This window comes from Pseudomonas sp. MYb327 (assembly GCF_040438925.1).
Lineage (GTDB): Bacteria > Pseudomonadota > Gammaproteobacteria > Pseudomonadales > Pseudomonadaceae > Aquipseudomonas.
In genome coordinates, this window is record NZ_CP159258.1 from 3,193,612 (window position 1) to 3,251,282 (window position 57,671).

Annotated in this window: 53 protein-coding genes and 1 other RNA gene (1 of these 54 running past the window's edge); 39 read left to right on the forward strand and 15 right to left on the reverse strand. The window is 56.6% G+C overall.

The window, feature by feature from the left end:
- Positions 1-135, forward strand: the final stretch of a protein-coding gene (locus ABVN21_RS14365) for a transglycosylase SLT domain-containing protein (protein ID WP_339553192.1). Its footprint begins 1,794 nt before the window's first position; the window shows 135 of its 1,929 coding nt (coding positions 1,795-1,929); the start codon falls outside the window, past its left edge; the stop codon is at positions 133-135.
- A gap of 105 nt (positions 136-240) precedes the next feature.
- Here ABVN21_RS14365 and ABVN21_RS14370 read toward each other — a convergent pair whose 3' ends face one another.
- Entirely contained in the window at positions 241-2,028 is a 1,788-nt protein-coding gene (locus ABVN21_RS14370; protein ID WP_339553191.1) for an ABC transporter transmembrane domain-containing protein, read from the reverse strand.
- A gap of 253 nt (positions 2,029-2,281) precedes the next feature.
- On the opposite strand from ABVN21_RS14370, the gene ABVN21_RS14375 reads away from it, so the two are divergent.
- On the forward strand, positions 2,282-2,461 hold the full coding sequence (locus ABVN21_RS14375) for a PA1571 family protein (RefSeq protein WP_339553190.1): 180 nt from the start codon (positions 2,282-2,284) through the stop codon (positions 2,459-2,461).
- A gap of 88 nt (positions 2,462-2,549) precedes the next feature.
- On the opposite strand, the gene pdxB is transcribed toward ABVN21_RS14375, so the two are convergent.
- Complete coding sequence (gene pdxB, locus ABVN21_RS14380; protein ID WP_339553189.1) at positions 2,550-3,692, reverse strand: 4-phosphoerythronate dehydrogenase PdxB; 1,143 nt, start codon at positions 3,690-3,692, stop codon at positions 2,550-2,552.
- 322 nt (positions 3,693-4,014) lie between these two features.
- On the opposite strand from pdxB, the gene ABVN21_RS14385 reads away from it, so the two are divergent.
- A complete protein-coding gene (locus ABVN21_RS14385) occupies positions 4,015-5,424 on the forward strand; it encodes an MATE family efflux transporter (RefSeq protein ID WP_339553188.1) in 1,410 nt (469 codons plus the stop codon).
- Positions 5,425-5,537: 113 nt separating this feature from the next.
- Here the strand turns inward: ABVN21_RS14385 and tusA are convergent, their stop codons facing one another.
- Together tusA and rlmM are read right to left on the reverse strand one after the other, a co-directional pair.
- A complete protein-coding gene (gene tusA / locus ABVN21_RS14390; protein ID WP_339553187.1) occupies positions 5,538-5,789 on the reverse strand; it encodes a sulfurtransferase TusA in 252 nt (83 codons plus the stop codon).
- Positions 5,790-5,995: 206 nt separating this feature from the next.
- Positions 5,996-7,069 carry a 23S rRNA (cytidine(2498)-2'-O)-methyltransferase RlmM gene (rlmM, locus tag ABVN21_RS14395; protein WP_339553186.1) on the reverse strand — a complete coding sequence of 358 codons (1,074 nt, stop codon included), beginning with the start codon at positions 7,067-7,069 and terminating at the stop codon, positions 5,996-5,998.
- A 210-nt stretch (positions 7,070-7,279) separates the two neighbouring features.
- On the opposite strand from rlmM, the gene acnA reads away from it, so the two are divergent.
- Both acnA and ABVN21_RS14405 read left to right on the forward strand, forming a co-directional pair.
- Positions 7,280-10,021 carry an aconitate hydratase AcnA gene (gene acnA / locus ABVN21_RS14400; protein WP_339553185.1) on the forward strand — a complete coding sequence of 914 codons (2,742 nt, stop codon included), beginning with the start codon at positions 7,280-7,282 and terminating at the stop codon, positions 10,019-10,021.
- 246 nt (positions 10,022-10,267) lie between these two features.
- Positions 10,268-11,833: a PAS domain-containing methyl-accepting chemotaxis protein gene (locus ABVN21_RS14405; protein WP_339553184.1), complete on the forward strand. Its 1,566-nt coding sequence runs from the start codon at positions 10,268-10,270 to the stop codon at positions 11,831-11,833.
- Positions 11,834-12,009: 176 nt separating this feature from the next.
- On the opposite strand, the gene ABVN21_RS14410 is transcribed toward ABVN21_RS14405, so the two are convergent.
- Entirely contained in the window at positions 12,010-12,687 is a 678-nt protein-coding gene (locus ABVN21_RS14410) for an alpha/beta family hydrolase (protein WP_339553183.1), read from the reverse strand.
- Positions 12,688-12,773: 86 nt separating this feature from the next.
- Here ABVN21_RS14410 and ccoN (ABVN21_RS14415) point away from each other — a divergent pair, with 86 nt between their 5' ends.
- From ccoN (ABVN21_RS14415) to ABVN21_RS14495, 17 genes are all read left to right on the forward strand, one after another.
- On the forward strand, positions 12,774-14,198 hold the full coding sequence (ccoN, locus tag ABVN21_RS14415; protein ID WP_339553182.1) for a cytochrome-c oxidase, cbb3-type subunit I: 1,425 nt from the start codon (positions 12,774-12,776) through the stop codon (positions 14,196-14,198).
- A gap of 10 nt (positions 14,199-14,208) precedes the next feature.
- Positions 14,209-14,817 carry a cytochrome-c oxidase, cbb3-type subunit II gene (gene ccoO, locus ABVN21_RS14420; protein ID WP_339553181.1) on the forward strand — a complete coding sequence of 203 codons (609 nt, stop codon included), beginning with the start codon at positions 14,209-14,211 and terminating at the stop codon, positions 14,815-14,817.
- Positions 14,818-14,820: 3 nt separating this feature from the next.
- Positions 14,821-15,018, forward strand: coding sequence for a CcoQ/FixQ family Cbb3-type cytochrome c oxidase assembly chaperone (locus ABVN21_RS14425; protein ID WP_339553180.1), 198 nt, complete (start codon positions 14,821-14,823; stop codon positions 15,016-15,018).
- Entirely contained in the window at positions 15,015-15,968 is a 954-nt protein-coding gene (ccoP, locus tag ABVN21_RS14430; protein ID WP_339553179.1) for a cytochrome-c oxidase, cbb3-type subunit III, read from the forward strand. The genes ABVN21_RS14425 and ccoP (ABVN21_RS14430) overlap by 4 nt, the downstream gene beginning before the upstream one ends.
- 482 nt (positions 15,969-16,450) lie before the next feature.
- The gene (gene ccoN, locus ABVN21_RS14435; protein ID WP_339553178.1) at positions 16,451-17,893 is read left to right on the forward strand and encodes a cytochrome-c oxidase, cbb3-type subunit I; all 1,443 of its coding nucleotides are present in this window, start codon (positions 16,451-16,453) and stop codon (positions 17,891-17,893) included.
- On the forward strand, positions 17,893-18,501 hold the full coding sequence (ccoO, locus tag ABVN21_RS14440; protein ID WP_339553177.1) for a cytochrome-c oxidase, cbb3-type subunit II: 609 nt from the start codon (positions 17,893-17,895) through the stop codon (positions 18,499-18,501). The genes ccoN (ABVN21_RS14435) and ccoO (ABVN21_RS14440) overlap by 1 nt, the downstream gene beginning before the upstream one ends.
- 5 nt (positions 18,502-18,506) lie before the next feature.
- The gene (locus tag ABVN21_RS14445; RefSeq protein ID WP_003175465.1) at positions 18,507-18,692 is read left to right on the forward strand and encodes a CcoQ/FixQ family Cbb3-type cytochrome c oxidase assembly chaperone; all 186 of its coding nucleotides are present in this window, start codon (positions 18,507-18,509) and stop codon (positions 18,690-18,692) included.
- Positions 18,689-19,672 (forward strand): cytochrome-c oxidase, cbb3-type subunit III, encoded by a 984-nt coding sequence (gene ccoP / locus ABVN21_RS14450; protein ID WP_339553176.1) that lies wholly within the window; start codon positions 18,689-18,691, stop codon positions 19,670-19,672. Before ABVN21_RS14445 ends, ccoP (ABVN21_RS14450) begins: the two co-directional genes overlap by 4 nt.
- Positions 19,673-20,085: 413 nt before the next feature.
- Positions 20,086-21,084 (forward strand): phosphoesterase, encoded by a 999-nt coding sequence (locus ABVN21_RS14455; RefSeq protein WP_339553175.1) that lies wholly within the window; start codon positions 20,086-20,088, stop codon positions 21,082-21,084.
- Between the two features lie 254 nt (positions 21,085-21,338).
- A complete protein-coding gene (ccoG, locus tag ABVN21_RS14460) occupies positions 21,339-22,754 on the forward strand; it encodes a cytochrome c oxidase accessory protein CcoG (RefSeq protein WP_339553174.1) in 1,416 nt (471 codons plus the stop codon).
- Between the two features lie 11 nt (positions 22,755-22,765).
- A complete protein-coding gene (locus tag ABVN21_RS14465) occupies positions 22,766-23,305 on the forward strand; it encodes a FixH family protein (RefSeq protein ID WP_339553173.1) in 540 nt (179 codons plus the stop codon).
- A gap of 111 nt (positions 23,306-23,416) precedes the next feature.
- On the forward strand, positions 23,417-25,867 hold the full coding sequence (locus ABVN21_RS14470) for a heavy metal translocating P-type ATPase (protein WP_339553172.1): 2,451 nt from the start codon (positions 23,417-23,419) through the stop codon (positions 25,865-25,867).
- A 22-nt stretch (positions 25,868-25,889) separates the two neighbouring features.
- Positions 25,890-26,108 (forward strand): cbb3-type cytochrome oxidase assembly protein CcoS, encoded by a 219-nt coding sequence (gene ccoS / locus ABVN21_RS14475; protein WP_339553171.1) that lies wholly within the window; start codon positions 25,890-25,892, stop codon positions 26,106-26,108.
- The gene (locus ABVN21_RS14480; RefSeq protein ID WP_339553170.1) at positions 26,101-26,784 is read left to right on the forward strand and encodes a sulfite exporter TauE/SafE family protein; all 684 of its coding nucleotides are present in this window, start codon (positions 26,101-26,103) and stop codon (positions 26,782-26,784) included. The genes ccoS and ABVN21_RS14480 overlap by 8 nt, the downstream gene beginning before the upstream one ends.
- A gap of 140 nt (positions 26,785-26,924) precedes the next feature.
- On the forward strand, positions 26,925-28,307 hold the full coding sequence (hemN, locus tag ABVN21_RS14485; protein WP_339553311.1) for an oxygen-independent coproporphyrinogen III oxidase: 1,383 nt from the start codon (positions 26,925-26,927) through the stop codon (positions 28,305-28,307).
- Positions 28,308-28,398: 91 nt separating this feature from the next.
- Positions 28,399-29,133 (forward strand): fumarate/nitrate reduction transcriptional regulator Fnr, encoded by a 735-nt coding sequence (gene fnr / locus ABVN21_RS14490; RefSeq protein ID WP_339553169.1) that lies wholly within the window; start codon positions 28,399-28,401, stop codon positions 29,131-29,133.
- A 78-nt stretch (positions 29,134-29,211) separates the two neighbouring features.
- Positions 29,212-29,760 (forward strand): adenine phosphoribosyltransferase, encoded by a 549-nt coding sequence (locus ABVN21_RS14495; RefSeq protein WP_003223345.1) that lies wholly within the window; start codon positions 29,212-29,214, stop codon positions 29,758-29,760.
- Between the two features lie 116 nt (positions 29,761-29,876).
- Here ABVN21_RS14495 and ABVN21_RS14500 read toward each other — a convergent pair whose 3' ends face one another.
- From ABVN21_RS14500 to dnaX, 5 genes are all read right to left on the reverse strand, one after another.
- Complete coding sequence (locus ABVN21_RS14500; protein WP_339553168.1) at positions 29,877-31,025, reverse strand: acyl-CoA dehydrogenase family protein; 1,149 nt, start codon at positions 31,023-31,025, stop codon at positions 29,877-29,879.
- A 175-nt stretch (positions 31,026-31,200) separates the two neighbouring features.
- Complete coding sequence (gene recR / locus ABVN21_RS14505; protein WP_339553167.1) at positions 31,201-31,803, reverse strand: recombination mediator RecR; 603 nt, start codon at positions 31,801-31,803, stop codon at positions 31,201-31,203.
- 79 nt (positions 31,804-31,882) lie between these two features.
- The gene (locus tag ABVN21_RS14510; RefSeq protein ID WP_339553166.1) at positions 31,883-32,917 is read right to left on the reverse strand and encodes an NADP-dependent oxidoreductase; all 1,035 of its coding nucleotides are present in this window, start codon (positions 32,915-32,917) and stop codon (positions 31,883-31,885) included.
- A gap of 209 nt (positions 32,918-33,126) precedes the next feature.
- Positions 33,127-33,465 carry a YbaB/EbfC family nucleoid-associated protein gene (locus ABVN21_RS14515; protein WP_056856987.1) on the reverse strand — a complete coding sequence of 113 codons (339 nt, stop codon included), beginning with the start codon at positions 33,463-33,465 and terminating at the stop codon, positions 33,127-33,129.
- Positions 33,466-33,532: 67 nt separating this feature from the next.
- Positions 33,533-35,611: a DNA polymerase III subunit gamma/tau gene (dnaX, locus tag ABVN21_RS14520; protein WP_339553165.1), complete on the reverse strand. Its 2,079-nt coding sequence runs from the start codon at positions 35,609-35,611 to the stop codon at positions 33,533-33,535.
- 132 nt (positions 35,612-35,743) lie between these two features.
- Here dnaX and ABVN21_RS14525 point away from each other — a divergent pair, with 132 nt between their 5' ends.
- The gene (locus tag ABVN21_RS14525; RefSeq protein WP_339553164.1) at positions 35,744-36,484 is read left to right on the forward strand and encodes a transporter substrate-binding domain-containing protein; all 741 of its coding nucleotides are present in this window, start codon (positions 35,744-35,746) and stop codon (positions 36,482-36,484) included.
- A 204-nt stretch (positions 36,485-36,688) separates the two neighbouring features.
- Here ABVN21_RS14525 and ffs read toward each other — a convergent pair.
- An RNA gene (gene ffs / locus ABVN21_RS14530) (signal recognition particle sRNA small type) lies at positions 36,689-36,773 on the reverse strand.
- A gap of 127 nt (positions 36,774-36,900) precedes the next feature.
- On the opposite strand from ffs, the gene ABVN21_RS14535 reads away from it, so the two are divergent.
- The 5 genes from ABVN21_RS14535 (at position 36,901) to ABVN21_RS14555 (ending at position 42,155) form a co-directional block, all read left to right on the forward strand.
- Positions 36,901-38,205, forward strand: a complete 1,305-nt coding sequence (locus ABVN21_RS14535; protein WP_339553163.1) for a site-specific integrase — start codon at positions 36,901-36,903, stop codon at positions 38,203-38,205.
- Positions 38,206-38,908: 703 nt separating this feature from the next.
- Positions 38,909-39,463: a phage antirepressor KilAC domain-containing protein gene (locus ABVN21_RS14540; protein WP_339553162.1), complete on the forward strand. Its 555-nt coding sequence runs from the start codon at positions 38,909-38,911 to the stop codon at positions 39,461-39,463.
- A gap of 274 nt (positions 39,464-39,737) precedes the next feature.
- Positions 39,738-40,379, forward strand: a complete 642-nt coding sequence (locus ABVN21_RS14545) for an ATP-dependent Clp protease proteolytic subunit (protein WP_339553161.1) — start codon at positions 39,738-39,740, stop codon at positions 40,377-40,379.
- Between the two features lie 57 nt (positions 40,380-40,436).
- Complete coding sequence (locus tag ABVN21_RS14550) at positions 40,437-40,904, forward strand: phage antirepressor KilAC domain-containing protein (protein ID WP_339553160.1); 468 nt, start codon at positions 40,437-40,439, stop codon at positions 40,902-40,904.
- Between the two features lie 348 nt (positions 40,905-41,252).
- Complete coding sequence (locus tag ABVN21_RS14555; protein ID WP_339553159.1) at positions 41,253-42,155, forward strand: helix-turn-helix domain-containing protein; 903 nt, start codon at positions 41,253-41,255, stop codon at positions 42,153-42,155.
- 904 nt (positions 42,156-43,059) lie between these two features.
- Here the strand turns inward: ABVN21_RS14555 and ABVN21_RS14560 are convergent.
- Both ABVN21_RS14560 and ABVN21_RS14565 read right to left on the reverse strand, forming a co-directional pair.
- A complete protein-coding gene (locus ABVN21_RS14560; RefSeq protein WP_339553158.1) occupies positions 43,060-43,416 on the reverse strand; it encodes a hypothetical protein in 357 nt (118 codons plus the stop codon).
- 34 nt (positions 43,417-43,450) lie between these two features.
- A complete protein-coding gene (locus ABVN21_RS14565) occupies positions 43,451-43,807 on the reverse strand; it encodes a hypothetical protein (protein ID WP_339553157.1) in 357 nt (118 codons plus the stop codon).
- A gap of 196 nt (positions 43,808-44,003) precedes the next feature.
- On the opposite strand from ABVN21_RS14565, the gene ABVN21_RS14570 reads away from it, so the two are divergent.
- From ABVN21_RS14570 to ABVN21_RS14585, 4 genes are all read left to right on the forward strand, one after another.
- The gene (locus ABVN21_RS14570; protein ID WP_339553156.1) at positions 44,004-44,243 is read left to right on the forward strand and encodes a helix-turn-helix transcriptional regulator; all 240 of its coding nucleotides are present in this window, start codon (positions 44,004-44,006) and stop codon (positions 44,241-44,243) included.
- 492 nt (positions 44,244-44,735) lie between these two features.
- Complete coding sequence (locus ABVN21_RS14575; protein ID WP_339553155.1) at positions 44,736-46,766, forward strand: alkyl sulfatase dimerization domain-containing protein; 2,031 nt, start codon at positions 44,736-44,738, stop codon at positions 46,764-46,766.
- 96 nt (positions 46,767-46,862) lie between these two features.
- The gene (locus tag ABVN21_RS14580; protein WP_248691598.1) at positions 46,863-47,528 is read left to right on the forward strand and encodes a DUF3313 family protein; all 666 of its coding nucleotides are present in this window, start codon (positions 46,863-46,865) and stop codon (positions 47,526-47,528) included.
- A gap of 187 nt (positions 47,529-47,715) precedes the next feature.
- A complete protein-coding gene (locus tag ABVN21_RS14585; RefSeq protein WP_339553154.1) occupies positions 47,716-48,219 on the forward strand; it encodes a hypothetical protein in 504 nt (167 codons plus the stop codon).
- Between the two features lie 1,201 nt (positions 48,220-49,420).
- Here the strand turns inward: ABVN21_RS14585 and ABVN21_RS14590 are convergent.
- Together ABVN21_RS14590 and ABVN21_RS14595 are read right to left on the reverse strand one after the other, a co-directional pair.
- On the reverse strand, positions 49,421-50,014 hold the full coding sequence (locus ABVN21_RS14590; RefSeq protein WP_339553153.1) for a Swt1 family HEPN domain-containing protein: 594 nt from the start codon (positions 50,012-50,014) through the stop codon (positions 49,421-49,423).
- Between the two features lie 2 nt (positions 50,015-50,016).
- Entirely contained in the window at positions 50,017-50,661 is a 645-nt protein-coding gene (locus tag ABVN21_RS14595; protein WP_339553152.1) for a DUF5343 domain-containing protein, read from the reverse strand.
- A gap of 404 nt (positions 50,662-51,065) precedes the next feature.
- Between ABVN21_RS14595 and ABVN21_RS14600 the strand changes: the two genes are divergently transcribed.
- From ABVN21_RS14600 to ABVN21_RS14630, 7 genes are all read left to right on the forward strand, one after another.
- Positions 51,066-51,794, forward strand: coding sequence for a recombinase family protein (locus tag ABVN21_RS14600; RefSeq protein ID WP_339553151.1), 729 nt, complete (start codon positions 51,066-51,068; stop codon positions 51,792-51,794).
- A 352-nt stretch (positions 51,795-52,146) separates the two neighbouring features.
- Positions 52,147-52,638, forward strand: coding sequence for a hypothetical protein (locus ABVN21_RS14605; RefSeq protein WP_339553150.1), 492 nt, complete (start codon positions 52,147-52,149; stop codon positions 52,636-52,638).
- 40 nt (positions 52,639-52,678) lie between these two features.
- Positions 52,679-53,320, forward strand: a complete 642-nt coding sequence (locus ABVN21_RS14610; RefSeq protein ID WP_339553149.1) for a hypothetical protein — start codon at positions 52,679-52,681, stop codon at positions 53,318-53,320.
- Positions 53,321-54,151: 831 nt separating this feature from the next.
- Complete coding sequence (locus ABVN21_RS14615) at positions 54,152-54,388, forward strand: hypothetical protein (RefSeq protein ID WP_339553148.1); 237 nt, start codon at positions 54,152-54,154, stop codon at positions 54,386-54,388.
- 493 nt (positions 54,389-54,881) lie between these two features.
- On the forward strand, positions 54,882-55,808 hold the full coding sequence (locus ABVN21_RS14620; protein WP_339553147.1) for a hypothetical protein: 927 nt from the start codon (positions 54,882-54,884) through the stop codon (positions 55,806-55,808).
- Positions 55,809-56,129: 321 nt separating this feature from the next.
- The gene (locus tag ABVN21_RS14625) at positions 56,130-56,348 is read left to right on the forward strand and encodes a hypothetical protein (protein ID WP_339553146.1); all 219 of its coding nucleotides are present in this window, start codon (positions 56,130-56,132) and stop codon (positions 56,346-56,348) included.
- A gap of 202 nt (positions 56,349-56,550) precedes the next feature.
- Positions 56,551-57,552 (forward strand): restriction endonuclease, encoded by a 1,002-nt coding sequence (locus ABVN21_RS14630; RefSeq protein ID WP_339553145.1) that lies wholly within the window; start codon positions 56,551-56,553, stop codon positions 57,550-57,552.
- Positions 57,553-57,671 lie beyond the last annotated feature (119 nt).

Sequence of the window (57,671 nt, forward strand, 5' to 3'; positions counted from 1 at the left end):
GTGGAAAGCATCCCATTCGACGAAACTCGCCAGTACGTACAAAACGTACTGTCGTACTCGGTGATCTACGGCCAGAAACTCAACTCTCCGCAGCCGATCGTGGATTGGCATGAGCGGTATTTCGACGATCAATAACAGCTCGATGTTGGAGCCGCTCTAACGAAAAATGCCCGCATCGTTTGATGCGGGCATTTTTTGTACTCAATCCAAAGATCCCAGCCTCGTTTCACTCGACAGCTCCTACAAAGGTAGGTCGAGTTCTGTCTTGTCAGTGTTGAACTGCAACGCCGCCAACCGTGCATACAGCGCATTGTTGGCAATCAGTTCCTGATGTGTTCCCACGGCCACCAGCTTTCCTTGGTCCATCACCGCTATCCGGTCGGCGTTTTTCACCGTGGCCAGGCGATGGGCGATGACCAGGGTCGTGCGGTTTTTCATCAGGCTCGGCAGGGCTTGCTGTATCAAATGTTCGCTTTGCGCATCGAGGGCGCTGGTGGCTTCGTCGAGCAAGAGGATGGGGGCGTCGACCAGCAGCGCGCGGGCGATGGCCAGCCGCTGGCGTTGGCCGCCGGACAAGCCAAGACCTCCATCACCCAGATGCGTCTGGTAGCCGTTGGGCATGGCTTCGATGAAATCATGGGCATAGGCGATTTTCGCCGCGTCTTGAACCTCGGCTGACGTCGCCGTCGGGTTGCCGTAGCGGATGTTCTCTTCGATGCTGCCGAAAAACAGCGCCGGGGTTTGCGAAACCAGGGCGAAGCAGCGTCGCAGGTCCAGTGGATCAAGACTTGTCAGCGGCACACCGTCGAGCAGGATGCTTCCTTCTGCGGGGTCGTAGAAACGCAGCAGCAGGTCATACACCGTTGATTTACCGGCCCCGGACGGCCCGACCAACGCCAGTGTTTCTCCAGCTTTGATGGCCAGGTTCAAACCATCGACGGCATAGCTTTCGGGACGCGACGGGTAGGAAAAGCGCACGTCATGCAGCAGCAAATCGCCTCGCACTCGCTCGGGCAAGGACACAAGGCCTGAGGTTGGAGACTGGATGATGTTTTTCGAGCGCAGCAACTCGGCGATCCGCTCCGCCGCGCCGGCCGCGCGTTGCAACTCGCCAATCACTTCACTCAAGGTGCCGAACGCGCTGCCGACGATCAGGCTATAGAAGACGAACGCCGCCAACTCACCTGCGGAAATTCGCCCGGCAATCACGTCCATGCCGCCGACCCAGAGCATCACGCCAACAGCGCCCAGCACCAGCACAATCACCAGGGTGATCAGCCAGGCCCGTTGAAAAATGCGCTTGCGCGCGGTGTTGAAGGCGTCTTCCACGGTCACGGCAAAACGCTGTTCGTCCTGCGCCTGATGGTTGTAGGCCTGCACGGTTTTGATCTGGCCCAGGGTTTCAGACACATAACTGCCGATATCGGCGATCCGGTCCTGACTGAGTCGCGACAGGCTGCGAACCCGACGGCCGAAAATCAGGATCGGCGCAATCACCAACGGCAAGGCGACCACCACGATGCTGGTGAGCTTGGGATTGGTAATGAACAGCAGGACGATCCCGCCGATCACCATCAGCAGGTTGCGCAAAAACAGCGACAGCGACGAGCCGATCACCGATTGCAATAGCGTGGTATCGGCGGTCAGCCGGGACTGGATCTCGGAGCTGCGGTTGTTTTCGTAAAACCCCGGATGCAGATAGATCAGATGGTTGAACACTTGGCGGCGGATGTCGGCGACACAGCGCTCACCGATCCACGACACCAAGTAAAAACGCGCAAAAGTGCCAATCGCCAGACCGATCACCAGCAACATGAATAAACCGATGGATTGATTGAGCAGGTGCGGCGATTGGGTCATGAAGCCTTGATCCACCAGCAGGCGGATGCCCTGCCCCATGGATAAGGTGATGCCTGCCGTCACGATCAATGCGAGCAGCGCGCCGAGCGCATGCCAGCGATAAGGCGCGATGAAACGGCTGGCCAGGCGTATCGCGCGGCGGTGACGAACTGTAAGCATTGGCATCATCCACAGGACGGAGCATTTGTTAGATCCAGCGTACACCGCGCAACGGCGTGGAACTTGGTAAATCACAATGAGTCAGGTTAATTATGACCGCCAAGCCTAGGCCCTAGACGCTATTGGTCTAAAGTCCGGGTGGCAACATTGCGACATTTCTGGTGGACTGTCGTTGCCGCTTTGGAGAGATCGCAGGGAGTTGTCACAGCCTGGTCACCTGGCGGTTCTATAGTAAGAACACAACCTGAAGAGGAGACAGGCCATGTCCTTGCAAAACAGCAGCGATGACAAGATTCAAGTGATCCGCACGCAGCCAGACCAGTCTCTCGGTTGCTCGATTATCGATGAACAGGGCCGCGAAGTACCGATCACTGAAGACATGATCCAGCAAGCGTGCAGCGAACTGGAGAAGCGATTGGTCAAGCCTGCCGAACAAAAGTGATATCGCCACCGTCTTCTTGACCCGGCCCTAGTTGGCCGGGTTTTTTATGGGTGCTGACTTCTGCTCCTGCAGAGGTCGTGGGTGAACTTTAGATAGTTGTTGCACCTAATGCCGCGACAATCTTCTGTAACTGAGGCGCGTCCCCGTCGATCCGCACCTGCAACCCGTCGATCTCGCGCCGCGCCGGGTAGTTCTTGCGCAACACATCAAACGCCCCACGCTGTTCGCTCACGCTGCCTACAAGGCTACGGCGGAAATCCGCATCGTCACGGCGCGGGTCATACACGCCACGGCACAACATCGCCAGCGCCCAGGCCGGATCCGTTTGCGCACTCAACATCACTTGCGACAGCCACGGAGCCGGCAGCAAATCGCTCAAGCTGACGCTGGCCGGTTGCCCGAGGAAATCGCAGTAAGCCTGATAGATCTGTGCCGTCCCGCGCTGTTTGCCGTCGAGGCTGTAACCGGCAATGTGCGGCGTTGCCAGCACGCAGAGTTCGGCGAGCGCTACATCGACTTCCGGCTCGCCTTCCCAGACGTCAAGCACCGCTTGCAGGTCCTCACGCTCCAGCAACACATCGCGCAGCGCGGCGTTGTTCACTACCGGGCCACGACTGGCGTTGATCAGCCAGGTACCCGGCTTGAGTTGATTCAGGCGTTTTTTGTCGAACAGGTGCCAGGTTGACTGAGTGCCTTGCTTGGTCAGCGGCGTGTGTAGACTGATGACGTCGCACTGCTCGATGATCTGCTCAAGGCTGACATAGTCGCCGCCTTCCAGGGCTTGTCGCGGCGGATCGCACACCAGTACGTTCCAGCCCAACCCTTGCAGCACTTTGACCAGTCGCCCGCCCACTTCACCGGCACCGACCACGCCGTAGAGGCGTTGCGTCAAGTCCGCGCCTTCGATTTCGGCGAGGGTCAACAAGCTGCCAAGCACGTAATCAACCACGCCCCGGGCATTGCAGCCCGGCGCGCTGGACCAGGTGATGCCAGCCTGTTGGAAATAATCCAGATCCAGGTGATCGGTGCCGATGGTGCAGGTGCCGACAAAGCGCACCTTGCTGCCCTCAAGCAGCGCGCGGTTGACGTTGGTCACCGAACGCACCAGCAGCACATCGGCCTGTTCGACCGTGGCGCGGTCGATGGAGCGGCCCGGCACCCGGCGAATTTCGCCGAAGCCCTCGAAGAAGGCGTCGAGCAGGGGAATATTTTCGTCGGCAACAATCAGCATGGCAGGCTCCTTTGGCGGATCGGCAGTGTAGGCGGAGATGGCTGTGCTGAGCTAGCAGCCATTACCCCTGTGGCGAGGGAGCTTGTCGGACCGCCGAACCGTCCCGCCGGGCTGCGAAGCGGCCCCTGGCGTTTTGTCTGCTACACCGTATCGACAGGATTTACGACTGCTGCGCAGCCGAGCGGGAGCAAGCTCCCTCGCCACAGGGGTTCGACCGATTTGGATAGGCGATTACAAATCCACAACACAGGTCTTTTCCTGACCGATGCGTCAACGCGTAGAATGCGCGCCTGCGCATCAAAAACCTTTGGACGTTTCGCCCTTGAATTCCGTGACTGACCGCCCCGCTGCTATCTCCCTCACCCGCCCGGCCCGGGTTCGCCTGGAGCTGAAAAACCTGCTCAGCCTGGCGCTGCCGATCATGATCGCGCAACTGGCAACCACGGCGATGGGCTTCGTCGATGCGGTGATGGCCGGCCGGGTCGGGCCGCGCGATCTGGCCGCAGTGGCGCTGGGCAACTCGATCTGGGTCCCGGTATTTCTGCTGATGACCGGAACACTGCTGGCCACCACGCCGAAAGTCGCCCAGCGCTACGGTGCCGGCACCCACAGTGAAATCGGCCCGATCGTGCGCCAGGCATTGTGGTTGGCGCTGGTGGTGGGGTTGATCGCGACCGGCATGCTGTTCAGCGCCGAGCCGATCCTGCACCTGATGAAGGTCGACCCCGAACTCATCGGCCCCTGCATGCAATACCTGCACGGCATCGCCAGCGGGTTGCCTGCCGTCGCCTTCTATCATGTGCTGCGCTGCTTCAGCGACGGCATCGGGCGCACCCGACCGGCGATGGTGCTGGGCCTGTGCGGCCTGGCGCTGAACATCCCGCTGAACTACGTTTTCATTTATGGCCACTTCGGCGTGCCGGCCATGGGCGGCGTCGGCTGCGGCTGGGCCACGGCGATCGTGATGTGGGTGATGGCGTTGGGCATGGCCGGTTGGGAGCGCTGGGCGCCGGCTTATCGGTCGAGCGAGTTGTTCAGCCGTTTCGACTGGCCACATTGGTCAGTGATCAAGCGCTTGCTGGGCATCGGTTTGCCGATCGGTATCGCGGTGTTCGCCGAGTCGAGCATCTTTGCCGTGATCGCCTTGCTGATCGGCAGCCTCGGCGCCACGGTGGTGGCCGGTCATCAAATCGCCCTGAACGTCAGCTCGCTGGTGTTCATGATTCCCTACTCCCTGGGCATGGCCGTGACCGTGCGCGTCGGTCAGGCGCTGGGACGAGAAGAACCGCGCGAAGCGCGTTTTGCCGCGGGCGTCGGCATGGGTACCGCGCTGGCTTACGCCTGCCTTTCGGCGAGCATGATGTTACTGCTGCGCGAACCTATCGCCGCGATCTACACCGCTGACCCGACGGTGATCCATATTGCTGCGATGCTGATTGTGTACTCGGCACTGTTCCAGTTTTCCGACGCGATCCAGGTCACCGCGGCTGGCGCGTTGCGCGGTTATCAGGACACTCGCGTGACGATGATCCTGACCCTGTTCGCTTACTGGGGTATCGGTTTGCCGGTGGGTTACGCCCTCGGCCTGACTGACTGGCTCGGCGAGCCCCGTGGTCCGAGCGGGCTGTGGCAAGGGTTGATCGTCGGCCTGAGTTGCGCGGCGCTGATGCTGTCGATCCGCCTGACGCGCAGTGCGCGCAAGCGGATTCGCATGAGCCATTCGGCGGGCTGACTCAAACCTGTATTAGCCGGCTTGCTGGCGATTGCGGTGGTTCAGTCAACAATGATGTTGAGTTTGCATCAGCCATCGCCAGCAGGCTGGCTCCCACAGTAGTTTTTTGTGGGTCAGCCGGATTTTTTGCGGATCCAGTACAGGTAGGTACCGGCGTCTTCGTGTTGCCCCACCAGCTCGTGGTCGAGAAACACGCAGAACTTGGGGATGTCGCGACGGGTCGACGGGTCGGTGGCGATCACCTTCAGCAGGCCGCCGGGCGCCAGGTCACGGATGTGCTGGTGCAGCATCATCACAGGCTCCGGGCAGTTGAGGCCGGTGGCGTCGAGGGTGCCGTCTACCGGCGTATCGATCATTTCACTCATGATTGGCTCCTGAAACTTGCCGGCATTGTCGCGCATTGCCGGGTGTGTGGCGAGGGAGCTTGCTCCCGCTGGGTCGCGAAACGGCCCCAATTCTAACTACTCGGTCTATCGAAAAGTTCACGGCGGCTGGATTTAGGGCTGCTGCGCAGCCCAGCGGGAGCAAGCTCCCTCGCCACAAAAGTCCCCACAGATCAAGACCGATTAACTCAGCGCGATTTTGGTTTTTTCACGTCGAGTCGACGGAGGTGGCACGTCACTTCTTCGCGGTCGTGGTACAGCTGTTTGCAGCCGATCTCGACTTTGATGCCTCGCGCCTTGAAACCATCAGCAATGCGTTCCAGCAACCGTTTCACTTCGGCATAACGCTGTTTCATCGGCAGCTTGAGGTTGACCACCGCTTCGCGGCAATGGCCCTCGCCGATCCACTCTTCCAGCATTGCCGCGTTGCGTGCCGGTTTCTCGACGATGTCGCACACCATCCAGTCCACGGGTTGCTTGGGCTTGAAGGTGAAACCGTCGGCCATCAGGTGTTGCACCAAACCAGTGTCCATCAGGCTTTCGGCCATCGGGCCGTTGTCGATGGCGGTCACCAGCATGCCGCGGTTGACCAGTTGCCAGGTCCAGCCGCCGGGTGCCGCGCCCAGGTCGACGCCAGTCATGTCGCTGTGCAGGCGTTCGTCCCATTGGTCACGGGGGATGAAGTGGTGCCAGGCCTCTTCCAGTTTCAGAGTCGAACGACTTGGGGCCTCACGGGGGAACTTCAAACGCGGGATGCCCATCGGCCACATCGCCGAGTTGTTCGACTCCGCCAGGCCCATGAACACTTCACGGCCGCTCTTGAAGGTCAGCAGCAAGCGTGGCTTGTGGGCGTCTTCCACCAGTTTGCCGGCGGCCATCAGCGCCTTGCGCAGGTGAACTTCGAATTTCTTGCAGAAGTTCGACAGTTCCTTGCCGTCGTTGGTGTCGACCATCTCCAGCCACAGGCTGCCGCACAGCGGAAAGTCTGCCATGTGGGCAAGGATCACGCTGATGCGATCGGTTTCGGGCAAATCAATGAAGATTCCCCGAGCCCATTGTCGCGGGAAGATCAGTTGATCAAAACGCTGACCACGCATCAGGCGTTCGGCGCCGTCTTCTTCAGTGCAGACAAACTCGGCACAGGCGCTGGCTGTCTTGGCCTTGGCATAGCCAGCCACGTTCAGCCGTGCGGCGAGGTCGGAAATCTCGGAACAGACTTCGCCTTCGAAGCCCGGCCGGCAATGCATAAAGAGGGTGTTCATTGAATCTCCTGGGCAATCGGCAAGGAATTAATGCGCAAACTTGCCCTGTAGCAAAGCCTGTCACGAAAACCGGCGCATGATAGCCGACTTCGGAACCTCGGACTTGCCCATAGAGTCCAGTTATTAGCCAGCTACTGAAAACAGGGCTAGGTTTAATGCTCTGTCCGTCCCCTCAGTCCGTAGCCGTGCGGACTCAAAGGAGTGATCGTAATGCCGTCCCTTGATAGCTTGAACACCCTTAAAACCCTGCAAGTCGATGACCATACCTACCACTATTTCAGCCTGCCGGAGGCCGCCAAACGCCTTGGCGATCTGGACAAGCTGCCGATGTCTTTGAAAGTGCTGCTGGAAAACCTGCTGCGCTGGGAAGACAACAAAACCGTCACCGGCGCCGACCTCAAGGCGATTGCCGCCTGGCTCAAGGAGCGTCGCTCCGATCGTGAAATCCAGTACCGCCCGGCGCGGGTATTGATGCAGGATTTCACCGGCGTGCCCGCCGTGGTCGACCTCGCTGCCATGCGGGCGGCGATGGCCAAGGCGGGCGGCGATCCGCAGCGGATCAACCCGCTGTCGCCAGTGGACCTGGTGATTGACCACTCGGTGATGGTCGACAAATTCGCCACCAGCAGCGCCTTCGAACAGAACGTCGACATCGAGATGCAGCGCAATGGCGAGCGCTACGCGTTCCTGCGCTGGGGCCAAAGCGCCTTTGACAATTTTAGCGTCGTGCCGCCGGGCACCGGCATCTGCCACCAGGTGAACCTGGAATACCTCGGACGCACGGTCTGGACCAAGGACGAGGACGGCCGCACCTATGCCTTTCCCGACACCCTGGTCGGCACCGATTCCCACACCACCATGATCAACGGCCTCGGCGTGCTCGGCTGGGGTGTTGGCGGTATTGAGGCGGAAGCGGCGATGCTCGGGCAACCGGTGTCGATGCTGATTCCGGAAGTGATCGGCTTCAAACTCACCGGTAAACTCCGGGAAGGCATCACCGCCACCGACCTGGTGCTGACGGTGACCCAGATGCTGCGCAAGAAAGGCGTGGTCGGCAAATTCGTCGAATTCTACGGCGACGGTCTTGCAGACTTGCCGTTGGCGGACCGCGCGACCATCGCCAACATGGCCCCGGAATACGGCGCTACCTGCGGTTTTTTCCCGGTGGATGACGTAACCCTGGACTACCTGCGCCTCTCCGGCCGCCCCGTTGAAACCGTGAAACTGGTCGAGGCCTACAGCAAGGCGCAAGGTCTGTGGCGCCTGCCCGGTCAGGAGCCGGTGTTCACCGATAGCCTGGCGCTGGACATGGCCACCGTCGAAGCCAGCCTCGCCGGACCGAAGCGCCCACAGGACCGGGTCTCGCTGCCCAACGTCGCGCAAGCGTTCAGTGACTTCACCGACCTGCAATTCAAGCCCACCAGCAAAGAAGAAGGTCGACTGGAAAGTGAAGGCGGCGGTGGCGTCGCGGTCGGCAATGCCGATCTTGCCGGCGAAGCGGACTACGACTTCGAAGGCCAGACCTATCGGCTGAAAAACGGCGCGGTGGTGATTGCCGCCATTACTTCATGCACCAACACCTCCAACCCGAGCGTGATGATGGCTGCCGGGTTGGTGGCGAAAAAGGCCGTGGAAAAAGGCCTCAAGCGCAAGCCGTGGGTGAAAAGCTCGCTGGCGCCTGGTTCAAAAGTCGTCACCGATTATTACAAAGCAGCGGGCCTGACCCAGTACCTCGATGAATTGGGGTTCGCCTTGGTCGGGTATGGCTGCACCACGTGCATCGGCAACTCGGGACCGTTGCCGGAACCGATCGAGAAAGCCATCCAGAAAGCCGACTTGACCGTGGCCTCGGTACTGTCGGGCAACCGCAACTTCGAAGGCCGGGTCCATCCGCTGGTAAAAACCAACTGGCTGGCCTCGCCTCCGCTGGTGGTGGCGTTTGCGCTGGCCGGCACGGTGCGCATCGATATCAGCAGCGAGCCTTTGGGTGAAGATCGCGACGGCAACCCGGTGTACCTGCGGGACATCTGGCCCAGCAGCAAGGAAATCGCCGACGCCGTGAATCAGGTCAACACCGCGATGTTCCACAAGGAATATGCCGAAGTGTTTGCCGGTGACGAGCAGTGGCAGGCGATCCAGGTCCCGCAAGCGGCTACCTATGTCTGGCAGGCGGATTCGACCTACATCCAGCATCCGCCATTTTTCGACGACATCGGCGGGCCGCCACCGGTGGTCAAGGACGTGGCGGGGGCCAGAATCCTTGCGCTGCTAGGCGATTCGGTGACCACCGACCACATCTCCCCGGCCGGTAACATCAAGGCGGAAAGTCCGGCAGGCCAATATCTGCGCGACAAAGGCGTGGAACCACGGGACTTCAACTCCTATGGATCCCGACGCGGCAACCACGAAGTGATGATGCGCGGCACTTTTGCCAACATCCGCATCCGTAACGAGATGCTCAGTGGCGAAGAAGGCGGCAACACGTTCTACATTCCCACCATGGAGAAAATGCCGATCTACGACGCGGCCATGCGTTATCAAGCGGCAGGCACACCGCTGGTGGTGATCGCCGGTCAGGAATACGGCACCGGCTCGAGCCGTGACTGGGCAGCCAAAGGCACCAACCTGCTCGGGGTGAAAGCGGTCATCGCCGAGAGCTTTGAACGGATTCACCGCTCCAACCTGGTGGGCATGGGCGTGCTGCCGCTGCAGTTCAAACTCGATCAGAACCGCAAGAGCCTGAACCTGACCGGCAAGGAAACCCTGGACATTCTGGGCCTGACCGGCGTCGAGCTGACCCCGCGAATGAACCTGACCCTGATCATCACCCGCGAAAATGGCACCCGCGAGAAAATCGAGTTGCTGTGCCGGATCGACACGCTGAATGAAGTGGAGTACTTCAAATCGGGAGGGATTTTGCATTACGTGTTGCGACAGTTGATTGCGTCGTAAGCGCCTGCTGACACCGCCTTCGGGCGGTGTTTTTGTTTGCGCCAATCAAAATGCTGCACATTCCTGTGGTGAGCGAGCTTGCCCTCTCGCCACAACGGCAATCCTTTGAGCTGTTCACGTATCCGATGCCTCCCCGCTGACGCAAGGGTCATTTTGCGACGCAGCACTGATTATCGAAAAAATAATCTCAACCTATCGCTGACGTCGCCGATACAGCACTTGAAAGCCTTGCGGATTAAATAAGCCATGCGTAACAACCAGCCAATTACACAACGCGAACGGACCTTTCCGGCCCAGCAACGGTTGATTTCCACCACCGACGCCAAGGGCGTGATCACCTACTGCAACGACGACTTCGTCGAGGTCAGCGGGTTTTCTCGTGAGGAACTCATCCGTGCGCCGCACAACCTGGTGCGTCATCCCGACGTTCCGGCCGCGGTCTTCGCGCACATGTGGGCGACACTGAAACAAGGCTTGCCATGGATGGGCATTGTCAAGAATCGCTGCAAGAGCGGTGATCACTACTGGGTCAACGCCTATGTGACGCCGATCTTCGACGGCAAACAGGTGATCGGCTATGAGTCGGTGCGGGTCAAGCCCACCGCCGAGCAGATCCGCCGTGCCGAAGCTCTCTACCAACGCATCAACCAGGGCAAGTCGGCCATTCCTTCGACCGATAAATGGTTGCCGGTCCTGCAGGACTGGTTGCCGTTCATTCTGGTCAGCCAACTGAGCTTCATGATCGGTGCTTCGCTCAACTCCCACTGGGGCTTTGCCCTGGCCGCCGGGCTCTCGGTGCCGCTGGGCTTGATGGGCCTGAGCTGGCAACAGCGCGGGCTCAAGCGCTTGTTGCGCCTGGCCGAGCAAACCACATCTGACCCGCTGATCGCGCAGATGTACACCGACAGCCGCGGGGCCCAGGCACGTCTGGAGATGTCGATCCTCAGCCAGGAAGCGCGCCTCAAAACCTGCCTGACCCGTCTGCAGGACACCGCCGAGCACCTGACCGATCAAGCGAAACAGTCCGACAACCTGGCCCACAGCAGCTCTACCGGCCTGGAACGTCAGCGCGTCGAAACCGAGCAAGTAGCCACCGCCGTCAATCAGATGGCCGCCACTACGCAGGAAGTCGCCAGCCACGTGCAGCGCACCGCCGATGCCACCCAGCAAGCCAATCTGCTGACCGGTCGCGGTCGTGAAATCGCCGGAGAAACCCGTGAAGCCATTCAACGCCTGTCGGTGGTGGTCGGGGAAACCGGTCTGACCGTGACCCAACTGGCCAAGGACAGCGATGAAATCGGTGGCGTGGTCGACGTGATCAAAGGCATCGCCGACCAGACCAACCTGCTGGCGCTGAACGCCGCCATCGAAGCGGCCCGTGCCGGCGAAATGGGTCGTGGCTTTGCGGTGGTGGCCGACGAAGTGCGGCAACTGGCGCAACGCACCAGCGAGTCGACCGGGCAGATTCACGCCCTGATCGCCAAGCTGCAGCAAACCGCCGGCACTGCGGTGCAAACCATGGAAGCCGGGCATCGCCAGGCCGAAGAAGGTGTGGCGCGGGTGCTGGAAGCGGACCAGGCATTGGTCGGGATCAGCGAAGCGGTGGCCAACATCACCGACATGACCACCCAGATCGCTGCTGCGACCGAAGAGCAAAGCGCTGTCGCCGAAGAAATCAGCCGCAACATCAGCAACATCTCGCACCTGGCTGACCAGACTTCGGAACAGGCACAAAACTCGGCGTTGTTGAGTGAAGAGCTGACCAAGACTGCGAATACCCAGTATTCGTTGGTGGAGCGGTTTAACCGCTGATTGATGCTGGAATGATAAAAACCCGGACAGTGAAAGCTTCCGGGTTTTTTATTGCCGATCTGAAAATGCTGTCGCCTGGCAGGCCTCATCGCTGGCAAGCCAGCGCCTACAGGAGACAGCGATCCCTTGTAGGAGCTGGCTCGCCAGCGATGAGGCCCTGACGATCACTGCAAACATCACTGAAGAAATGAAGCCACTTTCTGCGCCGCCGCCGCCAAATGCTGCTCATGGGTAAACCCGGAAGCCTTCAACGGCTTCAAATCATGATCCCCCGCCACCAGCCAGAACACCTCGATACTCGGTGACAAGGCATACCCCTCGACCGCCTCGCGATTGCCCAATGCGTCCCGCTCGCCCTGCACAATCAAGGTACGGGTGTTCAGAGAAGCCAAATGCTCGACCCGCGGCTTCTCCGGTTTGCCCACGGCATAAAACGGATAGCCCAGACACACCAACGCATCCGCCCCCAACTCATCTGCCAATAAACTCGCCATCCGCCCTCCCATGGACTTGCCGCCAATGGCCAGCTGCCCGGCGACATGACGTCGCACCTCGGCATACACCTCACGCCAGCACTCCAGCAGTTTCGGTGCCGGGTTCGGCGGGCGTTTGCCGCCGTCGAGGCGCCGTTGCGCCATGTACGGAAACTCGAAGCGCAAGACATTGATGCCTTGTGCCGCGAGGCGTGCGGCCATGTCGTTCATCCAGTCGCTGTCCATCGGCGCACCCGCGCCGTGGGCCAGGATCAGCGTCGCCGATGCCGGCGTCACGGCGGCATCCCACAGCCATCCATGTTCCCGTGCGCACTGCGCCCATTGATCCCCGTCAATACCGGCCTTGCGCTGTTTGTCCATGCTTGCCTCGCTTTTAGTCTGCCTATAACTCCGGCCGAAGGGCGCGCCGCTTGCGCTTCCTTCGGCTGAACCGTGGATGGGGAACCATGAACACTTCTATCAGTACCGCCTACAACTACAAGGTGGTCCGCCAATTCGCCATTATGACGGTGGTGTGGGGCATCGTCGGCATGGGGCTCGGGGTTTTTCTCGCCGCCCAGTTGGTCTGGCCAGAACTCAACTTCGATTTGCCGTGGACCAGTTTCGGTCGCTTGCGTCCATTGCACACCAACGCGGTGATCTTCGCCTTCGGCGGCTGCGCCCTGTTCGCCAGTTCTTTCTATTCGGTGCAGCGCACCTGCCAAACCCAATTGTTTGCGCCGAAAATCGCCGCGTTCTGCTTCTGGGGCTGGCAGCTTGTAATCCTTCTGGCGGCCATCAGCCTGCCGCTGGGCTACACCAGTTCCAAGGAATACGCCGAGCTGGAATGGCCGATCGACATCCTGATCACCATTGTCTGGGTCGCCTACGCCGTGGTGTTCTTCGGCACGATCATGCAGCGCAAGACCAAGCACATTTACGTCGGCAACTGGTTCTTCGGTGCGTTCATCATCACCGTGGCGATCCTGCACATCGTCAACAACCTTGAGCTGCCGGTGAGTTTCACCAAGTCCTACTCGTTGTACTCCGGCGCCACCGACGCGATGGTGCAGTGGTGGTACGGGCACAATGCCGTGGGCTTTTTCCTCACCGCCGGTTTCCTCGGGATGATGTATTACTTCGTGCCGAAACAGGCCGAACGCCCGGTGTATTCCTACCGCCTGTCGATCGTGCACTTCTGGGCGCTGATCACTTTGTATATCTGGGCCGGCCCGCACCACCTGCACTACACCGCGCTGCCGGATTGGGCGCAGTCGCTGGGCATGGTGATGTCGCTGATTCTGTTGGCGCCGAGCTGGGGCGGGATGATCAACGGCATGATGACCCTCTCGGGCGCCTGGCATAAGTTGCGCAGCGACCCGATCCTGCGTTTCCTCGTGGTGTCGCTGGCGTTCTACGGCATGTCGACCTTCGAAGGCCCGATGATGGCGATCAAGACCGTCAACGCCCTCTCCCACTACACCGACTGGACCATTGGCCACGTACACGCTGGCGCACTCGGCTGGGTGGCGATGATTTCCATTGGCGCGCTGTACCACATGATCCCGAAAATCTTCGGACGCGAGCAGATGCACAGCATCGGCCTGATCAACGCGCACTTCTGGCTCGCCACCATCGGCACCGTTCTGTACATCGCCTCGATGTGGGTCAACGGCATCGCCCAGGGCTTGATGTGGCGCGCAGTCAACGAGGACGGCACGCTGACTTACTCCTTCGTCGAAACCCTGGTGGCCAGCCACCCCGGCTTTGTCGTGCGGATGGTGGGTGGCGCGATCTTCTTCAGCGGCATGTTGCTGATGGCTTACAACACCTGGCGCACCGTGCGGGCCTCGCAGCCTGCCGAAGTCGCCGCTGCCGCGCAGATGGCCTGAGGAGTTCGCCATGAAACACGAAACTATCGAGAAAAACGTCGGCCTGCTGATGCTGTTGATGGTGCTCGCCGTGAGCATCGGCGGCCTGACCCAGATCGTCCCGCTGTTTTTCCAGGACGTGACCAATAAACCGGTGGAAGGCATGAAGCCCTACACCGCGCTGCAACTCGAAGGCCGCGACATCTACATCCGCGAAGGCTGCGTCGGTTGCCATTCGCAGATGATCCGCCCGTTCCGCGCCGAGACCGAGCGCTACGGGCACTACTCGGTGGCTGGCGAAAGCGTTTGGGATCACCCGTTCCTGTGGGGCTCGAAACGCACCGGGCCAGACCTGGCCCGGGTCGGCGCACGCTACTCCGATGACTGGCACCGCGCGCACTTGTACAACCCGCGCAACGTCGTGCCGGAATCGAAAATGCCGGCCTACCCGTGGCTGGTGGCCAACGCGCTCGACAGCAGCCACACCGAAAGCAAGATCAAGGCGATGCGCACCCTCGGCGTGCCATACACCGACGACGACATCGCCAGCAGCGTCGAGTCGCTCAAGGGCAAGTCCGAAATGGACGCGCTGGTCGCCTACCTGCAAGTGCTCGGCACTGCGATCAAGAGCAAGAGGTGATTCATGGTCATTGAAATGAGCACTGGAATGATTCGCGGCCTGGGCACGGTCGTGGTGTTCGTGGCCTTCGTCGGCCTGACGCTGTGGGTATTCAACAGCAAGCGCAATCCGGCGTTCGCCGAGGCACGCCTGCTGCCGTTCGCCGATGAATCACATCCCGACTACACCCAAGAACCCGCAACAAGGAGTACCCGGCCATGACCACCTTCTGGAGTACGTGGATCTGCGTACTGACCATCGGCAGCCTGATCGGCCTGACCTGGCTGCTGATCGGCACCCGCAAGGGCGAAACCAAGGGCAGCGTCGACCAGACCATGGGCCACAGCTTCGACGGCATCGAGGAGTACGACAACCCGCTGCCGCAATGGTGGTTCCTGCTGTTCGCCGGCACCCTGGTGTTTGCGGTCGGCTACTTGATCCTTTATCCGGGGCTGGGCAACTGGAAAGGCATCCTTCCCGGTTACGACAACGGCTGGACCGGCGTGCACGAATGGGAAAAGGAGATGGACAGGGCCGACGCGAAGTTCGGGCCGATCTTCGCCAAATTCGCTGCCATGCCGCTGGAAGAAGTGGCCAAGGATCCGCAAGCGCTGAAAATGGGCGGACGCCTGTTTGCCTCCAACTGCTCGGTCTGCCACGGCTCGGATGCCAAGGGCGCGTTCGGTTTTCCCAACCTGGCGGACCGCGACTGGCGCTGGGGCGGCAACGCCGACACCATCAAGACCACCATCATGGGCGGACGCATGGCCGCGATGCCCGCCTGGGGAGAAATCCTCGGCGACGCCGGTGTGAAGAACGTTGCGGCTTATGTGCGTCATGAACTGGCCGGCCTGCCACTGCCTGCCGACAGCGATGCCGACCTGCAAGCAGGCCAACAGGCGTTCAGCACCACCTGCACCGCTTGTCACGGGGCGAAAGGCCAGGGCACTGAAGCCATGGGCGCGCCGAATCTGACGCACCCGGCCGGGTTTATCTACGGGACAAGCCTGGCGCAACTGCAGCAGACCATTCGCCATGGTCGCCAGGGGCATATGCCAGCGCAGAACGAACTGCTCGGTAACGATAAGGTGCAACTGCTGGCCGCCTATGTGTACAGCCTGTCGCACGCTGCCGGCGCGGAGCGTTTGCAGGCCGAAAACAAAGGCGAATAATTCTTGAGCGCTCTACTGCCGCATTCTCCCGGATGCGGCAGTTCCCTGCCTCTTTGCGACCCATTGTCGCACCCTCCTTCAGTCTTCCTTTCGGATCGCCAGATTCGGGTCTAAGCTTCCTCCGATGCGGACTGGCCAGTGCTGGTTCCAGGTCGATGTGGAACGATGTGTTCAACGAATCTGCCCGATGAGAAGCCGCAAAGGCTGGTAGATACCGGCTGTCGCGCCAATTGCCTTCGGTCACCCAATCGTTGCCTTTGAACACACCCTGTTACACCCGACCTGCCCCCCTCGCCTGATCCATCCGCCGGGACGTTTTGTCCATGGGTAATTTTATCCTTACGCGGCGCATGGAAAGGCCGCAGAATCAGCATTTGAAAGCATTGACCCAGGTCATGGCGCGTTGCAATGACCCCCCGCTTTCTACATACTTGCGGCCGATTTTTAATCCTAATAAAACACCCAAACCGTGGAACCTTAGAATGAGCACAGCAATCAGTCCGACTGCTTATAACTATAAGGTAGTCCGCCAGTTCGCCATCATGACGGTGGTCTGGGGGATCCTTGGCATGGGGCTCGGTGTCTTCATCGCCTCTCAACTGGTCTGGCCGGAATTAAACTTCGGTCTGCCGTGGACGAGCTTTGGACGCCTGCGCCCGTTGCACACCAACCTGGTGATTTTCGCCTTCGGTGGATGTGCACTGTTTGCCACTTCTTATTACGTCGTGCAGCGAACCTGCCAAACGCGACTGATTTCCGACAGCCTTGCAGCCTTCACCTTCTGGGGTTGGCAAGCGGTGATTGTCGGCGCCATCGTTACCTTGCCGCTGGGTTACACCACCACCAAGGAATACGCTGAGCTGGAATGGCCGCTGGCTATTCTGCTGGCCATTGTCTGGGTCACCTACGGTCTGGTGTTCTTCGGCACCATCGTCAAGCGCAAGACCAAGCACATCTATGTGGGCAACTGGTTCTACGGTGCCTTCATCGTCGTGACGGCGATGCTGCACATCGTCAACCACGCTTCCCTGCCGGTCAGTTTCTTCAAGTCCTACTCGGCCTACTCGGGTGCGACGGACGCGATGATCCAGTGGTGGTACGGCCACAACGCCGTAGGTTTCTTCCTGACCACCGGCTTCCTGGGGATGATGTACTACTTCGTGCCGAAACAGGCCGAGCGTCCGATCTACTCCTATCGCCTGTCGATCGTGCACTTCTGGGCGCTGATCACCCTGTACATCTGGGCCGGTCCGCACCACTTGCACTACACCGCACTGCCGGACTGGGCTCAGTCCCTGGGCATGGCGATGTCGATCATCCTGCTGGCTCCGAGCTGGGGCGGCATGATCAACGGCATGATGACCCTGTCGGGCGCCTGGCATAAGCTGCGCACCGACCCGATCCTGCGCTTCCTGGTCGTGTCCCTGGCGTTTTACGGCATGTCGACCTTCGAAGGCCCGATGATGGCCATCAAGACCGTGAACTCCCTGTCGCACTACACCGACTGGACCATCGGCCACGTACACGCCGGCGCGCTCGGCTGGGTGGCAATGATCTCGATCGGCGCGATCTACCACATGATCCCGAAACTGTTCGGTCGTGCCCAGATGCACAGCGTCGGCCTGATCAACGCGCACTTCTGGCTCGCAACCATCGGTACTGTTCTGTACATCGCTTCGATGTGGGTCAACGGCATTACCCAGGGTCTGATGTGGCGTGCAATCAACGATGACGGCACCCTCACCTACTCGTTCGTCGAAGCGCTGCAAGCCAGCCACCCGGGCTTTATCGTTCGCGCCCTGGGCGGTGCATTCTTCGCCGCCGGCATGCTGTTCATGGCCTACAACGTATTCCGTACCGTACGCGCCTCGAACCCGGTAGAAGCCAAAGCCGCCGAACAGATCGCTGTAGTTGGAGCTCACTGATGAAGCATGAAGCAGTCGAGAAGAACATTGGCCTGCTGGCCTTCTTCATGGTTATCGCCGTCAGTGTCGGCGGCCTGACCCAGATCGTTCCGCTGTTTTTCCAGGACGTCACCAACAAGCCGGTCGAAGGCATGAAGCCTCGCCCTGCCCTTGAACTGGAAGGCCGCGACATCTACATCGCCAACGGTTGCGTCAGCTGCCACTCGCAGATGATCCGCCCGTTCCGTGCTGAAACCGAACGTTACGGCCACTACTCGGTCGCCGGTGAAAGCGTCTGGGACCACCCGTTCCTGTGGGGTTCCAAGCGTACCGGTCCGGACCTGGCCCGTGTCGGCGGTCGTTATTCCGATGACTGGCAGCGTGCGCATTTGTACAACCCGCGCAACGTAGTGCCCGAATCGAAAATGCCGGCCTACCCGTTCCTCGTGGAAAACAAGCTCGACGGCAAAGACACCGCGAAGAAAATGGAAGTCTTGCGCACGCTCGGCGTTCCTTACACCGACGAAGACATCGCCGGTGCACAGGAAGCTGTGAAGGGCAAAACCGAAATGGACGCGCTGGTGGCCTATCTGCAAGGCCTGGGCACCATCATCAAAAGCAAACGGTGATCTAAATGGATATCGGGATGATTCGTGGCCTGGGCACTGTTGTCGTGATGGTGGCCTTCATCGGTTTGGCGTTGTGGGTGTTCAGCCCCAAGCGCAAGTCGGAGTTTGAAGACGCAACCTTGCTGCCTTTCGCGGATGATCCCGAAGCCATCAAGCACGTCGAGCAAGCTTCTAGGAGTAACAAAGAATGACTACATTCTGGAGTCTGTACGTCACAGTCCTCAGTCTCGGTACGATCTTTTCGCTGACCTGGCTGTTGCTGTCGACCCGCAAGGGCCAGCGCAGCGAAGCCACCGAAGAGACGGTTGGGCACTCCTTCGACGGGATCGAGGAGTACGACAACCCGCTGCCGAAATGGTGGTTCATGCTGTTCGTGGGCACCATCATTTTCGCCCTGGGCTATCTGGTGCTGTACCCGGGCCTGGGCAACTGGAAAGGCCTGCTGCCGGGTTACAACTACCTGGATAACGAGAAGCAGACCGCGTTCGCCAACGGCCAGACCGGCTGGACCGGCGTTCACGAGTGGGAAAAGGAAATGGCCCGGTCGGACGCCAAGTTCGGCCCGATCTTCGCCAAGTTCGCTTCCATGCCGATCGAAGAAGTCGCCAAGGATCCGCAAGCCCTGAAGATGGGTGGCCGCCTGTTCGCCTCCAACTGCTCGGTTTGCCACGGTTCCGACGCCAAAGGCGCTTATGGCTTCCCTAACCTGACCGACGCCGACTGGCGCTGGGGCGGCGAAGCGGAAACCATCAAGACCACCATCATGGGTGGCCGTCACGCGGTCATGCCGGCGTGGGCTGAAGTGATCGGCGAGCAAGGCGTTGCGGACGTTGCCGCATTCGTCCTGACCAACCTCGACGGCCGCAAGCTGCCGGAAGGCACCAAGGCTGACCCGGTTGCCGGGCAAAAACTGTTCGCGGCCAACTGCGTGGCTTGCCACGGTCCGGAAGGCAAAGGTACGCCAGCAATGGGCGCCCCTAACCTGACCCACCCGGCCGCGTTCATCTACGGTTCGAGCTTCGCTCAACTGCAGCAGACCATCCGTTACGGCCGTCAGGGCCAGATGCCTGCGCAAGAAGCCATGCAGGGCAACGACAAGGTTCACCTGCTGGCCGCTTACGTCTACAGCCTGTCTCACGGCGAGAAAGCGCCGGCGGCGGACGCCCAGTAAGGCAAACGCTTGATGCAAAAAAGACCCCGCCATTTGGCGGGGTCTTTTTTTGTGCATGAGACGAGCGTTATCTAACAGGGATGCTGACGATCTCTTAACGGCTCGGCCAGTTGTTAGATAGCGTGGCGCCTCTACAGAAGCTGTAACACAGTGCGAATTAAAAAACACAAATAATACGATTTCGGCAAACTGTTTACTTCTCTCAAATAACTTCATCGACACCCACTTTTTTAATAACTTACAGACCAACAAATATATCACCCCAAGAAAACATATAACCAATAACAAAACCACGACACACATTTAATTAAAATTACAAAATAACTATTTGCGCACAAAGACCGAAAAACATAACTTCACCACACAAGATTTTCACAACACGACATTAAAAAAACCAATGGAAATGGATTCCCATGAAACTATTAAATCATCTACAACTTGTCAGCTTGTTACTCTTCGGCAGTCTACCCGCCCTATATGCCGTCGCAGCTGAACCATCACCCACTCACCTTGTTTTTGCCTCGGACCCGAAATTTCCCTCAGGTGAAAAATCCGATAATCACGAAGAGGAGTCCGCCGCTGACACGGAAACGCGTTCACGGTGGTTGATCGATGTGCAGTACTCCAGCATTGCTGATTTCAGGACACAGTCGGGTGGCGCCGCTGCGGTTCCCGTCATGATCAATGGCAACCTGACCGCATTCGGCCGAGACAGCGAACGTTCCTACATCAAGGCCGTTTTGCAAAACAAACTCGGCAATGTCTATGACTATGGCCTGGGCAATCATGACTACGACTTCAACGTCGCGAACTGCGCCAGTTGCGCGGCAGGGAGCGTCGATGACCTCAAGGATCGATACTGGGGGAAAGTGCCGAACATGGATCTCGCCACCAGAGCGTCAGGCTTGACGAAAACCTGGTACGGAAGCCTGGCGTATTCCAAGGACTTTGGAGACGTTCACCTGATCCAGCTGCATAACGAACCGACTTATGCAGTCAACTTTTCCACTCAATCCTTTATCAGCACCACTGCCTACGAAATCACCCCGTCTCTCGACTGGCTGGAACGTGATCTGCAACGAGCACGGAGCCAAGGAAAAATCATCTTGTTGAATTTGCATCAGCCACTTAGCTGGCCGGTCAAGGAAAGCGAAATCATGCGCTTCAAAAAGATGATCGAAGACTATGGCGTGACGGCGGTGTTTTCCGCCAATGCGCATAAGCAAACCGGAATGTACGAAGGCAGCAATTACATTTACGGCGACATTCCCTTGTTCATGAGCGGCTCGGCGACTCTGCAGAGCTGGTTGTATGCGAGCATCTCCGCCGACAGACAGCAAATGACCGTTAACGTCATTTCGGCTAACGACTGGCGCAACCCCGTCGCCACACACACCATCCCGGTCAAATAAGCCCAGCCGCGGCGCCAGTAGGTTGCCCACTGACGCCGCCACTTCATGCAGGCAGCTATACTGCACAAGTCAATTGACCTGCATCATGTTTTGTTACATTCGCTACACCATCTGTGGATTTCCCCCAACGCGACCAAAGGTCGCACCCTTGGGCTAGAGCGACAGGCGTATCATTGCGCCACTGCTACGCCCCTTTTTGACCGCGGTCGGCACGTACTGACCGAGGCATTTTTCCACTGCCGTGGGATGCAATGATGAGCAACCAGATTCCGGTACACGACGTCACTCCACCCAGCAAGAACGCAAACAACAGCGTCGACCTCTACGCCTCTCGAGAAAAGATCTACACCCGCGCCTTCACCGGAATCTTTCGCAATTTGCGAATGATGGGTGGCGCCTTTTTGTTTCTGTTGTATTTCGGCACGGTGTGGTTGAACTGGGCCGGCCATCAGGCCGTCTGGTGGAACCTGCCGGAGCGTAAATTCTTTATTTTTGGTGCAACCTTCTGGCCACAGGATTTCATCCTGCTGTCGGGCATTCTGATCATCAGCGCCTTCGGCCTGTTCTTCATCACCGTGTATGCCGGTCGAGTGTGGTGCGGCTACACCTGCCCGCAGAGCGTCTGGACCTGGATTTTCATGTGGTGCGAAAAGGTCGCCGAAGGCGACCGCAACCAGCGCATCAAGCTCGACAAGGCGCCCATGAGCGCCAACAAGTTCCTGCGTAAATTCAGCAAGCACTTCATGTGGCTGTTGATCGGTTTCGTGACCGGCATGACCTTCGTCGGCTACTTCTCACCCATTCGCGAATTGACCATCGACTTCTTCACCGGTGAAGCGGATGGCTGGTCGTATTTCTGGGTCGGCTTCTTCACCCTCGCCACCTACGGCAACGCCGGCTGGCTGCGCGAGCAAGTGTGCATTTACATGTGCCCGTATGCGCGCTTCCAGAGCGTGATGTTCGACAAGGACACGCTGATCGTTTCCTATGACCCGCGCCGCGGCGAAAGCCGTGGCCCGCGCAAAAAAGGCATCGACTACAAAGCCGAGGGCCTGGGCGATTGCATCGACTGCACGATGTGCGTCCAGGTCTGCCCGACCGGTATCGACATCCGCGACGGCCTGCAAATCGAATGCATCGGTTGCGCCGCCTGCATCGATGCCTGCGACGCCATCATGGACAAGATGGAGTACCCGCGCGGCCTGATCAGCTACACCACCGAGCACAACCTGTCCGGGCAGAAAACCCATAAACTGCGCCCGCGCCTGATCGGCTATGCCGTGGTGTTGCTGGCAATGATCAGCTTGCTGGTGACCGCGTTTTTCATGCGTTCGCTGGTGGGTTTCGATGTCAGCAAGGATCGCGTGCTGTACCGCGAAAACGCCGAGGGGCGGATCGAAAACGTCTACAGCCTGAAGATCATGAACAAGGATCAGCGCGACCACACTTACATGCTCGAAGCCGCCGGCCTGCCGGACCTCAAGCTGCAAGGCCGACGCGAAATCAAGGTCGCGGCCGGCGACATTGTCAGCCAACCGGTCGAACTGTCCGTGGCCCCGGAACAATTGCCATCGAGCACCAATGAGGTGAAATTCATCCTCAAGGATGCCGACGACGCCAGCATTCAAGTTGAAGCCAAGAGCCGGTTCATCGGCCCACAAAATCGTTGAGAGAAGTGAACATGCCCGCAGCAAACGCCGCAAGTCCCTGGTACAAGCACCTCTGGCCGTGGATCATCATCGGGATCCTGGCCTGTTCGGTGACCTTGACCTTGTCCATGGTGACCATCGCGGTGAAGAACCCGGACAACCTGGTCAACGACAACTACTACGAGGCCGGCAAAGGCATCAATCGTTCCCTCGACCGTGAACTGCTGGCGCAGACCCTGCTGTTGCGCGCCAGTGTTCATCTGGACGACGTGACCGGCGAAGTCGACCTGCGCCTGAGCGGCAACAGCCAACCGCAAACCCTGGAACTGAACCTGATCTCGCCGACCCAACCGGAGAAAGATCGCAAGATCGTCCTGGCTCGCAGCGAAACCGAACAGGGCCGCTACATCGGCCAGTTGAGCGACAAGGTCGAAGGCCGCCGCTTTATCGAATTGCTCGGTACTCAGGACGACCACATCTGGCGCATGTTCGAAGAAGAGATGGTCAGCCATGACAAAGACCTGCTGCTCGGTGATGAGCCGCTGCAAGGCGCCGAAGACCTGAAGAAATAACACCGCGCTTCGCGCATCGCGGGCAAGCCAGCTCCTACAGGATCGCGCGAACCTTTGTAGGAGCTGGCTTGCCAGCGATGAGGCCTTTCCAGACGATATAGACTCCACTTCATGACCACCCCACTTCCCTGCTACCACTGCGCCCTGCCCGTCCCGGCAGGCAGCCGCTTCACCGCCGTCGTGCTCGGGGAATCCCGCGAATTCTGCTGCCCCGGTTGCCAGGCCGTGGCCGAGGCGATTGTCGCTGGTGGGTTGGAAAGCTATTACCAGCACCGCAGCGAAGCCTCGGCCAACCCCGAAGCGTTGCCGGTGCAGTTGGTGGATGAAATGGCGCTGTACGACCGCGCCGACGTGCAGCAACCCTTCGTCCGTCACGAAGGTGAACTTGCCGAAACCACCCTGTTGATGGAAGGCATTAGTTGCGCCGCGTGTGGCTGGCTGATCGAGAAACACCTGCGCGCCTTGCCCGCGGTGGCCGAAGCACGGCTGAACCTGTCCAACCATCGCCTGCACGTGCGCTGGGCCGATGCGCAATTGCCGCTGAGCCAGGTGCTCAGCGAGTTGCGCCACATCGGCTACGCCGCCCACCCCTATCAGGCCGACCGCGCCAGCGAACAACTGGCCAGCGAAAACCGCCTGGCCCTGCGACAACTCGGCGTCGCCGGTTTGCTGTGGTTTCAGGCAATGATGGCGACCATGGCCACCTGGCCGGAGTTCAACATCGACCTCAGCCCCGAACTGCACACGATCCTGCGCTGGGTCGCGCTGTTCCTTACCACGCCGATCGTGTTCTACAGCTGCGCACCATTCTTCAAAGGGGCCATGCGCGATCTGCGTACTCGGCATCTGACCATGGACGTTTCGGTGTCGCTGGCGATTGGCAGCGCCTACATCGCCGGGATCTGGACCTCGATCACCGGGGTCGGTGAACTGTATTTCGACGCCGTCGGCATGTTCGCGCTGTTCTTGCTGGCCGGGCGTTATCTGGAACGCCGCGCCCGCGAACGCACTGCCGCCGCCACGGCACAGCTTGTGAATCTATTGCCCGCTTCGTGCCTGCGCCTGAGTGCTGATGGCCAGAGCGAACGAATCCTGCTCAGCGAACTGCGGGTCGGCGATCAAGTGCTGGTCCATCCGGGCGCCATCCTCCCGGCGGACGGCAAGATTCTTGACGGACAATCGAGCATCGACGAGTCGCTGCTGACCGGCGAGTACCTGCCTCAACCCCGCACCCCGGGCGACGCCGTCACCGCCGGCACCTTGAACGTGGAAGGCGCGTTGACTGTCGAGGTCATGGCCCTCGGTCAGGACACCCGGCTCTCAGCCATCGTCCGCCTGCTGGATCGCGCCCAGGCCGAAAAACCACGACTGGCCGAAATCGCCGACCGCGCGGCGCAATGGTTCCTGCTGCTGTCGTTGATCGCCGCCGCCGCGATCGGCTTGCTGTGGTGGGAACTGGATTCTTCACGGGCGTTCTGGATTGTGCTGGCGATGCTCGTCGCCACTTGCCCGTGCGCCTTGTCCCTGGCCACACCGACAGCGCTCACCGCCGCCACAGGCACGTTGCACAAACTCGGCCTGTTATTGACGCGCGGTCACGTGCTGGAAGGTTTGAACCAGATCGATACGGTGATTTTCGACAAGACCGGCACCCTCACCGAAGGCCGCCTGGCGTTGCGCTCGATCCGCCCTCTCGGCGCCCTCGACAGCGATCAATGCCTGAGTCTCGCCGCCGCACTGGAGAATCGCTCCGAACATCCAATCGCCCGCGCCTTTGGTCGCGCGCCACTGGCCGCCGAAGAAGTCCACAACACGCCCGGGCTCGGCCTCGAAGGGCTGGTTGGCGAACAGCGTTTGCGTATCGGCCAGCCCGGATTTGTCTGCGAACTCAGCGGCGCCGCCGTGCCATCAATACCGGAAGAAGCCGGACAATGGCTGCTGCTTGGCGATAGCCAGGGGCCGTTGGCGTGGTTCGTCCTCGATGACCGTCTTCGTGCCGACGCCCCAGCCCTGCTGGCGGCCTGCAAGGCGCGTGGCTGGCGCACGTTGTTGCTGTCCGGCGATAGCTCGCCGATGGTTGCCAGTGTCGCGGCCGATCTTGGGATCGACGAAGCCCGTGGCGGCTTGCGCCCGGATGACAAGCTGCAAGTCCTGCAACAACTGCACAAGGAAGGACGCAAGGTGTTGATGCTCGGTGACGGGGTCAACGACGTGCCGGTGCTGGCCGCCGCCGACATCAGTGTCGCCATGGGCTCCGCTACTGACCTGGCAAAAACCAGCGCCGACGCCGTATTGCTGTCCAATCGCCTCGACGCACTTGTTCAAGCCTTCAGCCTGGCCCGCCGCACCCGCCGCGTAATCATCGAGAACCTGCTGTGGGCGGGGTTGTACAATGGCCTCATGTTGCCGTTCGCCGCCCTCGGCTGGATCACCCCGGTATGGGCCGCGGTCGGCATGTCCATCAGTTCGTTGACCGTGGTACTCAACGCCCTGCGCCTGACTCGCACGCCGAGCGCGCCTGTCGCCAGCGCCACGCCAGAAACCCGTCCGCTGCCGGCCTGAGCCGCGCGGGCATGGAGTCCAGATGCCAGCTCTCTACGTGATGATCCCGGCCGCACTGCTGATCGTGGCCATCGCCATCTTCATCTTCTTCTGGGCAGTCGACAGCGGTCAATACGACGACCTCGACGGCCCGGCCCACAGCATCCTGTTCGACGATCAGGACCCGAACCACACTGCGGCAGTCGACGAGGCCAGCGGCCATCCGGCCAAACCCGACGACAAGGCGCCACCCCATGCTTGAATTGGCACCCCTGCTGGTGTCAGCGGTGATTCTCGGTCTGCTCGGTGGCGGCCATTGCCTGGGCATGTGCGGCGGCTTGATGGGCGCGCTGACCCTGGCGATACCCAAGGAACAACGCAGCCGACGTTTTCGTTTGTTGCTGGCCTACAACCTCGGACGAATTCTCAGCTATGCCACCGCTGGACTGTTGATCGGCCTGGCAGGCTGGGCGGTGGCCAACAGCCCGGCGGCGATGTTCATGCGCATCCTCGCCGGATTGTTGCTGATCGCCATGGGCCTGTACCTGGCCGGTTGGTGGAGTGGCCTGACGCGCATTGAAAGCCTCGGTCGCGGTCTGTGGCGGCATATCCAGCCGATCGCCAACAAACTGCTGCCGGTGTCGAGCGTCCCCCGTGCGCTGTTGTTGGGAGGGCTCTGGGGCTGGCTGCCATGCGGTCTGGTTTACAGCACCTTGCTGTGGTCGGCCAGCCAGGGCAATGCGCTGGACAGTGCGTTGCTGATGCTGGCGTTCGGGTTGGGCACGTGGCCGGTGTTGCTTGCCACGGGACTCGCCGCCGAACGCGTGACGGCAGTTCTGCGCAAACGCAGCGTGCGCATGGCGGGTGGGTTGCTGGTGATGTTGTTCGGGATCTGGACGCTGCCGGGGCCGCATCAGCATTGGTTGATGGGGCACTGAACTGTGGCGAGGGAGCTTGCTCCCTCACCACAAAAACCGGTCACGGCCACCTTTTACCCTTGACGCAAATCAAGATGCGCCGCCGCCCCGCCCCCTAGACTGGCCGACACTGCCAGCCTATCCGGGGGAACGCCCGCATGATGCTCGACGCCATTCGTTGGGACACCGATCTGATCCGCCGTTATGACCTGGCGGGACCGCGCTACACCTCCTATCCGACTGCCGTGCAATTCAACAGCCAGATCGGCACTTTCGACCTGTTCCACGCCCTGCGCGACAGCCGCAAAGCGTTGCGCCCGTTGTCGCTGTATGTGCACGTGCCGTTCTGCGCGAACATTTGCTACTACTGCGCCTGCAACAAAGTCATCACCAAGGATCGCGGCCGCGCCCAGCCCTATTTGCAGCGCCTGGAGCAGGAAATCCAGCTGGTCGCCTGTCACCTCGACCCGACGCAAAAAGTCGAGCAACTGCATTTCGGCGGCGGCACGCCGACGTTTCTCAGCCACGACGAACTGCGTCAATTGATGGCGCATCTGCGCAAACACTTCAATTTGCTGGACGATGATTCCGGCGACTACGGCATCGAAATCGACCCGCGTGAAGCCGACTGGTCAACCATGGGCCTGCTGCGCGAACTGGGTTTCAACCGGGTCAGCATCGGGCTGCAGGACCTCGACCCGGCGGTACAGCGCGCGGTCAATCGCCTGCAAAGCCTGGAAGAAACCCGCGCGGTGATCGACGCCGCGCGCACCCTGCAATTTCGTTCGATCAACATCGACCTGATCTACGGCTTGCCTAAACAGACCCCGGACAACTTCGCCCGCACCGTCGACGAAGTCATTCGCCTGCAACCGGACCGGCTCTCGGTATTCAACTACGCACATCTGCCGGAACGCTTCATGCCACAGCGGCGGATCAACAGCGACGAACTGCCGACACCAGCGCAGAAACTGGAAATGCTGCAGCGCACCATCGAACAATTGACCGCCGCCGGCTACCGCTACATCGGCATGGACCACTTTGCCCTGCCCGACGATGAACTGGCGATTGCCCAGGAAGACTCGACCCTGCAACGCAACTTCCAGGGCTATACCACCCACGGCCATTGCGACTTGATTGGCCTGGGTGTATCGGCGATCAGTCAGATCGGTGACTTGTACTGCCAGAACAGCAGCGACTTGAACCAATACCAGAACACCTTGGCCACGGCGCAATTGGCCACCAGCCGTGGCCTGTTGTGCAACGCCGATGATCGCCTGCGGCGCGCGGTGATTCAGCAGCTGATCTGCAATTTCAGCCTGGAATTCGCACAGATCGAAAAAACCTTCAACATCGATTTTCAAGGCTATTTCGGCGGAATTTGGCCTCAATTGCAGACCATGACCAAGGATGGCTTGATCGAGCTGGATGGCGAAAGCATCACCGTACTGCCAGCGGGACGCTTGCTGGTACGTTCGGTATGCATGGTGTTTGACGCGTATCTGGAGCAACACAGTCGGCAACGGTTTTCCCGAGTGATCTAGCTCTACGGCAAATCCGCCGTGCGCTGGCCTCAATGTCCTCAGGTGGGTTACCCTTACGTCTTATGTGTGATTTCCCACAAGGATTGAAGAAATGTCCGAGCCAGTAAAAGTGCGCGCTCATAATCAAGCTCATTGCAAGGATTGCAGCCTGGCCCCGCTGTGTTTGCCTCTTTCGTTGAACCTGGAAGACATGGACGCGCTGGACGAAATCGTCAAACGTGGCCGCCCGCTGAAAAAAGGCGAGTTTTTGTTCCGCCAGGGCGACACGTTCGATTCCGTTTACGCGGTACGCTCCGGCGCCCTGAAAACATTCAACTTGAGCGATGCCGGCGAAGAGCAGCTCACCGGTTTCCACCTGCCGAGCGAACTGGTCGGCCTGTCGGGCATGGACACTGAAAAACATCCGGTATCGGCGCAAGCGCTGGAAACCACTTCAGTCTGCGAAATCCCTTTCGAGCGTCTCGATGAACTGGCCCTGCAACTGCCGCAGTTGCGCCGTCAATTGATGCGCGTGATGAGCCGCGAGATTCGTGACGATCAGCAGATGATGTTGCTACTGTCGAAAAAAACCGCCGACGAGCGCATCGCTACCTTCCTGGTCAACCTTTCCGCGCGGTTCCGCGCTCGGGGCTTCTCGGCCAATCAGTTCCGCCTGAGCATGTCGCGCAACGAAATCGGCAACTACCTGGGCCTGGCGGTGGAAACCGTGTCGCGGGTGTTCACGCGTTTCCAGCAGAACGAACTGATCGCCGCCGAAGGCAAGGAAATCCGCATCCTCGACCCGATCCAGCTCTGCGCCCTGGCCGGCGGTTCTATCGAAGGCTGAATCAGACGAACGCGGCTGAGCGAAACGGTTCAGCCGCCGTTATACTGTGCCGTTTGCAGCCCGCCAGGACATCCGACGATGGTCTTCGACTCCTTCGACATCAAATCCCTCATCCGCCCCGTGATCGACTTCCCGAAACCAGGCGTGATCTTTCGCGACATCACCCCGCTGTTCCAGTCGCCCAAGGCCCTGCGCCTGGTGATGGACAGCTTTGCCCATCGTTACGTCGAGGCTGACTTCACCCACATCGGCGCCATGGATGCCCGTGGTTTCCTGATTGGTTCGGTGCTGGCCTATCAGCTGAACAAGCCGCTGGTCTTGTTCCGCAAGCAAGGCAAGTTGCCGGCCGACGTGCTAGCCGAGGGCTATGCGACCGAATACGGCGAAGCCTTCCTCGAAGTGCATGCTGACAGCTTGTGCGAGGGCGATTCGGTGGTGATGTTCGATGACCTGATCGCCACCGGCGGCACCCTGATTGCGGCGGCGAACCTGATTCGACGCATGGGTGCGCGGGTGCATGAAGCGGCGGCGATTATCGATTTGCCGGAGTTGGGCGGCTCGCAGCGCCTGGAAGATATGGGGATTCCGACTTTTTGCCTGACGCAGTTTGCCCTTACCGATAAGTAAGCAGCGACGGTGCTGACGCGATCGCTGGCAAGCCAGCTCCTACAAAAGTTTTGTATTCGATAGAACCTCTGTAGGAGCTGACTTGCCAGCGATGGCGTCATCCACCACACCACCCACTACAAACCCATCTGCTTACTGATGATCTCGTTCATCACTTCCCGCGTCCCCCCGCCGATCGACAGAATCCGGTTATCCCGATACAACCGCTCCACCAGACTCTCGCGCATGTAACCCATCCCCCCCAGAATCTGCACCGCATCGGTGGTGATCCGGTCAGCCGTGTCAGTGGCAAAGTTCTTGGCCATGGAAATCTCCTTGATCACACTCTGCCCCGCCGCCATTTTCGCTGCCTGGCGGTAGGTGAATTCCCTTGAGACTTCCAGCTCGGTGGCCATTTCCGCGAGACGGTGCTTGATCACCTGGAACTTGCCGATGGGTTTGCCGAAGGCTTCACGCTGGCGTGCCCATTTCAGGCTTTCCTCCAGCGCCAGTTGCGCAGTCATGTTGGCCATCAGAGCCAAAGCCAGGCGCTCGCTCTGGAAGTTGCCCATGATGCAGGCGAAGCCCATGTTTTCGCTGCCGATCAGATTGCCTACAGGCACCCGGCAATCATCGAAGAATAATTCAGCCGTATCCGACGCCCACCAACCCATTTTCTTCAGTTGCCGTCCCACTGTGAAACCGGGCGTGCCTTTTTCGATCATTAACAGGCTGATGCCAGCGAAACCCGGCTCGCCGGTACGCACCGCGACGGTGTAATAGTCCGCGCGCACGCCGCTGGTGATAAAGGTTTTACTGCCGCTGACACGATAAAAGTCACCGTCACGCACGGCGCGAGTTTGCAGGTTGGCGACGTCGGAACCGCCGCCAGGCTCGGTGATGGCCAAGGCACTGATTTTCTCGCCGGACAACACCTGTGGCACAACCCGATCACGGACGTCCGGCGTGGCCCACTTGAGAATCGGTGGCAGGCCAATGTCCAGCGAACCAAGACCCGCCACCAGGCCCCCAGAGCCACAGCGCATCAGCTCTTCGCTGGCGGCGACCTTGGCGAACAGATCGCCTTCATGACTGCCACCGTATTGCTCCGGGTAGCCGATGCCGAGAATCCCAGCTGTTCCGGCCTTGAGATAAAGCTCGCGGGGAAAGCTTTCGTCTTCTTCCCACTGATCAATGTCCGGAAGGATCTCGCGTTCGACGAAACGGCTGACGCTGTCGCGGACCAATTGGTGGCTGGGATCGAAATATTCCTGAAAGGCAGGCATCGGCGAACTCCACTGAAGGGTTCAGCGACGTTAACCGAGCGCTTGCTTGGTTTTCAACAGGATTGTGTGAGCCGGAGAAACCGAGGCGCCTGTTTCGCCAGCAAGCCGGCTCCTACAGGATGTTTGAAATGTAGGAGCTGGCTTGCCAGCGATGGCGTTAGTGCAGACGCCACGATTACAGCGAAATAGGCTTACGCCCAGCAAACGAGTGCGCCAACGTTCCGCCATCCACCAACTCGAGCTCGCCGCCCAGCGGCACGCCGTGGGCAATGCGCGAAGCGATCAGGCCTTTGTTGCTGAGCAATTGCGCGATGTAGTGAGCCGTGGCCTCGCCTTCCACCGTCGGGTTGGTCGCGAGGATGACTTCGGCAAAGCTGCCCGCCTCTTCGATCCGCGCCATCAATTGAGGAATGCCGATCGCTTCCGGCCCCAGCCCGTCGAGCGGCGACAAATGCCCCTTAAGCACGAAGTAACGCCCGCGGAAGCCAGTCTGTTCCACGGCGTAGACGTCCATCGGCCCTTCCACCACACACAGCAAGGTGTCGTCGCGCCGCGTGTCGGCGCATTGCGGGCAAAGGTCATCTTCGGTCAGCGTGCGGCACAATCGACAGTGACCGACCCCATCCATCGCCTGGCTCAGGGCCTGCGCCAGTCGCGAGCCGCCGCTGCGATCACGCTCGAGCAACTGCAACGCCATGCGCTGGGCGGTTTTCTGACCCACGCCTGGCAAAACGCGCAGGGCATCAATCAGTTGGCGAATCAAAGGGCTGAAGCTCATGGGGAAAAAATCCGACAAAACAACGAGACGCGGTTTATACCCGCGCCTCTGTTTAGCGTCAAATGGCAGCGTCGATTAGTCAGTCCCGGGCAACCCGAATCACCAGTTTGCCGAAGTTGCGTCCTTCCAGTAGACCGATGAATGCTTCAGGCGCGTTCTCCAGGCCATCGACCACATCTTCGCGGAACTTGACCTTGCCATCCCGCACCCACGGCGCCATGGCGCTGACGAATTCCGGCTGGCGGTCGCCGTAGTCGTCAAACACGATGAAGCCCTGAATCCGCACACGCTTGGTCAGCAGTGTGCGCTGCAATAGAGGAAGACGATCCGGTCCGCTCGGCGCTTCGGTTGCATTGTAAGAAGCAATCAGGCCACACAACGGAATGCGCGCCTTGGGATTGAGCAATGGCAGCACGCCATCGAATACCTTGCCGCCGACGTTTTCGAAATAGATGTCGATGCCCTTGGGGCACGCCTTGGCCAATTCATCGGCGAAATCCGGGCTCTTGTGGTCGATACAGGCATCGAAGCCCAACTCTTCAACCACATAGCGGCACTTGTCCGCGCCGCCCGCCACGCCAACCACGCGTAACCCTTTGATCTTCGCCACCTGCCCGACCACCGAACCCACCGCACCAGATGCTGCGGCAACCACCAGTGTCTCGCCGGACTTCGGCTGCCCTATGTCCATCAAGCCCATGTACGCCGTCATGCCGGGCATGCCGAGCACGCCCAAGGCCATCGACGGGCTCGGCAGGCCGGACGGCACCGGGATGACGCTGCGACCGTCGTTGATACTGTGGCTCTGCCAGCCCGTGGCGCCGACCACCAGGTCGCCCTCCTGAAACTTCGGATGGAGCGAGCGTTCGACCCGGCTGACAGCACCACCGGTCATCACCCCGCCGATTTCCACCGGCGCCGCGTAGGACGGCGCGTCACTCATGCGCCCGCGCATGTAGGGGTCCAGCGACAGGAAAAGGGTCTTGAGCAGCACCTGACCGTCGGCCAGTTCGGGCAGCGCCACCCGCTCCAGGCGGAAATTTTCCGGCGTCGGAGCGCCTACGGGCCGGGAGGCCAGGACGATGCGTTGGTTGAGGGTCAGGGGGTCGGACATGGCAGCTCTCCTTGATGGATGAATAGGGTGGTTTAGGGAGAAGACCCTGGTGGCGGTGATGCGTTCGATGATTCGTCAGTTGTACCGAGGTGGCATCATCGCCAGCAGGCGGGCTCCCTGGCAGACACCACACCTCTACCCGCCAGAAACAAAAATGCCAGGCGCGATGCCTGGCATTTTTTGTAGCTCATCTGTCGCCTGATGGCGAATCAGAATGGCAGTTTCATTCCCGGTGGCAATTGCATGCCTGCGGTCATGCCGGACATTTTGTCCTGGCTGTTGGCTTCGATCTTGCGTACGGCGTCGTTGACTGCCGCAGCGAACACGGCTTCCAGCATCTCGCGATCATCTTCGCTCAGGCCTTCAACCATGCTTGGGTCGATGGTCACGCGCTTGACGTCATGACGACCGGTCATCACCACGGTGACCATATCGCCCCCGGCTTTACCGGTGACTTCGGCGTTGGCCAGCTCTTCCTGCATCTTGGCCATTTTTTCCTGCATCTGCTGCGCCTGCTTCATCAGGCCGGCCATGCCACCTTTCATCATGGGAATCACCTCAAAAGTACTTGGATAAAAACAGCGCCCGGCCCGTTTGGCCGAACGCCTTCAGTTATTAGCCCTGACTGACCAGGGCTTCGACAGGTTCAATAGTATCGTTACGGATCACCGCACCGAACTGCTGCATCATTTGCTGGATGAACGGATCACCGTGGATCGACTCCTCAGCCTCGCGCTGACGGTCGGCACGACGGCGCGACGCCGCCTGGGCCGGGGTTTCCTGCTCGGGCTTGATCAGCTCCATGGTCAGGGTCAGCGTACGCCCGTGGTGCTGGTTCAACGCATCGTTCAGGCGACGTTGCTGGGTAGCGTTGAACAAGGCGCTGTGCGCCGGGTCCAGGTGCAACAGCCAATTGTCGCCATCCACGGCGATCAACGTGCAGTTGGCCGCGATGCTGCCAGTCATGCCGGAGATCGGCAGTTTCGGGAACAGTTCCAGCCATTGCAAGGCCAAACCAGTGGCCGGCGCCGCTGCGGGCTCAGGCTCGGGTTCCGGTGCGGGATCGGCGGCATGCTCGCTGGCCAGTTCATCGAGATAACTGTAAGCCGAATCCATGTCTGGCTCGATATAGTCCTCGTCCAGTGGCGGCTCGTCGTCCAGGTCCATGCCCGGCGTGGCGGCATCGACTTCCGCGACGGACGGCTCAGGGATCGGCGCAGCAGCCCATTCCGGTGCATCCGGCACGACGCTGTCCGGGGTCGGCAATGGCATCGGCGGCAATTCGGGTTGTTCACTGGTGGTTTCCAGCACTGGCTCGACTGCTGGCTGTTGAACAGGCGCGGGCTCGACCGGGTCATTCCACGGCAGGTCGACAACTTCCTCGACCACCACCGCCTCGACCACAGGTTCAGGCTCGGGCACAACAACCGGTGCTACAGGCTCAGGCTCGGTTACGACTGGCGCCACAACCGGCGCCGGAACTACGGGTGCAACTGCCGCAGCGACTACCGGCACAACAACTGGCGCGGCAGCCACTGAATTTGCGGAATCAACTGTGGCCTGGCTGATCCCCACTGGCTTTAGCGGTTGCCTCGGAGCGTCCGCGGTGTCGGCGGGCCGGAAAGCGAGCATCCGCAACAGCACCATTTCGAAGCCACCGCGCGGGTCCGGCGCCAACGGCAAATCGCGGCGACCGATCAGGCCCATCTGATAGTAGAACTGCACGTCTTCGGCCGGCAGCGCCTGGGCCAGTGCCAGCACCCGGTCACGGTCGCCGTGGCCGTTGTCGACGCCCTCAGGCAAGGCCTGGGCGATGGCGACACGGTGCAATACGTTGAGAATTTCCGAGAGCACGCCGTTCCAGTCCGGGCCTTGCTCGGCCAGATGACGAACGGCTTCGAGCAACGCCTTTGCATCGCCTTCGATCAGCGCATGCAGGACGTCATAAACCTGACCGTGATCGAGGGTGCCAAGCATCGCCCGCACATCGGCGGCCATGACTTTGCCTTCACCGAAGGCAATCGCCTGGTCGGTCAGGCTCATGGCGTCGCGCATGGAACCGTCGGCGGCACGGCCCAGCAGCCACAGTGCGTCGTCTTCGAACGGCACATTCTCGACACCCAGCACGTGGGTCAAATGCTCGACTACCCGCTCCGGAGTCATGTTCTTTAGGGAGAACTGCAGGCAGCGCGAGAGAATCGTTGCGGGAAGTTTCTGCGGGTCGGTGGTGGCCAGGATGAACTTGACGTAGGGTGGCGGCTCTTCAAGGGTTTTCAGCAGCGCATTGAAGGAATGGCTGGAGAGCATGTGCACTTCGTCGATCAGGTAAACCTTGAAGCGCCCACGGCTCGGCGCGTATTGCACGTTGTCGAGCAACTCGCGGGTGTCTTCGACCTTGGTGCGGCTGGCGGCGTCGATCTCGATCAGGTCGACGAAGCGGCCCTCGTCGATCTCCCGGCACACCGAGCATTCGCCACACGGCGTCGAAGTGATACCTGTTTCACAGTTCAGGCATTTGGCGATGATTCGCGCGATGGTGGTCTTGCCGACCCCGCGGGTACCAGTGAAGAGGTACGCGTGATGCAGCCGCTGGCTGTCCAAGGCATTGATCAGAGCCTTGAGCACATGGGTCTGGCCGACCATTTCGCGGAACGAGCGCGGACGCCATTTACGTGCAAGAACCTGATAACTCATCGAAAACCATCACCACTGGAAAGCAGAAGCGGCTAATGCTAGCGGAGCAGGGCCAAAATTGCATCCGGTGGACTCGCCTAATCTGGCTAAGCTGCATTTTGGGGGCTTCAGGAAAAAAATAACGGAGCGTTTATGCGGCTGGCCCTGGGGGCATTGCTGTTGATCAGCCTGGATGGCGCGGCCGCGGACGTGCCGTTGCGCTTCGTGGTCCCCGACAGCTGGGCGATGCCGATGGTGCAACTCGAGCGTGGGCGGCCCACCCAGGGCATCCTTTATGACGTAATGCTCAGCCTCGCCACCCAGGTGGGCGTGCCCGCCGAATTCCACGTACTGCCTCGCAGCCGGGTGCAAAACGCCATGGAGCACGGTGAGGTCGATGTGCGCTGTTACGCCGCGCAGTCATGGATGCCGAACCAGTCCGGCGACTACATCTGGAGCATTCCGCTCTGGACGCAACCTGACTTGCTGATCAGCCACCCGGCCACGCCCGCCGAGGTGATTCCGGCGACTTTATCGCATCAGTCCATTGGCACCGTGCTTGGCTATAGCTACCCAACCCTGCAACCGCTGTTCGATGCCGACCAGCTCCACCGCGACGACGCCCGCAATCAGGAACAGGTGCTGGAAAAACTCCATGCCGGGCGCAATCGCTATGCCGTCAGCAATCAATGGACCCTGGACTGGTTCAATCAGCGCCTGTTGCCGGAGCAGCAATTGCAGAGCGTGGCGGTGTTGCAGGAACAGCGCGTCGGCTGCTATGTGCGCAACGACCCGAAAGTACCGGTGCAGCGGATTTTGCGCACCTTGCTGCGGATGAAGATGTCCGGGGAGATTGACGACATCATTCGGCTTTATATTGGCGGCAAGTCTTAGTCCGGCGCCTGGCATAAGACTGGTTTGAGGCCGCTGCGCGACCCAGCGGGAGCAAGCTCCCTCGCCACAGGTTTTGACCTTCTTTGCTTTTTTTGGAGACGACAAAAAACCGCCCAGGACGATAAATCCATGGCAGTGCAATAAAGTTTTTGATTTAGAAATCGCGAGAGAGAACTCGCGGTGCGTTATGGAGGCAACCCCACCAGCCACACCCCGGCACACAATGTTCCCGCTGTGGCTGCTGCCTTCCGGCTCTGACCAGGTTCACGGGTAATCGTTGCGGGCCTTACGGGGCAAGGGTTTTAGGCCCTTTGGGTTGCAATATCTCTACCATGCAAACTCACTGCACGGGCAGTAAAAACTCGGGGTGTAGCCAGCACTGTCACACTTTGCTGTAACACTTTGGTGTCACACCCATGGCCTACATGATCAAGCGCGGGGCGCTCTATTACCTCAATCTCAAGCTACCCAAGCACCTCTTCCCGAGGTGTCACACTTTACGTTTGAGCCTGAACATCCGGCAGCGGCAGAGTGCCCAGTTCCTCGCCGCTTCACTAGCTCAGCAGGTGCACAAACACTTGAACGAACACCCCCTGGCAGATCTTCAAACGCTGCGTAGGCTGTGTTCGGAGTGGCGGGATGCTGCACCAACACAGACCATCCAACCCGCTCCACGGAGGGCGCCAGCCAATACCGTGATGCGGAACAGCGATGGCCCTACCCTCGCCACCTTGTCGAAGCTCTATATAGAAGAAGGGAAACGTGGCGGGACCTGGCGGGAGGTCAGCACCTTCGAGGTGAAACGTGCCCTACGCGATCTGTTCGAGTTGATCGGTGATATGCCAGTCGACGCCTTCGACGCTCAGCAAGCCCGACTACTGAAGGAGCGGCTAAGCCGTTGCCCACAATACTTCGGCCTACGCCCCGAATATGAAGGCAAGACCCTGATGCAGGTTGTGGAGTCTGGCGCCACCTACAAAACCATCACCGCCGTCACGGTAAACAATCGCTTACGCAAGCTCTCTGCCTTTCTCAACTGGTGCAAGTCGAACGGGTATGTCGCGGACAACCCACTGGTGGGCATGAAAGTAATGACGGGATCGGCCAAAGAGGCGCGACTGTCTTTTGATCGATACGATCTGACCACCCTGCTCGACCTGGATGCTCTGAAGGCTCAAGCCCGAAAACATCCGTGGCGCTATTGGTTGCCGCTACTAGGACGAACCACCGGGGCACGACTAGAAGAACTCTGCCAGTTGCGGGTGGATGATTTCATCGAACTACAGGGCATCCTGTGCATCCGTATCGATGACAGCCGGGAAGATCAGAACCTGAAGAACTCTAGTAGTAGACGTGTACTGCCCATCCACCCTGCCCTGATCGACTTGGGCTTGTTGCAGCACGTTGAGTCAGTAAGAACCACCGGAGCGGATCGCCTGTTCCCTGAACTCGAAGCCGTGCGGGGGAAGCTGGGCCACGCACCGTCGAAGTGGTTCGGTCGGTACAAGACGAAGCTGGGCATCACTGACCCGAGGAAAACATTCCACAGTTTCCGCCACACGCTCATCGATGATCTTCGGGATGCTGGGGTGCAAGACTCGCTGATCAAACGGATCGCCGGACACGAGGACGGTGCGGTGACCTTCAGCATTTATGGCAGCCGATCCCCGTTGAAGGCGATGCTGGATGCACTTCACCACATCGTCGTGATCGACGCCTAGCCCTTAGCCGATGTCCGAACCGCTGGTGATCCCGCTTCTTATATAGAAGGAGGCCGTCGCCGGACTGGGCAACCTGGCGACGGCGGTACAGCACTGGCGGTTGCCTGATGGAAAAAACTGATTTTTTTTACTGAGATGCTTGACAGCCCGAAACACGCCCCGTATTCTCGCAGCCATCACCAAGTCACCGGTGAACTATCAGGCCAACCATCGGCCAAAAGTCTGTACCAACTCCTCTGCGGCTTCGTGAAGATTACGAAGTGTTAGCACAGGGGTTTTGTTGCGTCCAGGATTTCTTAAATCCTAACTCCCTAACTTCAAGTGCGAGATTTACCACCATGCCATGATTGCGAGATAAGACTGTGCCCGTGATTCACCCCAATTAACGATGGAGAGCAATTAGATGACCTAAGAGAATAACCCTCGCATACATGGCGAGCATAGAGCCATTAGAACAGTTCGACGCCCAAACTCTACTAATACAACGGAACTCTAAGTTACCGTGACGGCTTCCTGCTGCCCTGGCAAACCCGAATAACAAACTACAGGATAGAACTATGACCTAGCTCCGACCCGAACACGCACTGACCTCGCCCAGTACTGAAACAATGTGCGAGACATATCCATACCTTCGCCCGCATTAAACGCTACAAAGCTGTGGCAACGGGCAGCTACGCCCTAATTTTGAGAAGTTACCAGTTATATGAAAATGCAAAACACGTACAGCAGCACCGCACACAACCAAACCACAAGCGCTTTCATCACGTCTAACGGGAGCCCCTTCACTCATCACTCACGGAAGGCCTTAGTTAATCCCAATGGTGACACGAGCCCAAACAACCTCGCTGAAGCGTTGAAACTTGTGAGCATACTGAAAACAGACCGGCTCAAACTGAAACACGAAGTTTTAGCATTGAAGCAGCAAGCTTACAAAAACGCCGAAAAGGTGACTTTCTATGATGAAGTGGCTGATACCGGACATCTGTTCGATATTGATGAAGCGGCAAAAATTGTTGGTACGGGGCGGACTCGGCTTCTTACCTACCTTCGTAAACATCGCGTACTTATGCGCAGTACCCACCGACTGAACCGCCCTTACCAGAAGTATCTTGATGCTGGTCAATTCGAAGTAAAGCACCTGCAATACATGAACCGCAACACTGGCGAGCTGAAATTAAAATCCATGCCTTTTCTCACCGGAAAGGGTTTGATCTGGCTTCAGCAATTCATCGCGAAGCATGGTCGAACAGGACTGTAAACGACCTCGCCTGTTGATAGATGAACAGTGAGCTGGGGTTAAGGGAAGCACTTCAACTAACAGCGCTAGTAACATGGACGTATACAGCCCGGCCGACCTTATGCACCGACCTGGAGGATATATGCCTTAAAGGTGGCTGGCGATTTAATACCAGCCACCCTCTAGCTTCCGAAGTGACTGCGCCATTAACAAGACACAAATTCTCCAATCACAATGCAACACATGTAGCGGCGAGCAATTATTGCCAAAAATTCACAATCGCAAGAGATGACCAATGAAGTATCGCACTAGCAACAACATTATTAAGCTTGAGAGCAACCAATACCCAATGAACGCAATTACAAAAGCAAGAAGCTCGACACAATATGTAATACCAATTACCGGTGATATTGGCGAGATTTACGAGTACGGCGAACTAGTTAATATCTTAACGTACGCAACGGAAGACGATGCAGTGTATATCCAGCTCTCATCATCTGGCGGAAAATTGGAAACTTGCGACTACCTATGCCGCCGCATGGATGAATGCGAGGCAGAGATTACAGTCGAGATCGGCTTTACATGCGCTTCAGCTGCTTCGGCTATTGCCCTCCACGCAAATGACTGGGTCATCTATCCAAGTAGCACGATGATGATTCACTCTTGTTCCTACTCTCCGGGGCACGGAAAAGAATCGGATGTTCGGGCAAGAGCAGAGTTTGTTGAACGAGTCAATCAGGAGTGGATTGAGCGGACCTATCAAGGATTTCTTATCGAGGAAGAGTTGATTGACGTTCTAGATAACGGCAAGGATCTTTACTTCTACGCAGATGACTTGCGTGAACGTATGCCGCTATACAAGCAGTACCGTAAAGAATGTAAAGCTCGAGAAGTCGAAGAAACACTGCAATATTGGAAAACCCTAAACGCAGCCTAACATACTAGCGTCGGCATTCGTTGACGCTCTACTCGCCCAGGAGGGCATTAGAAACACATGAGTAACATTGTAAACCCGTCTATCCACGAGAACGCTGCTCAGGATCTACTCAATAACTCGTTGAAGTATCTTCAAGCACTGGCGGGCCAAACACAGGCCCTAGTGGAAGATAACACCCGGCTGGCGCATAAAATTGAAGAAGACGCACCGAAGGTTGAGTTCTATGACGCAGTAAAGAGCGCTGTTAACTGCCAGACGATGGAACAAGTAGCAAAAAAGTACGGGGTAGGCACTCATACACTGTTCAAACTCCTGCGAGAGTGCAAAGTGCTGCGCGACGCCTTGGACTACCCCCCGTACCAGCAATACATTGACTCCGGACACTTCAAGGCCGAGGGTCGGGTGTATCAGGTTGCTGGCAAGGGGCGCCAGTACAACCGCACCATGGTAACTGGCAAGGGGGAGATCTACATCGGCACGCTGCTCCGTCGGGCCGGTTTGTTGCCAGAGAATGAAGCCACGTAATTGACAACCCTACTGTGGCCTATTCGAAAGGTCGACTAAAGGCTGACGCGTAACCAAGGGCAAATTCTAGACAGCCCGAGGCGAAACGCTTTTTACAGATGGCTGGTGTCGCGAAACTGGCCGTCCACTACATTGCAACAAAGTACCAAAATAATACTCAGCGACAGAGGCTGGCACCCGCAACACCTCACCTACCCAGACCACCACTTCGCTTGCTCAAGCCTATAGGCCACTGAGCAGAGCGGGCTTCGTGCTGTCCGCAATAAGGGTCACGCGTTCCCAACCGACAATAACTGGAACACACCGAGGGTTTGCCTATGAACTGAATTAGCACTAGGGATAACATATATGAAAACGAACACTACTACACCAACAAGTTTCGAATACGCCATCCAACAACTTCGTAAAACGGTGGCAAAAGCACGCACCTCGACAATCGGGGACGTTATCTACGACAAAATCACTAAGGAGTATTATGGCAGCTATATAAAGACGCCATATTTACCAGACCCCGCTCCGGAAGAGCCTGTAGAGTCGGAACGCGTTAAGGGGTACTGGCATATTACCGAGGACGGCAGTCCCCTGCCCCCGGAATGCAAACAAACGCCATCTGAATATCTCGCTCCGGTTGCTGACCTGATTCCGAAGCAGCCTAATCAGCAGACCGAGCACAAGTCCAAGGCCGGGAAGAAACCTCAAGTCATTAACAATCCTCTGGCCACTGCATTGAGTACCCTCAGGCTGGAAGGTAGATCCACGCCTTGGCTGGACGACTTTGCTTTCGGGGCAATCTGTACCGGCCCCGGCGTAATCAATGGAAAACACAGCGTTGCTCTCGCAGATGTGAAACGGTTGCTGCACCTTCCCGAACTTTCCGTGGCTACAGCAGCAGAGCACCTTCTCAACCATGACAGGGAGCCGATGGGCCCGCGACAGCTACAAAGAGTCATAGAAGCGGCGAGAACCGCACTGCGTGGCATCGCACTGCACCTTGAACGCAATCCACAAATTCTTCGAACTGTTGATGCAGATATCGACTTCGACAAGTTTTGGGCTACCAATGACGATCAGACTAAGCCAGCCACCCCCGCACAACATTCAAAGAAACAACAGGCGCTGGAGATGATCAGGGCAGGGATTCCAACTAAGACCACCGCCAAGGAACTTGGCATATCCAAGAATACGGTCAAGAAGTGGGATCGCGAGGCACAGGCAGCAGGTGGAGTAGCAGGGGGGGTCAATGACCGTTGATTAGCGACAGATATAAAGAGTGAAACTCGCCATGTACAGCATGGTGAGTGAGCGAATCGCCAAAGGGTAGCTTTGAGATTAATTACCTCTATCATATATTGAACTTGTGACGTTACCGTCACCGTCACCGACAGCAACCTGTGCCTAAAGCACGGATTACAACTCTATACAGTTAAGGGGAGAGAGGGGCAAGCAGCCCGCTCCCCGCTCTTGATCTTGCTCTGAATCTTGCTGAGATAACTTGTGGCGTGAGCCACGATTAATCAATTCAGGAAGGTCAGCCGTGACTAAGGTCACAGAGAATTAGTCTGTGCCCATGGCACCATTTCCCCTTGCACAATTCAAAGCAAAAGCGGGAGGGGGCTCCCCCCTTTCCTCCCTTGGAACTTATACAGTTGTTAGTCGTGCCCTGAGGCACAGGTAGAATTGATGAAGGCTACAGACTTAGAAGTCAGTCATCCGTGACTGTCAGTCACACATACCTGCACGGTTCAGATCAAAAGCGTGTGGGGCTTGTTTGCCCTTGCCCCACCGATTACATGTTTATGCCGTGAGGCAAGATAACAATTCTATTCTATTCAGTAGGGTGGATAGGGGGCTCAGCCACCACCCTGCTCTTGATCTTGATGTTGACCATGCCGAGCGGCATAAGGGATCTGAACGAACTGATCGCTAACGTGCGGTGGTCACCCATGGGTAAGCCGAAGAAGTAGCTAACGGGAAGCACCCTAACGTCCGGATATCGAGCATTCGAATGCAACAGAGGGCAATTGAGATTCCTCTAGCTAGCCCATCCAGGTGGGCTAGGGGTAGCCCATCCCACGCACGTTAACGTCCAGATGTAATCATTAGCGTGCAGATATGGGCTTGGGGCAGTTGGTTGCCAATCCCCGGCTCAGACAACCTACAGAACACGAGAGCTTACCACCCTCATCAGCGTATCGAAGTCTGCGTGTATGAAGGCTGGGTGCACAACACAATCGAGGACGCGGCATCGCATCGCATGATCATCAACTGACTCTACCCAGCCCTTCTTGATGAGACTTGAGATCGCATAATCCACCCGTTCACTACTGAGCGTAAGAAAATCGGACAGCAGAGACGTGTTGACCCTCACTGCACGGTTACGGTCCATTCGCATCAGCAGAAGCAGCATCACCGCCACTTTGTCCTCGTCCAGCGCTGTACGAGCCGCCATAACTTCAAATGCATACCGTGGAACATGTACAGCTTGATCTTTGGGTGATTTTTGATCAGTCATCAGTCAGTTCTCTATCTTGGAGCCGACGGTTGGTTTACACCAGCTCTTCGGGCTTCTCCGATCTGGCAACGTTGGAGTTCACGGTGCATACGAGGCTTCCACCCGGCTCGGGGCTGGCATCGACGGACAGAATCCACTTCCCTTCAGCAAGTTCGGCTACAGCTTTCTCAACCTGTTGAAGGGTGTAGTTGCAATGCTTGGCCACTATCGCCTGAGTTGTCCGTACAGCTCCGTTGCCACCGATGATCGACATCAGCGTAAGCATCACCGAGGCAGCGTGCGGGTTAGTTCGATTCAACTGACTCAGCTCCAGCAAGGCTGATGGGTTGGCGTATAAGGCTTCACCCTCACCATCAGCGGCATATGGGGTAGCACCATTCTGTTCGTTCATCACGCAGCTCCCAGGGAGTTTGTAGTCGATTTAACTAGCTCATGCGATGGCTGGGGCCTGGGCCTAGGGCCGACCACCAAACGCCAACAGCGTCAGGGAGAATGGTGCCATGAGTCAGTAAAAATTCACAGTATCCTGTGAAGACCAGAACAGCTATGCAACCGACAGTGCAACCCTCTGACGAGGGAGACACGTTTTGGACGCAGGGTTGGCATTCGGTAAGGTTCTCCGCGAGCGGCGGAAACTCGCAGGACTGACGCAGGAGAAGCTGGCGATGGAGGCAGATGTGCAAAGAAACTATGTCAGCCTCATTGAAAGGGGTGTCCATCAGCCCACTATCAACGTTATTTTCAAGCTGGCTGCTGCCCTGAAGTGCCAACCATCAGCTCTCATCGCCGATGTAGAGGCCATCGCAGACAATACTACCGAGAATTAATGCTTCGCCCTTCCATGTACTGCAAGCAGGGCGAACCTGTTGAGTACTATTGCCTGATCTATTCCGAACTAACCCGATTCAGCTCATCTGAAGTCAGTCATCCCACGCGTAAGCTAGGAAACTCACGGGATCCAGCGATGTTGGGTTAGGCGGGAGTCGCCTCACACACAATATCCATATGCTTTGTATGTCAATTATTATTGGACGGCGTGGGCGATTGTGGGCTTTCACTCATGGCGGATATAGGTCACCCGCTGTACTTCCTGACCAACAGCAATCGGCCCTTAGCGGACGCTCCGCCCATGTCTTTTATCGCCAGCAGTCAGCCGCTGAGAGATGACCACCTGTACAACTGATAGCGGCCCGTTCATTTCGCAACTTTTTGTCTGACACAAACTGTAATACTCGAAATTTTCTCGATCCCTACTAGTTTTAGTTGAACCCGCTATTACCGAACTGGTATGGCGCATTGCTACTAGAGGGAACTTGAAGATGACTTATGAGATACAGTCGAAGGCGCTACCCGGCTCTCACGATAAATGGCGCCCCTTGAAATTAGCGGGAACTCTTTGCTCACTCGTTGCAGCCATTGCAATAGCCACCCAAGCGGTTGCAGCCGATGCAGAAAAACCAAAACCGGCCTCGGAAGCGACCAAGGCCGCTAACAACGCATTGCTCCAGGAATTGCCGTTCAACGACAAGACGTCCTTTGAGTTGGCGCATAAAGGTTTCATTGCACCTCTGCCGTCGACCGTCATCAAAGGCGCGTCGGGCAATGTGATTTGGGACCCGGCGAAATATTCGTTTATCAAAGAGGGCGAAAAAGCACCGGATACCACCAATCCAAGCCTCTGGCGGCAGTCGCAGTTGATCAATATTTCCGGTCTGTTCGAGGTGACCGACGGCATCTATCAAGTTCGCAACTATGACCTGTCGAACATGACCATCGTCGAGGGTAAAGATGGGATCACCATCTTCGACCCGCTGATTTCCGCCGAAACCGCCAAGGCGGCACTCGATCTCTACTATCAGCATCGGCCGAAAAAGCCCGTTGTGGCAGTGATCTACACCCACAGTCACGTTGACCACTACGGTGGTGTACGCGGCGTAATCAATGAAGAAGATGTGAAAGCCGGCAAGGTGAAGGTTTATGCCCCCCTTGGATTCATTGAGCATGCGGTAGCCGAGAACGTCATGGCAGGTACGGCCATGAGTCGTCGTGCCAGCTATATGTACGGCAACCTGCTGCCTCCCGCTCCGACTGGTCAGTTGGGTGCCGGCCTGGGCACCACGACCTCAGCGGGCACGGTGACGCTGATCCCACCTACCGACATCATCAAGACTACTGGCGAAACCCATGTCATTGACGGCCTGACCTACCAGTTCCTGTACGCCCCTGGCAGTGAAGCGCCCGCTGAGATGCTCTATTACATCAAGGAGAAGAAAGCGCTCAACACCGCCGAAGACTCCACCCACACCCTGCACAACACTTACTCGTTGCGCGGCGCAAAGATCCGCGAACCGTTGCCGTGGTCAAAATACCTCAACGAGGCACTCAAGCTGTGGGGCGACGATGTCCAGGTGATGTATGCCATGCACCACTGGCCAGTCTGGGGTAACAAGGAGGTACGCGAGCAGTTGTCCTCGCAGCGTGACATGTACCGCTACATCAACGACGAAACCCTGCGGATGATCAACAAGGGTTACACCATGGTCGAGATCGCCGAGCAGTTCAAACTGCCCAAGGCAATCGCCAACAAATTCTCCAATCGTGGCTACTACGGTTCGGTGAACCACAACGTCAAGGCCACCTACGTGTTGTATCTGGGCTGGTTTACCGGTAATCCGGCGCAGTTGAACGAACTGCCACCGGAGGAAGGCGGCAAGCATTATGTCGAGATGATGGGCGGCGAAGAAGCGGTGCTGAAGAAAGCCAAGGAGTACTTCGACAAGGGTGAGTTCCGCTGGGTCGCCGAAGTCGTTAATCATGTGGTGTTCGCCAATCCAAACAACCAAGCTGCCAAGAACATGCAGGCCGATGCCCTGGAGCAATTGGGTTACCAGGCCGAAAGTGGGCCATGGCGTAACTTCTACCTCACCGGCGCCAAGGAGCTGCGCGAAGGTGTGATGAAGCTGCCGACACCCGATACCGCAAGCCCCGATACCGTGCGGGCCATGGATCTGGACTTGTTCTTTGACTTCCTGGCCATGCGTTTGGATGGGCCAAAAGCCGAAGGCAAACGTCTATCGCTCAACTTCGATTTCACCGACCTCAAGCAGAAATACTCGGTGGAAATGGAAAATGGCGTGCTCAACCACACCGAAGGCGTTGCAGCGAAAGATGCCGATGCCACGGTGACGCTGACCCGCGACACGCTGAACAAGATCGTGTTGAAAGAGACCACGCTAAAGGATGCGCTGGCCTCGGGTGATATCAAGATCGACGGAGCACAAGGCAAGCTGGAGGAGTTGGTGTCTTACATGGACAACTTCGACTTCTGGTTCAACATCGTGACGCCGTAACGCGTCAATTTCAGCAGGCGGCATCGTCAGAAGGCGTTGCCGTCATACTTGATGCCGTCGAAGGTGTTCGCTTCAAGCAATCACTCTGGAGCTTTTATGCAGATCAAACCGCTCGCAGCATGTGTATTGACCCTGGCACTCGCCGCTTGTGCCAGCCCTTATGTTGATCCTGACCATTACTCGGGGTTTCTCAAAGACTACAGCGCTCTCAAAGAGGAAAAGTCACCATCGGGCGAACCCGTCATGCGCTGGATCGACCCGGATGTGGACGCGAATCGCTACACCAGCGTGTTTGTCGAACATAGCCAGCTGTATCCACCACCACAACCAACCGAGAAAATCCCGCAAAGCGCCCTTAATGGCATCACGCAGTTCTACGATGAAGCCTTGAAAAATGCCTTTGCCAGAGAGCTTCCCTTGGCTACCGGGCCTGGCCCAGGTGTGCTGGTCGTGCGTCCCGCCATTACGGCCGTCAGTGCCAAAACCAAAGGACTGCAACCCTACGAGATCATTCCGATTGCTTTGGTCGCTGCCGGAGTCAGTGCGGCGACCGGCATTCGCGATCAGGACACCACTCTCGCCACTGAAGCGGCATTTATCGATGGTGGTGATAATAAGGTAGTGGCCCAAGTGGTTCGTAAGGGCTCAGGGGCTGAATTGGCAAACTCCTCAGAAGTCGTGCAAGCCAAAGACTTCAGGGGAGTACTCGATATCTGGGCCCAAGACATCGTCAAATCATACAAAGAGCTTAAAACCAAGTAGTTCCCTGAACAGCCAACAGGATTGACTTACGTACGCTCACTGCGAGGCATAACGCAGTCAGGCTGAAACAAGCGCAGTCCTGTTGGTCGATTCCCCGTGGACAACCAGGCCTTTGACCTTTCCTTAGTGCCAGAGGGTCTCGCATCAGGAAGCGAAACTTTCCGCCGTACTTTCTCAGGGGATCAATATGAACGCTGTCCTGCACACGATAAAAGAAGAAGCCCTCAAGGCAATCCCGCCCACCCTGTTCTTTTTTATCATCCTGCACATAGTCGCCTTCATTCGTGCGCTGATGATCAAGGGCACAGGTATTTCGATGCCGGTGTCCGCATCGGTGCTGATAGCATCCCTGGTGCTCGGCAAATCTGTATTGGTTGCGGACATGTTGCCCTTCATCAACCGATTTCCGGAAAAACCGTTGATCTGGAACGTCACCTGGAAGACGCTTATGTATGCCCTAGTCGCGCTTGTCGTTCATTACCTGGAACGGCTGTACGAATACTGGAAAGAAGCACACAGCTTCATGGAGGCGAATACCCAGCTATGGACCTCCATGAACTGGCCGCAATTCTGGGCAGTGCAGATTTTGCTCATTACGTTGATTTTCATGTATTGCGTCATTTCGGAACTGTCACGAGCCATAGGATCTGAGCGATTGAAAAAGATGTTCCTCGGTCCGCTTCCACCCTAGACCCACTGAGGCCCGAAAATAGCCGCGACCGTCCGCTTTGGGTCGTACTCTGCCGCTCATGTCCACGAGCAAGTGGGTGGGCAAATCCCATGCTATTACCCATTCCCCACGCAGTGTGTAAGCAAAATTGCTCAAGCAAGAGCCCGGCTAGAAAGTCGGCTTCCATGGCAGCGCCCAGCCGACGCCAGATCGTTTCAACCGCTATCCTCCCTTTGGCACCAACAAACGACCGTCAAGCGATACCATCCAGGCATGCAGCACATGGCATCACCAAAATAGCCGTTACGATCTGTTGATCCGCTGCCGACTGATGCGACGTTAATCAATCCCCAGGAGCCCTCCGGCAACGTCTCGGGCTTTCGACCGTCATCGGTCCACCACCGAACGTTTACGGAGCAGCCGCCCCTCCATTGACTAGGATCAAAATCCGTCATAGACAGATATGAGATGCTGAGCACCTGCTGAATAGACCGCTGCTCCATGGTGATTTATGAAGTTTGCAAATTTCGTCCAGGACGTGTTGACCGCAGTGTTTCGCTGGCTATTTAAGTTACCGAAACTAATTCGTAGCATGGCCACAAAAGTCTACACAAAAAATCTATCCTTCTTTATAGGGCTTCTATTTTTCGTCTTCACGTATGTGCTCCTTCCACACTCCTCAGGACCACCCAAATGCAATGATGGCTGGGCTTCGCCCTCCATTGGTACGAGAGGCGCATGCTCGTCACACGGCGGGGTAAAGCGAGAGCACTCCGGCATTAAATTCTTCTTTAGCGTCGGTATTGGATACCTAGCGAGCTACCTATATGGTCGGAGACGAGATGCGGTTTTGCAGCGGAAAAGTGAGGAAGGCAAACCGATACAAAAAGCTTCTTTGTACAAGGAAGATAAACCCGGTACGCCATTGAAATGCCCCCTATGTGGTGGGCGGATGGGATTGCAACTATTGAAAAATGGACGTCGTCAGTGGATATGCTGGCGCTCCTCGGTCTGCCCCGGTGTCCGCCCTTTAAAGTAACCCCCCGAAATTTACAGCAGAACCAACGCGTTTCACTATCAAACAAGTAGACAGCACTGATAGGACGCCACCAATGATGAAACTTCTATAATGGGTCTATCGTGGCAAACCTTATGATCAATTTATCATTAACCTACCTTAACAATGACCAAAGGAGAAATCAGAACAAGAGCCAAGACCAGCCTATTCAGTCAAACGAAACCAATCACGAAGACTCAAGTCGAGTCGAAGTTTTTCATCTTCGGCCAACATACTGCAATGTGCGATAGGGTTTCGAAGCGAGTTCAGATTAAACATTACCTTTTCAACAGCTCTGACATTATTAAATATACTCGCAAAAATCTGCCAGTTCGATTTTATTATCTCCCCAAGCTCACCAAAATTAGTATAATCAAGCTCATCCGAAGAGCGTGGCGTAATTCCAGATTCACGCTCTCGCTGTATGCGCTTTTTAACCTCAACAAATATCTGCTGAGGTATTACTTTATCATTCCACCATCCTTCCCCATGAGTTAACTCTAAAAGCTCTGTAATCTGTAGTCTAATAGTTTTCTCTAAACAATAGAAAAGCTCATAGCTGCGAGCCATCTCAGCTGCTTCTGTGCGTAACGCTTGAGCAAACTGAGGAATATAGGCTTTTTCGATATCGCTTTGAGCATCTTCCTTACTCAGTCCGCCACGCAGGTTGATATCAAGCTTCCTTTCCAGCTGATCAATCTCTGACTCGACTAACATATTCGTCATGCCGAAAGCTTTTACCTTATCTTCAAATGCCATATTCAATCCCCGAGGATATGCTCTTTCAAGCTTTTAAAAATAGCATTAAAGACCTCTATATCTTTAGTGGCAGGCAAATTAAGATTTATAGTATAGGCAAGATTTATACCTCTACCGGAGCTTTGAGGCACGGGCAGTTGAATCTGCGATCCACCCGGAGAAGAAGCTCCAGAAACCGCCTTATTGAGTTCCAACTCTACCGAATCAGTATCCTCCTCAGCATCAAAATCCGATATTTTCCTAAGCATATTTATAGTGGTTAAGGTAGCCTTTGTGACGGACGAGTCCTTGGCCCCGCCGGTACACTCTACGATCAACCCAAGAATTTCTTGATCAGATGCATCATGAACATACTCGTTCATCTCATAAAGCTTTTCGTATAGTTTTCTAAAGGCTTTTCCGACTGCAACCCTGGACTTCCGAGGGTTTCTGAATTCTCTATATTGCTCAGTCGGAGTTCCGTCGCTTGCCACAAAACCCATTTTTTTTACGAAAGGAATACACGCAGCAGCAGTTCCACCCTTCATCGCTAGCTTAGTCGAGACAAAATCTTGAGTAAATCGCTCTGGCACAGAAGCAGACTTAATCTTTTCAAGCATGTTGGACAAAGTTCCAACAGAATTGCAGTACGGAAGATTATCGGCCACAAAAACGCTCCTTTTGAAATCCATCAATACTTCCCAAAGCCGACTGACGGGACATTCCAGTCCATACCAATACACAGAACTGACATTTCGCCACGACCTAGTTCTAAGCTAATAGCTAACGCAGGTTTCAGCAAGCCTATGAGGGTTGCCCATAAAGCTGGCTGGATGTGTCAACTCCTTGAAACTTCAAGCCTATCAAAGAACAAACCAATTAAATCAATAAGTTAAACCTAATAAACCATTTAACACCACTGAAATCCAGCTATTGTCTGCCATCAGCAAACGACCACCACGACTGCGTTAAGCAGCGACATCAATCCAATCAATGAATATTTTACAACTGTTGATCGGTCGTTGTAACAGTTGTAAAGTCACCCAATCAGCCACTTTACGGAGTCGCCATCATGGATGTTGTCGCCTACTACCGCGTGTCCACGAAAGGTCAAGGCGAGTCCGGTCTCGGCATCGAGGCACAAAAAGAGTACGTCCGATTCGCCGCTGAGAAGCAAGGATGGACAGTGGTGGTTGAGTACGAGGATGTCGGCGTATCTGGCTCGATTCATCCGCTAGGGCGCCCAGGAGCCGCCAACGCGTTCGCTGATGGCCGTCCTGTAGTGGTGGCTAAGCTGGACCGGCTGAGCCGGGATGTTGAACACATTGCTGGCCTGATGAAGCGGAACAACTTCAAGGTGGCAACGATGCCCAACGCCTCGACTGTAGAACTCCACATCTACGCGGTACTGGCTGAGCAAGAGCGAACCTTCATAAGCGAACGTACCAAGGCTGCTTTGAAGTCTCTCGATGTTCGGGCCGAAGCCGGTGACATTGACGCCCTGCACAGCCTAGCCAACCGCGAGGACAAACTCAGAAAGGGTCGCAGCATGTTGAACAGGGCGAAGGGACACGACACCCAACGCAAGCAGGCTGACCATCGAGCAGACACGGTTGAAGACGCCATTGAAAACTGCATCCTCAAAGGGGCAACCAGCCTACAGGCCGTCGCTGAATGCCTAATCTCCCGCAACATTCCGACTGCCCGTAAAGGCAGGTGGTCGCCTACCGCCGTGATGCGTGTGATGCAGCGTCTCGGACTGGAGTTGAACAAGGCGAATGCAGCCTCTGTAGGCTCGTAGGACGCGATTACAGCAACGATTTATGAGTGGCCTGTTTCTCTCAGCTGATATTCGAAAAAGAGCTTTTTACGGCTATACGGGCGTGCGTATACGGGCTTGATGCCGACCCATCCTGGGCGGGATTTAGCCGGTTCTCCAGATACCCTATCTGATATTCCCCGCCACAGATTCACGACCGATAGTTGCCCAAGGCAATGTCGATTTTTGAAAGTTTGGGTATCGCTGATTTCAAAAAGTGGCTTACGACCGACAGAGAACGGCCGAAAGTGGTCATCCGGCCGGATACCATCTAAAAGATCAGGGACGACTCAGAGTTCGATAGAATCACGCGACTCAAAATGGAGAGGTTAGGATGGATGCGAGCAATTTGATCGGGGCGGCCATAGCACTGGTCGTGGCTTACTTTATCGTGCTGAAGCCAATGTTTTCCTATCTGTCTCGACGGATACTGCTTGCCAAGGTGGCAGCTGAGCTGAAGGCTCAAAGCGGAGATCAGAAACTGGTCGAATCAGTGTGCTTTACCCCTGCTGGGGCTCACATAATTTCCGAACTTGCGAATGCCCGATTTTGCAAGCCGAGCAATCTGCGCCACTTCCTGATCACTACGTTTCTACTGGCGGAGACAATGTGCATTCTCGGTGTCGGGGTCGGCGTTAAGGGTGTCTGCCTCGAAATGATTAACCAGCGTCGTGCTCGTATCCAGGCACTGATGAATTCCGGACAGGCGGATGCCTTCATAAGCGAAGAAGACCTCAACGACTTGGACGAGAAGATCGATCTGGGGATGCAGCTATACCACACAGAACGTCGCGAGTTCTTACTCAAAAATGCCTTAAACAGATAGTCCCAATATAGCTGAAAGCCCTTAACTTTCAAGGTGCAGCATGATCGCAGAATTAGGTACTCTCGTTAAAACGCTAGCTGAATCGCTGATAAGATTTACTAAAATGGCGCAGGAAGTAGAAAAGAAAGCCGACAACCTTGGATTACTCAAGATCTATTTTCTTTTAATGGACGTGCAAGAGGATGGGTGCAAGCTGTTAGAGCTTGCTTCACCAAACCCAATTGATTATGTAAAAACCGCAAGCAGTGAAGCATTAGGTATGCGTTTGAAAATTTGGGACGCTGTTCTTAGGCGGCAAGGTGCGCGACTCCATGAGATAAAAAACTACCTTGATGACCGAAGCGACTTATCTATCATTGATCCTAAAGCACGAAAGCGTATAGCGATAATTGTAGGCTCTAAACGTGGAAGGGTTTTTAGCTTATTTAATTTGGGAGCAGGGTTATTTTTTAGGACGGTTATGCCGATTGGAGATAGCCCGGAAGCTATCGGGGAGCTTGTGATTAAAACGTTGGATCTCCAAGATAGCGAAACGTTAGATCTGACTAAAATCAAGCTTGAATTGAATGAGTTGGGTGAGGCGCTGGAAGAATTTAGAAAACTCCTTTTTGCATTTATGTCCAACGAGGATGTTAGAAGATTGTCGGATCAGGCTCGCAGAGAGACGAGGATTTCATGTTAGGTCCGACAGGCAGCTAAGTGGCGACTTCTGCCGGTAACGACAGGCAGAGTTCGGCCAGAAGCGGCCATGCGTGATGGGCAATTTCCGGTCAGAAACAGATTCTCCGTCCTAAGACTAACTTGCCTATCCCCTGCATGGTCACATAGTAATATCGGCACTTCATTCGTGACATCGGTGCAGAAATGCCAGCAGAAATAATGCAACAGGATGGGCTGATGCTGAGCATCAGGCCGTGTAGCAGCCGGATGGGCTGCATCGTCGTTCGACTCTCGGGCACTGATCTTCACGCGGAAATTACAACGGAATGGTTCTCATCTTCAGATCATCAGCCTCGACTCGACGGATTCTTGGCATCGGTTGGGCAACTTGAGGATGGGCTCTCTAAAGAGTGGCTTTCTGAGAGCGAAGATTTTGCACTCTCGGCCTGCCTGGATCCTCATTACCCGGGTTTGGTGTTCTTGCGCGTCTACTTGGGTTCAACGTCAGATGACGATTGCGACTGGCAAATAAATGGGTCTTTGTTGGTCCTCCCTAGCCAAGTTGAACGCTTTGCAAAAGACCTGTCCGCAATTTAATGGTTCGGTCGGATTCAAGTCTGTGGACCGCAGATGTGCAAAGTGGCGTGTCGGGTGCTAGCGGCCAGAAACAACCATGCAGAATCGTGCATTCGCAACCAAGTCATGGTCAGAAACCGAAAATAACCTACGGAAATAAAACATGGATTTGGTTCAGATCGCACCTGCGGCATACCACATAACGGACGACTACTAGCATCTTCTCCAGGCAGAAGATGGCGCTGTTTATATTCTCGTCGAATGTGAAGCGTCTTTCGTGAGTTACGAATGCCGGCTGGAGTGCAGCACGACAACAGCACAGAAAGTTAGGGCTGCACAGCTAAAAGCTTTCGATGAAGCCCATGAAGCGTTTGAAAAGGAAGAGGAACGGCTTGATCACAAGATCGAGCAATCCCGTCGCCCAAATGCGGCATGGCCTACAGAGGCTGACTATAAACCTTGGACGGACGCGAAAGATGCACTGCATGAAGCCGGGAAAGCTCTTGAAGAATAAGCAGAAGGTATCGCCAACTGACGACATCTCAGCTGGAGACGTCTGATTTTCCGCTAACGTGATTGCAGGCCGTTTACGGGCGGCTTTTTAGTGCTTGGGATATTTTGATTTCCTGGCCGCTAACAGCGAGGTGGCACGCGAATGGCTCTTAACCCCGACCCACCCTGTGCGGGAAATCCGTTGATCTGCCAGATTCTCCCGCCTGATACTCCGCCGAAAAGAGTGGTTTACGACCGACAGAAAACGGCCAATTACTGCTCCTGACCACGGGCACCACGCCTGCCTAATGCGAGCTTCCATAACCAACAGTTTTGGATGTTATACAGGCGCCAGAGTAGGAATGTGAGTGGCGGAATTGTATGATTAGTAGCGAGTGGCATACTGACATCACCACCAAACAGTGCCCCCTCTCAAGGATGATCATGCTCAACGTAAGCAGAAGCATTAACAAAGTCATCCATTTGAAAATCACTACCAAAACCTAGGATCATTAATGACTGTTGCTGCTCAAGCAAGGCCACAAAACAATATCGTTCACGCAAAAGGCAAAATCGACCGCTCGCCTTGGGGAGATGCATTTTGTGCTTTTTTTATCGCGGCGTTTATAACCAGCGCCGTGCCTATTATTGCTGCCTATGCCATAGAGAAGCCTATTCCACCACTATGGCCATTGGCAGTATTTCTACCGACGACTCTGATTGTCTACCTGCGTTTGCGGATGATGAAGGTACGTCAATGGACAGAGTCATGGCCAACCTTATCAGCAGTGGCTAACAGTAAAGTGACACAGCTATTGACTGCTGCTTTCAGCATTGTACCGATGGCCGTTGCGGTGGCCAAAGGCATGGGATTGGAGCAGAAACTGCCGTTTACGCTTTATCTTTACTGGATCTGTGGTTTGGCAATGGTCGTTTTTTTGCTGATTTTTAGAGCCACAGCGCCCGTTGTATATCGATACAAGTCATATAAGGACCTGATGGAATGTGAGGGCGGACTTCAAGTATTGCGTGAGGACTTGGAAGAACTCAAACAGCTCGCCAAAAATAAACGCACCCCTTTCGACGATGTCAATGAACACGTCTTCCTGGAACAGGACATCGTGGACATCAAATGGCTCCAGGCAACAGACCGCAATGAAAGCCCTGAACTTTACTTTCTAATGCGCAAGTATTCGACCAAGCTCGGGAAGTGGAAACGACGCCTACTAACTCCCTTGCTCGTCATCCCGGCTTTCGTGCTAATCACCACAACACTTAGCAATACGTTACTGGTAGGGCTTGAGGCGTCAGAACAGGCAGGTAGTCAAGGTGGTTTCATCCCAAGTATCTATCGCGGAGTTTTAAGTCTTAATCCTTTTTACGACAAGAAACCTAAACTGGCCCAAGAAGGGTGCTCCGTGACACCGGTTCACAGCGACTGAACCCTTTTTGGCTTGGTTTAGTCTTCCTCCTATTTGGCCTTTCGACAAACAGCCATAACCGGTTTCGCTGGTTTCTGAAATTCGTTAGGAATGGCTGATCAGGTAATCTTCAAACGAGTGAGGCACGACTCTCAGCGAGCTTTATCGATGTCAGCTTTGGGTCGTCGTCTACCGGACATAGCCATGAAGCGTGTTGGTCAAACCAAGCCCAAAGGACTGGTCAGGTCGAACGCAAAAAATTGGCGAAGCCTGAGCACTTACCAGCCCAGCCAGCGGCTAGATGAACTAGGATTCTCGCATCACCACTCAAGGACGATAGCTATGTCAGATAGTTCAGAAGCCAAGATCGCCACTGCGGACGCACTTACATTGCTCCTGCACAATCAGCACGCTTTGGGTGCTGCCATAGAAGAGATCGCCAAGTGGCTCTCTGAGAATGGTGTAGGGGGTGTTGCCGCTAACGCTACAGCGGCCATGGATACGCTGGATACGAATGCTCAAGCAATCACTGACGCAATCATGCGACTACGCCAATCGTAGGTCGCACCTAAGGAACGGACCACTGGGCACACTTTCGAAAACGCCCAGAGAGTAGTTCGAGTTCAAGAAGGAATCGGTTACAATCCACTATCGAGCGAGCCTTCACTTCGCTATCGTTACCGTCGCCAACCCAACGCGGCAAAGAACGCCTCCACCTGACAATGTGTCCCGGCAATTTTAAATGGGGATTTAAGACAAAAGCATGAAAGATCTAATAAAGGCTATGCTGTTGCTTGCCGCAGGAATTCTAGTACTTACAGTGATTTCCGGCATTATTAAAGGAATTAATACATATTACCAGGCCAACAGTACAATCATTAACTTTTGGCTTTTCGCATTTGCCGCCACCACCTTTCTAGCGACATGTGTTTTCACGCTACATTTCCATCCAAGAAAATTAAGACGTGAGTTCTTAGTTAGAAAAGACAACCTAATACATTTAACCAGCACTATCAAATCTTTATCAATCGGACATCCGGGTTATGATTTGAACGGATTTACCGAACAAAGCAACTACACCGCCATAAAAAAGAGCCTTAGCAATAAGCTAGTAGAGTGCATCGCTTACAAAAATATAGAGCCACACCTACAGGTTCTGCGACGCAAGAGAACTCAACTAGTATATACAAACGACTACGGACGGAAGCTGGATGAAAAGTGGATAAAAGAGCGCGATTACTTCATAAGCGAAATTATGTTTCCGCTTAATGCAGAGTTTATCCAGAATCACGTACTTGTTCTAGTGTCCGAGGAGCTTACCTATTACTCCGAAATTAAAGACACGAGCATTAAAGCTCATTGGGCAGATTGGATTGAAAGAACTATTCCAGAAGATCAGTCCGCCATAGTGTTTAAGGACAACATGACAGGGCATGAGTACGAGCACTATGTAGCTGAAATCATTCGCAGCTCAGGCTGGACTGCCAATGTAACAAAAGGGTCGGGCGATCATGGCGCTGATATAATTGCTGAGAATAATGATGAACGTTTGGTTGTGCAGTGCAAGCAATACTCTTCAACCGTTGGAAACAAAAGCGTCCAAGAGGCTTATTCAGCTCAAGGATTCTATGAATGCCATCATTCGTGTGTAGTGACAAACTCTATTTTTACTCCAGCCGCCAAACAGGCCGCCAAGAAACTTGGGGTGAAGTTACTCCACCACGATGATCTGCCTGACTACCTGATGCATCTCGAGTCAAACTAGAGTGCACCACTTAGGCGTGCCTGATCACCGTCACACTTCGAGATTGCTTTATCATAAATCTCTTGAAAAACCCAGGATTTAGCTACAGATGGCGACACCACCACAGATCCGTGGCTGAT

Coding starts and splice junctions, on each gene's coding strand:
- ABVN21_RS14585 (WP_339553154.1), top strand. CDS start 47,716: ATGAACGCTGTCCTGCACACGATAAAAGAAGAAGCCCTCAAGGCAATC.
- ccoO (WP_339553177.1), top strand. CDS start 17,893: ATGAAGCATGAAGCAGTCGAGAAGAACATTGGCCTGCTGGCCTTCTTC.
- pdxB (WP_339553189.1), bottom strand. CDS start 3,692: ATGCTGATTGTTGCCGACGAAAATATTCCCCTGCTCGACGCCTTCTTC.
- ABVN21_RS14410 (WP_339553183.1), bottom strand. CDS start 12,687: ATGGACAAACAGCGCAAGGCCGGTATTGACGGGGATCAATGGGCGCAG.
- ccoN (WP_339553182.1), top strand. CDS start 12,774: ATGAACACTTCTATCAGTACCGCCTACAACTACAAGGTGGTCCGCCAA.
- ccoP (WP_339553179.1), top strand. CDS start 15,015: ATGACCACCTTCTGGAGTACGTGGATCTGCGTACTGACCATCGGCAGC.
- ccoG (WP_339553174.1), top strand. CDS start 21,339: ATGAGCAACCAGATTCCGGTACACGACGTCACTCCACCCAGCAAGAAC.
- ccoN (WP_339553178.1), top strand. CDS start 16,451: ATGAGCACAGCAATCAGTCCGACTGCTTATAACTATAAGGTAGTCCGC.
- ABVN21_RS14455 (WP_339553175.1), top strand. CDS start 20,086: ATGAAACTATTAAATCATCTACAACTTGTCAGCTTGTTACTCTTCGGC.
- ABVN21_RS14445 (WP_003175465.1), top strand. CDS start 18,507: ATGGATATCGGGATGATTCGTGGCCTGGGCACTGTTGTCGTGATGGTG.
- ABVN21_RS14525 (WP_339553164.1), top strand. CDS start 35,744: ATGCGGCTGGCCCTGGGGGCATTGCTGTTGATCAGCCTGGATGGCGCG.
- ccoP (WP_339553176.1), top strand. CDS start 18,689: ATGACTACATTCTGGAGTCTGTACGTCACAGTCCTCAGTCTCGGTACG.
- ABVN21_RS14560 (WP_339553158.1), bottom strand. CDS start 43,416: ATGACTGATCAAAAATCACCCAAAGATCAAGCTGTACATGTTCCACGG.
- rlmM (WP_339553186.1), bottom strand. CDS start 7,069: ATGAACACCCTCTTTATGCATTGCCGGCCGGGCTTCGAAGGCGAAGTC.
- ABVN21_RS14470 (WP_339553172.1), top strand. CDS start 23,417: ATGACCACCCCACTTCCCTGCTACCACTGCGCCCTGCCCGTCCCGGCA.
- ABVN21_RS14465 (WP_339553173.1), top strand. CDS start 22,766: ATGCCCGCAGCAAACGCCGCAAGTCCCTGGTACAAGCACCTCTGGCCG.
- ABVN21_RS14500 (WP_339553168.1), bottom strand. CDS start 31,025: ATGCCTGCCTTTCAGGAATATTTCGATCCCAGCCACCAATTGGTCCGC.
- ABVN21_RS14495 (WP_003223345.1), top strand. CDS start 29,212: ATGGTCTTCGACTCCTTCGACATCAAATCCCTCATCCGCCCCGTGATC.
- ABVN21_RS14515 (WP_056856987.1), bottom strand. CDS start 33,465: ATGATGAAAGGTGGCATGGCCGGCCTGATGAAGCAGGCGCAGCAGATG.
- ABVN21_RS14535 (WP_339553163.1), top strand. CDS start 36,901: ATGGCCTACATGATCAAGCGCGGGGCGCTCTATTACCTCAATCTCAAG.
- ABVN21_RS14620 (WP_339553147.1), top strand. CDS start 54,882: ATGACTGTTGCTGCTCAAGCAAGGCCACAAAACAATATCGTTCACGCA.
- ABVN21_RS14405 (WP_339553184.1), top strand. CDS start 10,268: ATGCGTAACAACCAGCCAATTACACAACGCGAACGGACCTTTCCGGCC.
- ABVN21_RS14605 (WP_339553150.1), top strand. CDS start 52,147: ATGGATGCGAGCAATTTGATCGGGGCGGCCATAGCACTGGTCGTGGCT.
- hemN (WP_339553311.1), top strand. CDS start 26,925: ATGCTCGACGCCATTCGTTGGGACACCGATCTGATCCGCCGTTATGAC.
- ABVN21_RS14545 (WP_339553161.1), top strand. CDS start 39,738: ATGAAGTATCGCACTAGCAACAACATTATTAAGCTTGAGAGCAACCAA.
- ABVN21_RS14580 (WP_248691598.1), top strand. CDS start 46,863: ATGCAGATCAAACCGCTCGCAGCATGTGTATTGACCCTGGCACTCGCC.
- ABVN21_RS14575 (WP_339553155.1), top strand. CDS start 44,736: ATGACTTATGAGATACAGTCGAAGGCGCTACCCGGCTCTCACGATAAA.
- ABVN21_RS14510 (WP_339553166.1), bottom strand. CDS start 32,917: ATGTCCGACCCCCTGACCCTCAACCAACGCATCGTCCTGGCCTCCCGG.
- ABVN21_RS14630 (WP_339553145.1), top strand. CDS start 56,551: ATGAAAGATCTAATAAAGGCTATGCTGTTGCTTGCCGCAGGAATTCTA.
- ccoO (WP_339553181.1), top strand. CDS start 14,209: ATGAAACACGAAACTATCGAGAAAAACGTCGGCCTGCTGATGCTGTTG.
- fnr (WP_339553169.1), top strand. CDS start 28,399: ATGTCCGAGCCAGTAAAAGTGCGCGCTCATAATCAAGCTCATTGCAAG.
- ABVN21_RS14555 (WP_339553159.1), top strand. CDS start 41,253: ATGAAAACGAACACTACTACACCAACAAGTTTCGAATACGCCATCCAA.
- ABVN21_RS14375 (WP_339553190.1), top strand. CDS start 2,282: ATGTCCTTGCAAAACAGCAGCGATGACAAGATTCAAGTGATCCGCACG.
- recR (WP_339553167.1), bottom strand. CDS start 31,803: ATGAGCTTCAGCCCTTTGATTCGCCAACTGATTGATGCCCTGCGCGTT.
- ABVN21_RS14610 (WP_339553149.1), top strand. CDS start 52,679: ATGATCGCAGAATTAGGTACTCTCGTTAAAACGCTAGCTGAATCGCTG.
- ABVN21_RS14425 (WP_339553180.1), top strand. CDS start 14,821: ATGGTCATTGAAATGAGCACTGGAATGATTCGCGGCCTGGGCACGGTC.
- ABVN21_RS14370 (WP_339553191.1), bottom strand. CDS start 2,028: ATGATGCCAATGCTTACAGTTCGTCACCGCCGCGCGATACGCCTGGCC.
- ABVN21_RS14625 (WP_339553146.1), top strand. CDS start 56,130: ATGTCAGATAGTTCAGAAGCCAAGATCGCCACTGCGGACGCACTTACA.
- ccoS (WP_339553171.1), top strand. CDS start 25,890: ATGCCAGCTCTCTACGTGATGATCCCGGCCGCACTGCTGATCGTGGCC.
- acnA (WP_339553185.1), top strand. CDS start 7,280: ATGCCGTCCCTTGATAGCTTGAACACCCTTAAAACCCTGCAAGTCGAT.
- dnaX (WP_339553165.1), bottom strand. CDS start 35,611: ATGAGTTATCAGGTTCTTGCACGTAAATGGCGTCCGCGCTCGTTCCGC.
- ABVN21_RS14600 (WP_339553151.1), top strand. CDS start 51,066: ATGGATGTTGTCGCCTACTACCGCGTGTCCACGAAAGGTCAAGGCGAG.
- ABVN21_RS14540 (WP_339553162.1), top strand. CDS start 38,909: ATGAAAATGCAAAACACGTACAGCAGCACCGCACACAACCAAACCACA.
- ABVN21_RS14550 (WP_339553160.1), top strand. CDS start 40,437: ATGAGTAACATTGTAAACCCGTCTATCCACGAGAACGCTGCTCAGGAT.
- ABVN21_RS14480 (WP_339553170.1), top strand. CDS start 26,101: ATGCTTGAATTGGCACCCCTGCTGGTGTCAGCGGTGATTCTCGGTCTG.
- ABVN21_RS14565 (WP_339553157.1), bottom strand. CDS start 43,807: ATGAACGAACAGAATGGTGCTACCCCATATGCCGCTGATGGTGAGGGT.
- ABVN21_RS14590 (WP_339553153.1), bottom strand. CDS start 50,014: ATGGCATTTGAAGATAAGGTAAAAGCTTTCGGCATGACGAATATGTTA.
- tusA (WP_339553187.1), bottom strand. CDS start 5,789: ATGAGTGAAATGATCGATACGCCGGTAGACGGCACCCTCGACGCCACC.